This window comes from Pseudomonas sp. B26(2017) (assembly GCF_002113045.1).
In the GTDB taxonomy this organism is placed as follows: Bacteria; Pseudomonadota; Gammaproteobacteria; order Pseudomonadales; family Pseudomonadaceae; genus Aquipseudomonas.
On record NZ_NEJJ01000026.1, the window covers coordinates 1 to 44,786 of the forward strand.

Consider the following 44,786-nt stretch of genomic DNA (forward strand, 5'->3'; position numbering starts at 1 on the left):
CCGAATTTCTTGACGACCATAGAGCGTTGGAACCACCTGATCCCATCCCGAACTCAGAAGTGAAACGATGCATCGCCGATGGTAGTGTGGGGTTTCCCCATGTGAGAGTAGGTCATCGTCAAGATTAAATTCCGAAACCCCAATTGCGAAAGCAGTTGGGGTTTTGTTTTGCCCGCAGGAAAGTTCTTACAGCATTCTCAGCCGCTCTGCGGCTGTCCTCGCCGGCCGACAATGCTAAGGTTCAGCCCTAGCTTTTGTACTTTTCCAAGGAAGCCTTCATGCCGGACACTCAGTCCCTCAACGCTGCATTCATGGTCGTTCAGAGCAACAGCCTGGATGAACTGCGCAGCCTTGTGATCAGCATCATGCGGCGCTATCCATTGGCCCCCCTGGAGAACGAAATCGCGCTCGTGCAGAGCAACGGCATCGCTCAATGGCTCAAGTTGGCACTGGCTGAGGATCCTGAAGAGGACGATTCAGGCGGCTGTGGTATCGCCGCCGCTATCGACGTGCAATTGCCGGGCAGTTTCATGTGGCAGCTGTACCGGATGGTTCTGGGGCGAGAGGAAATTCCAGCGAAGTCGTTGCTCGACAAGGCGCCGCTGACCTGGCGTCTGATGCGCCTGTTGCCACAGGTTATCAACCGTCAACATTTCGAACCGCTGCAACGCTTCCTCACCCATGACACCGATCTGCGCAAGCGCTACCAGTTGTCCGAACGTCTGGCAGACCTCTTCGACCAATACCAGGTTTACCGCGCAGATTGGCTTGAGGACTGGGCGGAGGGTCGTCATCAACTCCGCAATGTAAGAGGTGAAGCGAAACCGCTCTCACCGTCCAGTTGCTGGCAGGCAGAGTTATGGCGTGCTCTGCTGGATGACGTAGGCGAGCAAGGCATGGCCCAAAGTCGGGCGGGCGTGCACCAGCGATTCATGGAGCGCATCAACAGTCTTGAGCACGCACCTGTCGGTCTTCCCCAGCGGGTCATCGTATTCGGAATTTCGTCGCTGCCTGCTCAGGTACTGGAGGCATTGGCCGGGCTATCCCGTTTCAGCCAGGTTTTGTTGTGCGTCCATAACCCCTGTCGTTATCACTGGGCCGATATCGTTGCCGACAAGGATCTCTTGCGTCACCAGTACAAGCGGCAGGCTCGAAAAAACGGCATGCCTGCAGTGCTGGATTCGGAAACGCTCCACCAACATGCTCACCCGCTACTCGCAGCGTGGGGCAAGCAAGGTCGTGATTACATCAGCCTTCTCGACAGCTACGACGAGCCTGACAGCTATCGCGCAGCATTTCGCAACGGACGCATCGATCTGTTCAGCGAAACCCAGCCGAGCAACATGCTCAACCAGTTACAGGACGACATTCTGGAACTGCGGCCGCTCAGCGAGACTCGAGCACTTTGGCCGGCAGTCGATCTGACTCAAGACAACTCGATCCGCTTTCACATTGCCCATAGCGCCCAGCGCGAAGTGGAAATTCTTCACGACCAGCTCCTGGCCCGTTTCAATGCCAACCCCCAATTACGCCCTCGCGATGTAATCGTGATGGTGCCTGACATCGATAGTTATGCGCCGCATATCCGAGCCGTATTCGGGCAGCTCGACCGTCAGGACCCACGTTTCATTCCTTTCACCATGGCCGATCAGGGGCAGCGAGGGCGGGATCCATTGCTGATCGCTGTCGAACATCTGCTCAAACTGCCGGACAGCCGTTTTCCCGTCAGTGAGATCCTCGACTTGCTCGACGTTCCTGCGTTACGCGCCAGGTTTGGTGTGCAGGAGCGAGACTTGCCGACCCTGCATCGGTGGATTGAAGGGGCCGGCGTACGTTGGGGCATCGATGCCGGACAACGTGCCGGACTGGGATTGCCCGACCAACTGGAGCAAAACAGTTGGCGCTTCGGCTTGCGTCGGATGCTGCTCGGTTATGCCGTTGGCAGTTCCGGTGCCTGTGGAGATATCGAGCCTTACGATGAGATCGGTGGTCTCGATGCTGCATTGATCGGTCCGTTGGTGGCGTTGCTGGATGCACTGGAACTCTCGCATCAGCAACTGATGAAACCCGCGCAACCACAGGAGTGGGGACATCGGCTTCAGGCGTTGATGCAGCTGTTTTTCAAGCCCGAAGATGAGCATGACGACTACCTGTTGGCTCAGCTCGAGGAGTTGCGTGAAACCTGGCTGGAAACCTGCGAGGCCGTCGGTCTGCTGGAGGAGCTGCCACTGACCGTCGTCCGTGAGGCCTGGCTGGCGGGGCTGGATCAGGGGCGTCTGTCGCAGCGCTTCCTGGCCGGAGCTGTGAACTTTTGTACGCTGATGCCAATGCGCGCGATCCCGTTCAAGCTGGTTTGCCTGTTGGGTATGAACGACGGCGATTATCCACGCGCTCAACCGCCGCTGGACTTCGATCTTATGGGCAGCGACTACCGGCCGGGGGATCGTTCCCGTCGGGAGGATGATCGCTATCTTCTGCTCGAAGCGCTCTTGTCCGCCCGTCATCAGCTCTACATCAGTTGGGTGGGCCGAAGCATTCGCGACAACAGTGAGCGGCCAGCCTCAGTTTTGATCGGCCAGTTGCGCGATCATCTCGCCAATGGATGGCGATCGGCTGATGACAATGAGGATCTTCTGATTGCCATGACTCAAGAGCATCCATTGCAGCCATTCAGTTCGCGCTACTTCCATGAGGAAGACAAGCTGTTCAGCTACGCCAGCGAGTGGCAGGTGCTGCATCAACCTCACGAACAGAACGACGTAGCTACAATGCTTGCGCCCCATACCCAGGAAGAACCGTTGAGTCTGGAACTGCTACAGGACTTTCTGCGCAATCCGGTCCGACATTTTTTCACTCAGCGACTCAAGGTTTACTTCGAAGCGGCGCAGGTACCTCAGGCTGACGAGGAGCCTTTTGTGCTGGATGCATTGCAGCGATACATGCTCAGCGACAGCTTGCTCGGGGCAGCCATGAGGCTCCCGGACAACGTAGATAAGGCGCTCGAGTCTCAGGCCCGACGCCTCCAAAACAGCGGACTGTTGCCCATGGCCGGATTCGGTGAATGCCTTCAGCGAGAGCTGATCGAGCCTTTGCCTGACTTGTTGCAACGCTATCAACAACTGTTGGCATTATGGCCAACACCCCTGACCAACGCGCTACCGATCAATTTTGAGTGGCGGGAACTGCGCCTTGAAGGATGGCTGGGAGGTTTGCACCGACGCGCCGATGGCGGCGTACTCTCGGTCACAACAATCCCCAACAGCATTGGCTCGATCAAGAACCGCAAATGGCATCGCCTGACCAAGCCCTGGGTCAGCCATCTTGTCGCGTGTGCCAGTGGCCTTTCCCTAACGACCGCAATGGTAGCCAGCGATGACACGCTCCTTCTGGAACCTCTGGAACAGACTCGAGCGGGACGAATTCTTGAGGATCTGCTCCTCGCTTGGCAGACGGGCATGCGCCAGCCACTGCCGGTCGCGGTGAAAACAGCTTTCGCATGGGTGGGGCAGACAGATCCGGTCAAGGCTGAAGCGGCTGCCCGCAAAGCCTATGAGGGTGATGGTCAGACCAACGAAGGCGAACGTCGCGAAAGTCCGGCTCTGACCCGACAATTCGCCGACTTCGATGCACTGCAGGCGGATGAAACCTTCTCCGGTTGGTGTGATGCACTGTATCGCCCTTTGCTTGAGGCGCCGTGGCGCTCATGGACTCATGAGGAGGCAGGCGCATGAGCAACCAACAGCCGCTCGCGCTGGCATTCCCGTTAAGGGGCAGTCAACTGATTGAGGCCAGTGCGGGCACTGGCAAGACGTTCACCATTTCGGCTTTATATCTGCGATTGATCCTCGGCCACGGAGGCGAGGGGAGTGGTTTCGGTCGTGAGCTGTTACCCCCGCAGATTCTCGTGGTGACCTTCACCGACGCGGCGACCAAAGAACTGCGCGAACGTATACGTACACGTCTGGCCGAGGCCGCCCGTTTCTTCCGTGACGAGACGCCTCCCCCTGATGCGCTGATCGATGAATTGCGTGCACAGTTCGATCCGCAACAATGGCCCGGTTGCGCCAATCGCCTGGATATCGCCGCGCAATGGATGGACGAAGCCGCTGTTTCGACGATCCACAGCTGGTGTCAGCGAATGCTGCGCGAGCATGCATTCGACAGCGGCAGTCTTTTTACCCAAACCCTGGAAACCGATCACAGCGACCTGCTCGGCGAAGTCTTGCGCGATTACTGGCGGCTGTTCTGCTATCCGATGCAGGGCGATGCCTTGAACTGGGTTCGCAGTCATTGGGGAGGCCCGGCGGCCTTGTTGCCGCGTGTGCGTGGGCTATTTGGCACCGAGCGCGAAGGGGATTCAGACAAGACACCATCCGAACTGATCGAAGAATGCCTGCAGGAACGCCGTGCGGCATTGGTTGAGTTGAAGGGACCATGGCGGCAGTGGGCCGATGAGCTACTCGCCATCTGCCATCAGGGCGTCGCCAACAAAACCGTGGACGGGCGCAAGATGCAGGCCCGCTATTTCGAGCCCTGGTTCGAAAAGCTCAAGGCCTGGGCCGAGGACGAGGCGCTCGAACAACTGGATATCGGTACCGGGTTCGCCCGGCTCACGCCGGATGGCATGGCTGAAGCCTGGAAAGGCGAGCCGCCGAGTCACCCGGGCCTGGATGCAATGCCGGTGCTCAAGTCGAGCCTGGACAATTTGCCGACGCCCGATGCGGCTGTGCTGCAGCATGCTGCCAAATGGGTCGGTGCCCGCTTTGAAGACGAGAAGCGCCGTCGGGCCGAAATGGGTTTCGACGACATGCTGTTGCGTCTTGATGCGGCCTTGCAGTCCGACGGTGGGGAACGTCTCGCCACGCTCATCCGCGAGCAGTTCCCGGTCGCCCTGATCGATGAGTTCCAGGACACGGACCCGGTGCAGTACCGGATCTTCGAAAGTATTTATCGCATTGAAGAGGATAACCCCGAGACCGGGCTATTCCTGATCGGCGATCCGAAGCAGGCGATCTATGCTTTCCGTGGCGCGGACATCTACACCTATCTGCGAGCCCGGCAGGCCACAACCGGGCGCCTGCATACACTGGGCACCAATTTCCGTTCCAGTCACGGGATGGTCAGTGCGGTCAACCATGTGTTCGAACGTGCCGAGTCCCGTGAGCAAGGGCGCGGAGCATTTCTGTTCCGAGAGAAAAACGGAGTTAACCCGGTGCCGTTCCAGCCTGTGGAGGCTCAGGGCCGTAAAGAACATTTGCAAGTATCCGGGCAGGACGTACCGGCGCTGAACATCTGGCATTTATCCACGGACAAGCCACTGTCCGGGGCGGTCTATCGTCAGCAGTTGGCGGCAGCCTGCGCCAGTGAGATCACGACCCTGCTCAATGGCGGCCAAACCGGTCGCACCGGGTTTGTGCAGGAGGGCAAGGATTGGCGCGGGCTGCGACCAGCGGACATAGCGATCCTGGTGCGCGATGGTAAAGAGGCGCAGGCGATACGCGGTGAACTTGCAGCGCGCGGAGTCCGCAGCGTTTATCTGTCGGACAAGGACTCGGTGTTTGCCGCTCAGGAAGCCCATGATCTGCTGTCATGGCTCAAGGCATGCGCCGAGCCGGATGTCGAACGCTCCCTGAAAGCCGCGCTGGCGTGCATCACCCTGAATCTGCCACTGGCTGAGCTGGAGCGTCTTAATCAGGACGAACTGGCCTGGGAAACCCGGGTCATGCAGTTCCGTGGTTATCGTGAGCTCTGGCGCAAGCAAGGGGTGCTGCCGATGCTGCGGCGCCTGCTGCACGACTTTCAATTACCGCAGATGCTCATCGCCCGCAGTGATGGCGAGCGGGTGCTGACCAACCTTTTGCACCTGTCGGAGTTGTTGCAACAGGCTGCGTCGGAGCTCGATGGCGAGCAGGCACTGATCCGTCATCTGGCCGAGCATCTGGCGCTGTCCGGCCAGGCAGGCGAAGAACAGATCCTGCGTCTTGAGAGCGACGAACAACTTGTCAAGGTCGTGACCATTCACAAGTCCAAGGGGCTTGAATACCCGTTGGTGTTTCTGCCTTTCATCTGTTCGGCCAAACCTGTGGATGGCAGTCGGTTGCCGCTGCATTATCACGATGAGTCCGGCAAGGCCCGCATCAGTCTGAAACCCGACGCCGAACTGATCGCCCTGGCGGACAGCGAGCGCCTGGCGGAGGACCTTCGGTTGCTCTACGTCGCGCTGACCCGCGCACAACATGCGTGCTGGCTCGGAGTGACGGATCTCAAGCGCGGCAATCACAGCAGTTCGGTGTTGCACCTTTCTGCGCTGGGCTATCTGTTGGGTGGCGGCGCAATGTTGAATGAGTCCAGCGGATTGGCTCGCTGGCTGAGCGATCTTCAACAGGATTGTCCGGCGCTGAGCGTTGTTGAAATGCCGGAGGCTACCGGCGAGGAGTATCAGCCCCCGCGTAACGAGGCCACGCTACGTGCCACCCTTTTACCGGCTCGCAAGGCCAGCGAGAACTGGTGGATCGCTTCGTACAGCGCCTTGCGCATCAGTGATGTGCTGAGCGGCGGCAACGATGAAGCTCCCGACAGTCCGCAAGCGCAAAAGCTGTTTGACGACGAACGCCTCGATCCCGAAGCTCCACGCGAGATCATCGCCGGCGGGGCTGACATTCACCGTTTCCCCCGTGGACCGAATCCTGGAACGTTTCTTCACGGTTTGCTGGAGTGGGCGGGGGAGGAAGGGTTCGCGGTGACTCGCGAGTCGCTGGACGACGCGATTGCCAGGCGTTGCAATCGGCGGGGCTGGGAAGGCTGGATCATCACCCTCGGTGACTGGTTGCAACACTTGCTCAAACTGCCACTGCCTGCGGGCCTCGACCAACCGCCAGTGGTGCTCGAGCAATTGAAGCAATATCGGGTCGAGATGGAATTCTGGTTCGCCAGCCACAAAGTCGACGTGCTCAAGCTTGACGAGCAGGTGCGACAGTTCACCCACAACGGTGTTGCCCGGGTCGGTGCGGAGGCGGTGCAGCTCAATGGCATGTTCAAAGGCTTTATCGACCTGACGTTCGAGCATGAAGGTCGTTACTACGTGGCCGATTACAAATCCAACTGGCTGGGTGTCGATGACGCTGCGTATACCGAACGCGCCATGGAACAGTCGATTCTCGACAACCGGTACGACCTGCAATACGTGCTGTATCTGTTGGCTCTGCATCGTCAGCTCAAGGCGCGGCTTGTCGACTACGACTACGACCGGCATATCGGCGGCGCGTTGTATCTGTTCCTGCGCGGGACGCGCGCCCCTGGCGGTGGCGTCTACTTCGCGCGACCACCACGGGAGCTGATCGAGCGCCTGGACTTCATGTTCCAGGGCAAACCGCAACCCAAGGCCGAGCCCGCGTGGGAACAGGGAGTACTGCTATGAGCCGGACATTCACCGACCTGCTGCCAACGCCACTGACCGCCGAAAACCTCGCGCAACTGACGCCCCTGACGCGTGCCGATGATCTACTGCTGTTGCTGACCCAATGGGTCGAGCGTGGCTGGTTGCGGGCACTGGACAAAGCCTTCGTGGCCTTTCTTCATGAGTTGGCACCCGATATCGATCCGCTGGTATTGCTCGCCGCCGCATTGACCAGTCACCAGCTCGGCCATGGTCATGTCTGCCTGGATCTGTTCGAAACCCTCAAGGCGCCGGATTTCGCTCTGTCCCTGCCGCCGGAGGGTGATGCACAACCCGGCGTGTTGCTGCTGCCATCGCAACTGCTGGATACCCTCGACGGAGCGCACTGGTGCAAGGTGCTGGCGGGCAGTTCTCTGGTGGCGCTGGGCGCCGACGAAGGCGCGTCGGCTCGGGAGCGCCCGCTGGTGTTGTCCGGCAAACGCTTGTACTTGCGGCGCTATTGGGCCTACGAGCGGCGTATCGACAACGCATTGCGTCAGCGCCTCGCGGAGCAGGAAGCGACACCACCCGATCTCGCACGCCGGCTGGACACACTGTTCGATCCGGCCCAGCGCGCAGATGTCATCGACTGGCAGAAACTCGCCTGCGCCCTGGCCACCCGAAGTGCCTTCAGCATCATCACCGGCGGTCCGGGCACCGGCAAAACGACAACGGTGGTCCGTCTACTGGCGCTGCTCCAGGCACCTGCGGTCGAGGCGCATCAACCATTGCGAATTCGGCTCGCGGCGCCTACCGGGAAAGCCGCGGCGCGGTTGACCGAGTCCATCAGTCAGCAGGTGCAATCGCTGAAGGTCGCTGACAGCGTCCGGGAAAAAATCCCGACCGAGGTGACAACGGTGCACCGCCTGCTGGGCAGCCGTCCCGGCACTCGGCATTTTCGCCATCATGCCGCTAACCGTCTGCCCCTGGACGTGCTGGTGGTCGATGAAGCGTCGATGATCGACCTGGAAATGATGGCCAACCTGCTCGATGCCTTGCCGCCTCATGCCCGGTTGGTGTTGTTGGGCGACAAGGATCAACTGGCCTCGGTGGAGGCTGGTGCAGTGCTGGGGGATTTGTGTCGCGATGCCGAAGCGGGTTGGTACAGTCCGCAGACCCTCCAGTGGTTGGAAAGTGTAAGCGGCGAATCCCTGCAGGAAAGCGGCTTGCACGAAGGCTCTGACGGTTCGCACCCGCTGGCCCAGCAGGTGGTGATGCTGCGTCACTCGCGGCGTTTCGGCGAGGGCAGCGGCATCGGCCAGCTGGCGCGACGGGTGAATCAGCAACTTCCGATTGAGGCTCGGCAGTTGCTGGAAGCCAATGCTCATGGCGATGTGTTTTCGTTGCCGCTTCAAAACGAACACGACCGGAAACTCGAGCACCTGGTACTCGATGGTCACGGCGAAGGCCCCCACGGTTATCGACACTATCTGAGCGTTTTGCGCGATCGACGCCCTGCGAGTGGTACGCCGCTTGAGCATCCAGGCTGGGTCGATTGGGCGCGTGACGTCCTGCAGGCCTTCGATACCTTCCAGTTGTTGTGCGCAGTGCGCAAAGGGCCGTGGGGTGTCGAGGGGCTGAACCAGCGCATCACTGACGCGTTGCTCAAGGCGCGGCTGATCGAGAGCGACCAGCAATGGTACGAAGGTCGGCCGGTGCTGATGACTCGAAACGACTACGGTCTGGGGCTGATGAACGGTGATATCGGCATCGCTCTTAAATTGCCCGAGCGCGATGGACCGGATGCCGGTAAGTCCGTGTTGCGAGTGGCGTTCCCGCGTAATGACGGGCGCGGCGGTGTTCGCTTCGTGCTGCCGAGCCGGCTCAACGATGTCGAGACCGTCTTTGCGATGACTGTGCACAAGTCTCAGGGCTCGGAGTTCGCCCATACCGCGCTGATACTGCCGGACGCCCTGAATCCCGTGTTGACCAAGGAACTGATCTACACCGGAATTACCCGGGCCAAGGACTGGTTCACCTTGATTGAACCCCGCAGTGGCGTATTCGAGGAGGCAGTACAACGTAAGGTGAAGCGCTTGAGCGGGCTGATGCTGGAACTGGAAGAAGGGACTACGCCTCGAGGATGAAGGGGCTTTCGATTACTGCCGGTCTTTGACCGGCCGGTCAGGGGCGCTGTATCGCTGGCGTTCCAACGCTGTGCTATCGTTGCGGCATCATTTCGTAACGATCCAAGAGAATCCTTGCATGAAGGTGGCTGTCTGGGCGACAGAGCGCGTAGTTGGCTGCAAGTGGGCATTGCTTGCCGGTGTACTCTTTTGGTTCACGGGTGTGGCCGCTGCCCAGACTCAGACCCCGGTGGGCATGGCCGAACAGCGGGCCAAATCCGTCACCCAGGTTGTCCTCGGCATCCTCAGTTATGCGCGCTGGCCGGTAGAGCCGGCGCAGTTGCGTTTGTGCATCGTCGGCCCGACCGAGTACACCGACGACCTGGTCAAGGGCACGACTCAGGCCACGGGGCGTCCGGTCATCGTGCGTCGACTGTTGGCCGACAACCCGGCCCTCGTCAGCGAGTGCGACGCGGTCTACATCGGCAAACTCACGACCGACGAACGCAGCCGGCTGTTCGCGTCTCTGATCGGCCATCCGGTGCTGAGCATCAGCGAAGGCGGTGATCAGTGCACGGTCGGCAGCCTGTTCTGCCTGCGGGTCGGCGATGAACAAGTGTCGTTCGAGGTCAATCTCGACTCCGTCGCCCGCAGTGGCGTGCGCATCCATCCCAGCGTGCTGCAGTTGTCGCGCCGCAAACCGGCGGTGCCATGAGACGCGACAAATCCACAGAGCGCCCGACCCTGGGCTCGGTCATCGGCCGTGGCAACCTGATTGTGGCGCTGGTTGCCGTGGCAATGGCCAGTGTGTCGCTGACGCTGCTTGGGGTGCTGGCACTGCGGGTCTATGCCGATCACAACCTGCACTTGATCGCCCGCTCGATCAGTTACACGGTGGAAGCCGCCGTGGTGTTCAACGACAAGGCCGCCGCGACCGAAGCGCTGGCATTGATCGCCTCGACCGAAGAAGTGGCCGATGCCCAGGTGCTGGACACTCAGGGTCAATTGATCGCGCGCTGGCAGCGTCCGGAGAACGGCCTGTTTTCCGAATTGGAGATGCAGGTCGCGCGGGCCATTCTGGAAAAGCCCATTAGCCTGCCGATCCTGCACCAGGATCGAGAGATCGGTCGCATCTTGTTGATCGGCCACGGCGGCAGCCTGATGCGCTTTCTGTTGAGCGGGCTGGCGGGGATCATTCTCTGCACGGCGATCAGTGCCTGGGTCGCGCTCTTTCTGGCGCGACTGCAGTTGCGCAGGATCATCGGCCCGTTGCACAGCCTGGCGGCAGTGGCGCATGCCGCCCGAAGTGAGCGGGCGCTGGACCGACGCGTACCTCGGGCGAAGATTGCCGAGCTGGATAACCTGGGCAATGACTTCAATGCCTTGCTCGATGAGCTCGAAGACTGGCAAACCCACCTGCAAAGCGAGAACGAAACCCTCGCCCACCAGGCCAGCCACGACAGCCTCACCGGATTGCCGAACCGGGCCTTTTTCGAAGGCCGCCTGATCCGTGCGCTACGCAACGCTCACAAACTGAACGAGCGCGTGGCGGTGCTGTTTCTCGACAGCGACCGATTCAAGAACATCAACGACAGCTTCGGTCATGCCGCCGGCGACGCAGTGCTGGTGGCGGTGGCCAATCGGGTGCGGGCGCAGTTGCGTGAGGAAGATCTTGTCGCGCGTCTGGGCGGTGATGAGTTTGCAGTCCTGCTGACGCCCTTGCACAAGACCGAAGACGCCGAGCGTATTGCCGACAAGATCCTCGCCAGCATGGACACCCCGATTGCGCTGCCGGGCGACAGCAGTGTCGTGACTTCGCTCAGTATCGGCATCGCCGTTTACCCCGATCATGGCGCCACGCCCGGCACCTTGCTCGATGCGGCGGATGCCGCGATGTATCAAGCCAAGCGCTTGTCGCGCGGCGCCCAATTCACGGCCGGGTCGGAGCACCCGGTCGACCCCGTTCAAACCAGGAGCTGATGCCGTGTTCTCACTTTCCATTCGACTGTTTTCCACCCTGTTGCTGACGGCCATGCTTGCCTTGACCGGTTGCCAGACCGCCCCACAAAAAGGCCTGACGCCGGCTCAGGTCGCTGTCCTCAAGCAGCAAGGCTTCGAGTTGACCGATGACGGCTGGGAGTTCGGCCTGTCGGGCAAAGTGTTGTTTGGCAGCGATGTCGAAAGCCTGAACCAGCAAAGTACCGAAATCGTCGAGCGTATCGGCAAGGCGCTGCTGGGTGTCGGTATCGAACGGGTGCGGGTCGATGGCCACACCGACGCTTCGGGCAAGGAAACCTACAACCAGCAGCTGTCACTGCGTCGCGCGAAAAGCGTCGGCAAAGTGCTGACCTCGGTCGGCATGAAGGAAGAGAACATCCAGTTGCAAGGCCTCGGCAGCCGCGAACCGGTCGCTTCCAACGACACCGCAGCCGGCCGCACCGAAAACCGCCGGGTGTCGATCGTGGTCAGCGCCGATTAATCGGCGAATTGCATTTCGCGGGTCTCACCCATCAACAGACCCTGATTGCGCTCGGTCACCTCTCGGATGTAATCCCACAACAGGGTAATCCGCTTGAGCTTGCGCAGATCCTCCCGGCAGTACATCCAGAACTGCCGGGTGATATCGATTTCCTCCGGCAACACCGGTAGCAGACGCGGATCCTGAGCCGCGAGGAAGCACGGCAGAATCGCCAGCGACCTTCCTTGCTGCGCCGCCACGAATTGGGCGATCACGCTGGTGCTGCGCAAATGGGCGCTGGCGCCGGGCAACACGTTCGCCAGATACAGCAGCTCCGAGCTGAACGCCAGGTCATCCACGTAACTGATGAATTGATGCTTGCCCAGATCGGCGGGGCGGCGGATCGGTGGGTGTTTGTCCAGGTAATCCTGGGTCGCGTAGAGCTGCAAGCGGTAGTCGCAGAGTTTGCAGCACACGTACGGTCCGTGTTCCGGGCGTTCGAGGGCGATGACAATGTCGGCCTCGCGCTTGGACAGGCTGATGAAGTGCGGCAGCGGCAGGATGTCCACGGAGATTGCCGGGTAAGCGTCGACAAAGTGGCTCAGTTGCGGGGTGATGAAGAAGCTGCCGAATCCTTCCGTGCAGCCCATCCGCACATGCCCGGACAGCGCGACGCCGGAGCCGGACACCTGCTCGCAGGCCATGTGCAGCGTGCTTTCAATCGACTCGGCATAACTCAGCAGACGCTGGCCTTCGGCAGTCAGCACGAAACCGCTGGTGCGCGACTTTTCGAACAGCAAAGTGCCGAGCGCCGCTTCCAGCGAACTGATCCGCCGCGACACGGTGGTGTAGTCCACCGCCAGGCGTTTGGCTGCCGTGCTGGCCTTGCGGGTACGGGCGACTTCGAGGAAAAACTTGAGGTCGTCCCAGTTCAGCGAGCCTAGAGAGGTGATGTTTTTTTGCATGATGGACGGGCTTATATGTGCGTTCTTATTAGAAGTTTGCACATCTATACTCCAAAAACAGTCCGACAACCAATTCGTGACACACGCCTCATCTCAAGGCGGATCTTTCGCCTTGGCTCCCAAGATAAAAACAATTTCCGGAGACCAGCATGAACGCATCGCTTACGCCCAACGAAACCACGATCCAGAAGGTCAAGCTGCTGATCGACGGCGAGTGGGTCGAGTCGCAGTCCACTGAGTGGCACGACATCGTCAACCCGGCGACCCAGCAGGTTCTGGCCAGGGTTCCGTTCGCCACCGCCGCTGAAGTCGACGCCGCCGTCAGCGCCGCCCAGCGCGCCTTCCAGACCTGGAAGCTGACCCCGATCGGCGCGCGCATGCGCATCATGCTCAAGCTGCAAGCGTTGATCCGCGAGCATTCCAAACGCATCGCCGTGGTGCTGAGCGCCGAGCAGGGCAAGACCATTGCCGACGCCGAGGGCGATATTTTCCGTGGCCTGGAAGTGGTCGAACACGCCTGCTCCATCGGCAGCCTGCAAATGGGCGAGTTCGCCGAGAACGTCGCCGGCGGCGTCGACACCTACACCCTGCGCCAGCCGATCGGCGTCTGCGCCGGGATCACGCCGTTCAACTTCCCGGCGATGATTCCGCTGTGGATGTTCCCGATGGCCATCGCCTGCGGCAACACCTTTGTACTCAAGCCATCCGAACAGGATCCGCTGTCGACCATGCTGCTGGTGGAGCTGGCGATCGAAGCCGGCATTCCGGCCGGTGTATTGAACGTCGTGCACGGTGGCAAGGACGTGGTCGATGGCCTGTGCACCCACAAAGACATCAAGGCCGTTTCGTTCGTCGGTTCGACCGCCGTCGGCACCCACGTTTATGACCTGGCCGGTAAACATGGCAAGCGCGTGCAATCGATGATGGGCGCGAAGAACCACGCGGTGGTGCTGCCGGATGCCAATCGCGAGCAAGCGCTCAATGCACTGGTCGGCGCCGGTTTCGGTGCGGCCGGTCAGCGTTGCATGGCCACCTCGGTGGTGGTGCTGGTGGGGGCGGCCAAACAGTGGCTGCCGGATCTGAAAGCGCTGGCGCAGAAACTCAAGGTCAACGCCGGCAGCGAGCCGGGCACCGATGTCGGTCCGGTCATTTCGAAAAAGGCCAAGGCGCGGATTCTCGACCTGATCGAAAGCGGTATCAAAGAAGGCGCCAAACTCGAGCTGGACGGTCGCGACATCAGCGTGCCGGGCTACGAGAACGGCAACTTCGTCGGCCCGACCCTGTTCTCCGGGGTGACCACCGACATGCAGATCTACACCCAGGAAATCTTCGGCCCGGTGCTGGTGGTGCTGGAAGTCGACACCCTCGATCAGGCCATTGCGCTGGTCAACGCCAACCCGTTCGGCAACGGCACAGGCCTGTTCACCCAGAGCGGCGCGGCGGCGCGTAAATTCCAGACTGAAATCGACGTCGGCCAGGTCGGCATCAACATCCCGATTCCGGTGCCGGTACCGTTCTTCAGCTTCACCGGTTCGCGCGGTTCGAAACTCGGCGACCTCGGCCCGTACGGCAAGCAAGTGGTGCAGTTCTACACCCAGACCAAAACGGTTACGGCGCGCTGGTTCGATGACGACAGCGTCAACGACGGCGTGAACACCACCATCAACCTGCGCTGAGGAATGGCCATGAAAATCGCATTTATCGGTTTGGGCAACATGGGCGCGCCGATGGCGCGCAACCTGATCAAGGCCGGGCATTCGCTGAATCTGGTGGACCTGAACAAGACCGTGCTGGCGGAACTCGAGCAACTGGGCGGCACCATTCGCGCTTCGGCTCGCGAAGCCGCTGAAGATGCAGAACTGGTGATCACCATGCTGCCTGCCGCGGTGCATGTCCGTAGCGTCTGGCTTGGTGAAGACGGTGTTCTCGCGGGGATCGGCAAAGGCGTGCCGGCAGTGGATTGCAGCACCATCGATCCGCAGACTGCGCGCGATGTGGCGGCCGCGGCTGCCAAACAAGACGTGGCCATGGCCGATGCACCGGTGTCCGGTGGTACCGGCGGCGCCACGGCGGGGACGCTGACCTTCATGGTCGGCGCCACTCCTGAACTGTTCGCCACCCTGCAACCGGTGCTGGCGCAGATGGGCCGCAACATCGTGCATTGCGGTGAGGTCGGTACCGGCCAGATTGCCAAGATCTGCAACAACCTGTTGCTCGCCATTTCGATGGTCGGCGTCAGCGAAGCGATGGCGCTGGGCGATGCGCTGGGGATCGACACCACGGTGCTCGCCGGAATCATCAACAGCTCGACCGGCCGTTGCTGGAGTTCGGAAATGTACAACCCGTGGCCGGGCATCGTCGAAACGGCGCCGGCCTCGCGCGGCTATACCGGTGGCTTCGGCGCCGAGCTGATGCTCAAGGATCTCGGGCTGGCCACCGAGGCGGCACGTCAGGCCCATCAGCCAGTCATGCTGGGCGCGGTGGCGCAGCAGTTGTATCAGGCGATGAGTCAGCGCGGGGAAGGGGGCAAGGACTTCTCGGCGATCATCAACAGCTATCGCAAGCCGCAGTAATCGTCGTCAGATCCAATGCAGTAGGTGTTGCCGGGAAATCACGTCGGGTGGTTTCCCGGCCTTTTTGTATCAGGCGAACACAAAATATTTGCGCACGGTCTCGACCACTTCCCAAGTGCCTTTCATGCCCGGCTCGACCACGAAGATGTCGCCGGCACGCAGATGGATAGGCTCCATGCCGTCCGGGGTGATGATGCAGTAGCCTTCCTGGAAATGGCAGTACTCCCATTTCACGTAATCGACCCGCCATTTGCCCGGCGTGCAAATCCAGGTGCCCATGATCTTGCTGCCGTCTTCGCTGGTGTAGGCGTTGAGGTTGACGGTGTGCGGGTCGCCCTCGAGCTTTTCCCATTTGCAGGCGTCGAGTACGGGCAGCGGGTGGGTGTCGCGCAAAACGGTGATAGGTGCGGTCATTGGTGAGTTCCAGAATGGGCCTTTGTACGGAATCTGCACCCTATAGCGCCGGGTACTTTGCCAATTGTCTGGGCTCGACATTCAGTTGCTCATAAACGCAACAACGATTTGCACTGAACGGTTAATCAATAACCCTTGGAACATTAATCAAAGCAATGTACTGATCTGGAACAAGGGTTATGAACTTATAACAAAATTACTTGCTTTAATTTCGCAGGTGATACGCCAGCGAAGTCATCGCTAAGTTGCTTTCCATAGTTGGACTGAGCGCGGCGGGGCGCTCCATCCTACCCAGACATTGTTAAGTAAATATGTCGCTCCGACCCATCGTTCGCACCAATCGAGTGCAGCATTTACGGGCGTGTGCACGTCCGTCTCAGATCAAATAAAAAACTTTGAACAGCTCGTTGACTCTCCCCTTAAGGGCAGAGTTTAGATTTCCGCCGCGCGAGAAGTTGCTGTAGGAAAAGTTACCTCTCGTATGCGGAAAATATGAGTCAGCCACGACATATAGGGAGATAGAAATGAACAATCCATTGGACTTGGAACAGGTCATTGGCAGCACCCGCGCCATTCTCGCGCAGTTGCTAGTAATGAGCGCCGATGAAATCGATGAGCACAGCAGCATCGTCGAAGATCTGGGGGCGGATTCGCTGGACATCGTCGACCTCAGCTTCCAGCTGGGCCGCCAGTATGGTTGCACCTTGCCCAAGACCAGCGTGCTGGACCATGCGGTGGCTGTCTGCGGGGATGCCAGCGAGTTTCTGGCCAACGGCCGGATCACTGAAAACGGCAAGGCCTTGCTGGAGCAAAGCCTGAGCGCCTACGCACCGGACCAGCTCAAGGCCGGCATGCAGCCGGCGCAGGTGTTCGCGGCCACCACAGTTCTCAACTGGGCGCAGCAATGTCGCAATCTGTTCAATTACCTGCCATCGAGCTGCCCTGACTGCAACGCCCATCAAGCCGTGCTCAACGAGCGTCAGCAAGTGGTCTGCGGTGCCTGCAGCGCACGCCTGGTGCCGGCCGATGGCGACGAAGTCTCCAGTCAACTGGTCGAGCAGTTTGTGGCCACTCACGTCAAAGAGACGGTGTAGGAGCTCACATGCGGGCACGAGAAGTCTATGTGAGCGGGTTCGGCCTGGTGGCGCCCATGGCGCTGGACGCTGCCACGTTGTTCGAGCGCATCTGCCGGAAACAATCCTGTGTCCGCGAACATCCCCGGTTCCAGGCGTTGGGGTTTCGCAACAGTGCGGCCGGGTTTATCGATGACGTGCAGTGGCAGAAGATCGCGGCTGGATTCGGTGGCAATGCAGCGCTGCACCCACGTCAGAGCGTGCTGGCCGAGTACGTCGCGCGTCAGGCGTTGCAGCACGCCGGTCTGACTCCGGCCGACTTTGCCCACAGCCGCAGCGGCCTGTTCCTGGGGGCCAATAAATACTGTGCCGACAGTCACGATCTGCAGCGGGTCAGTCGATGCATGGATGACGCGGGGCGAGTCGATCTGGATCGCCTGCTCGACCTTCCGGCACCGCCGAGCGCTGCGTTCGCGCGTCGGGTTGATCAGCAGACCCAGCACCTGGCGGGCTGGCTCGGTATACGCGACTGCATCTCGACCCATTCCGACGCTTGTGCCGCCGGCACCATGGCCATCGGCAGCGCCTACCGGGCGATCGAGCGCGGTGAGGTGGATCTGGCGATTTGCGGTGCCGTGGAGCTGATGGCCAACGAGCTGCCTTATTACATGTTCAACAGCCTTGGCGCGCTGTGCCAGGCCGATCTGCCGGCAGGCGAGCAGAGCCGTCCCTTCATGCCGGACCGCAGTGGTTTTGTGCTCAGCGAAGGCGCGGCCCTGGTGATTCTCGAATCCGTCGAGCATGCCCGACGACGCAAAGCCAGGCCATTGGGACGAGTGTTGGGCTACGCCAATGTCTGCGAAGCCCAGAAGATGACCTCCAGCAGCCGGGACGGCAGCAAGTACGAGGAATGCATGGACGCTGCAATCGAAGATGCCGGGCTGCTGCGCAGTGCCGTGCAACACGTCAATACCCACGGGACTTCCACCCAGGCCAACGACAGTTGCGAGGCCCTGGCCCTGCAACGGCTGTTTGGCGAATGTCAGGACTTCATGACCTTCACCGCCAACAAGTCGGCCATGGGTCACTCTCTGGCGGGCAGCGGCGCCATTGAGGCCGTGCTGTCGCTGATGACGTTGCGCGACGGTGTGCTGTTGCCGACCTTGAACTATGAACCTGAGCGCGCCGAGTACCCTTCATTGAAGTTCCTCAGCGAGCCTGTGCGCCAGCCGATCAACGTGGTGATGTCCAACTCCTTCGGATTCGGCGGCGTCAACAGTTCGCTGGTTCTGGGGAGGGCATGACATGAACAGAGCCCTCTACATCAACGCGGCTGCCGTGCTCAATGCCGCCGGCAGCGAATGCGCCGACCTGCTCGCGACACCGCCGGTGCCACAACCGCTGGCCTTCGACCCGCAACGTAACGCCCTGGCGTTGCCCGCCCCGCGCCTGGCCAGCGATCTGTTCGATCGCAAGATCCAACGCAGCGTCGAGCCGCAGGGGTTGCGTCTGCTGCATTGCGCCGCACGCCTGGCGCCCGCGCTGGCGTCGCTGCAACTGCCTGCTGCGCGCATTGCCCTGACTGCCGCCATTCCGGAAGTGGACGCGCCAAGTCCGTGCTGGGATGCAGTGCAGGCGATCCTCGAACAGCCGCACAAACAGCTGTCGCAACTGTTGGCCAACACCCCGCCATTGCATGCGTTGACGCTACTCAACAGCAGTGTGATGGCTTACGTGGCCGAGGCGCTGAATTGCCATGGTCCGATGGGCGGCTTCTGCTCCCAGGACAATGCCGGGCTCGATGCGTTGATCGAGGCCTGCCAGCAAATTGCCGAACAACACGCCGATGCGGCGCTGGTGGTCAGCAGCAGTCCGAACCTGACACCGGCCCTGTACCTGCGCGAGCCCGCTTTGGCGGACGAGCCGGTTTACGGTGAAGGCGCTGCGGCGCTGTTGCTCAGTTCGACACCGGCGCAGGACGCTACGCAGATCTTGCGTGTCGCCGGGTTTGCCCGAGGTTACAGCGCCGATCCGCAGCGCGCGCTGGCCGTCGGCAAACGCGTGATCGAACGCGCCCTGAGCGAGGAAAAACTGTGTATGGGTGACGTTGCCAAGGTGGTGGCCAATCCCGCCGACCGGCAACTGATGAGCCTGTTTGAATCGACGCCACAACACCTGCGCAATGTCAGTGCAATGACCGGCGAACTGGGCGCCAGCGGATTGCTGACCGAGGTCGCCATGGCTTTGCACCACAGTCGCGAAGCAGGCGCTGTGCCTGGTTACACCTTGCTCGTCAGTTATGGTCGCGCCGGTCACTGGGGCGCATTGCTGTTGGCCAGTGAAACCCTGGAGAAGTACGCATGAGTGCGACACGGATTGTGATCACCGGAATGGGCGCGGTAACCGGATTCGGTTTCGAATGGCAGACCCTCTGGGAAAAAATGCTCGGCGCCGAACACTGCGTGCGCCCGTGGCAGCCGCAAGACCTGCAGGAAAATGAATTTCCGGTTCGCTACGCGGCGCCCGTGGACATGACGTTGTTACCCGGGCATTTGCAGAACCACCCGGCCTGGACGCTGCCCCTGGAAAAACGCAGTCGCTTTGGTTGGGTGGCTGCCACCCAGGCCGTCGCCGACAGCGGGTTGAATTCCGAGCAGTTGCGCGAGGCTGCCGTGCTGTGTGCTTCCGGGGCACCGCAACACATGCTCGCCGACATGCTCCTGACCCAGGCGCCGGACGGCGATGCACCGGACTGGCGACACCTGATGGCGCGGGCAACAGAAGTCAGCGCCGAGGGTTCCTTGCGTCAGGCCAACGACCGTCTGGCGCGAGTGATTGCCGACGACCTCGGTTGTGAGGGCCCGGTGATCAATATCAGTAGCGCCTGTGCCGGCGCATCCCAAGCGATCGGCAATGCGTTCCAGATGATTCGTCGCGGCGAAGTGAATGTTGCCGTGGCCGGTGGTGCCGACTCGGTGCTCAACCTCGACACCATGGCCGCTTTGTACCTGCTGGGCGCAGCCTCGGGCGAGCAGCGCTGGGGCGCTGATCTGTGCCGGCCGTTCGATCGTGACCGCAGCGGTCTGATCGCCGGCGAAGGCGGCGGGTTTGTCGTATTGGAAAGTCTTGAACATGCCCTGGCGCGAGGGGCGACCCCGTATGCCGAAGTGCTCGGTTACGGCAGCAGCCTGGATGCCTACAAGGTCACCGCACCGCAGCCAGAGGGCCGGGGCGCCGCGCTGGCCATGCAAGCGGCGCTGGACGATGCGGGGTTGCAGCCCCAGCAGATTGACCTGATCAATGCCCACGGCACCTCGACGCCGCTCAATGATGTTGCCGAGACCCTGGCCATCAAGCAGGTGTTTGCTCAGCACAAGCATTATCAGACGCTGGCGGTCAGTGCCAACAAGTCGCAATTCGGTCACCTGATCGCGGCGGCCGGGGCGCCGGAGTGCATTGTCACTGCGCTGGCCTGTCTGAACGATCTGGTCACACCCACCGTGAACCTGCACGAGGCCGATGAACGCTGTGATCTGGATTATTGCGCCGGTCAGGCCGTCAGCCGTCGTGTCGATTACGCCCTCAGCAACTCCTTTGGCTTTGGCGGCCTGAACACCTCGCTGGCCCTTGGCAAATATCGGGAGCACGGACAATGACTAGCGCTACTGCACGCATTGCCATCGCTGGCAGCGGTTGTGTGTTGCCCACGGGTTGGGGCGTCGAGGGTTTCTGGGCGGCGGCCCGGGAAGGTCGCAGTGCGATCGCAGCGCTGCAAACAAAGCTGTTTCACAGTGAACGCATCACCGCATTCGGACAGATCGATGACGCCACGCACCAACGCAGTCGCCAGGACGTTGCGCAAAACCTGCAGCGTTACTGCCCGCCGGCGGTGATCTGGGGCGTCAGCGCAGTGCGTCAGGCGCTGGCCGAGGCTGGCGTCGAACCCGGTCAGGACGGTTTGCGTTATGGCCTCTATTGCTGTCAGGGCGGGTATACCCATCCGTCGGTGGCGTCCTATGGGGAACTGCTTCAGGAGTGCCGCACCGACAGCGCAGCCGACATGAACCGCCTCGCCCGTCAAGTGTTGCAGGAGCGTGCGCTCGATCCGTTTCTGGTACTCAAGAGTCTGAGCAACGGCTTGCTCGGCGTGGTCAGTCTGGCCTTGAAACTGGAGTGCGAGTGCAACGCCTATATGCAAGGCGTGGCCGGCAATCTGGCGGCATTGCGTCAGGCGCACAGTGCCTTGCAGAGTGGGCGCATCGACGTGGCCATCGTGGTCGGGGCCGGCAGTGAACTTGACCCGCTGGCGCTGGCCGCGCTCGCCGAGGCCGGTGTGATCGGTACCGACGGTTCCCGGCAGATGCTCGCCTTCGACCGAAAGGGTTCGGGCGGCATTGCCGGCGAAGGCGCCGCTGCGCTGGTGCTGCGGCGGGCCGCGGATCTGCCTCCGGAACCGCAGACCTGCCTGACGGCGCTGTTCGCGCACCCGCGTCTGGACGCTCTGAGCCTGCCGGACAAACAGGTCGATCTGCTGATCAGCAGCGCCACCGGCACTGCGCTACAGGACGCCGATCTGGCCCGCACCCTGGCCCGTACCGGCGCCGCACACATCACCAGCGGCACGGCGCTGACCGGCATCCTCAGCGGTGCGCCGAGCCTGGTCGACCTGATCCTCGCCCGCCAGATGCTGCAGGCCCAAAGCATCGCGCCGATTGCCGGGCTGACGCAGCCGGTGGATACGCATCTGCCGTTTGTGTCGGGCGAACCACGGGATGCCGTTCTGCACGATTGCCTGGTGATCAACCGCGACGACAACGGCTTCAGCGCCTGTTACCAACTCGACTTGCAGGCGGACGACTGACCGCTTCAAGGCAATACATCGCTTCTGAATTTTTACTCAAGGGATATGACTGTCATGGATTACCGCGATTACGTTCGGCCAAAATTCGTTGAACTGATGCAGGCCCTGGGCCTGGAGTGCCAGTTCCATCGGGCGCAGGGCAGCAAACTGTTCTACCGCGACAAACAGGGTGACGAAGTGACCGTGACCGATTTTCTCGGTGGCTACGGTGCCGCGCTGTACGGTCACAACGATCCGCAATTCGTCGATCAGCTGTGCGGCCTGCTGCGCGCCGATGTGCCGTTCAACGCGCAAATGTCGGTGCGTGGCGCGGCGGGGCAGTTGGGGCGCGAACTCAGCGTAGCGTTCAACCGTGAGCTGAACAACACCGAGCGCTACATTTCCACGTTCTCCAACAGTGGCGCCGAGTCGGTGGAAATCGCCGTCAAGCATGCCGAGTACCGTCGTCAGAAAAACCTGCAGAAGCAGTTCGACGAACATGATTTCGAACTGGCGAATCTGGTGGCCAGTGACAAGGCCTATGTCGAGTTGGAAATCGACGATCTCGATCTGCCGGCCGGTCTGTTGCCGCCGCACCTGACCAGCGTGACCGTGCGTCAGGTGGCCGATGCGGTGCGTCAGCACAACCTCGCGCAACTGCATGTCGAGCCGGTCTTCCTCGCGGTGCGAGGCAGCTTCCACGGCAAACTGGTGAACACCGTTCAACTGACTTACGGCAAGCAATACCGCAAGCCGTTTGCCCGTTTCGGGCTCAACGTCGAATTCATCGATCCGGATCAACCGCAGCAGTTGCAAGAGCTGCCGGCCCGCCATCAGCATCACTGGCTGAGTCTGGCGTGGAGTGGCGAAACCCTGCACGTGCGCCGTGAAGCGTTCAGCGCAATCACTGCCGTGCTGCTGGAACCGATTCAGGGCGAGGGCGGGATCAACGAGTTTGCCAAAGAGTTCTACCTGGGCCTGCGTCGTCTGTGCAACGAGCAGCAATGCCCGCTGGTCATCGACGAAGTGCAGTCGGGTTTCGGCCGCACCGGCACCTTGCTCGGCGCCACCCATTTCAACCTGCAGGGCGACTACTACTGCCTGTCCAAGGCACTGGGCGGCGGCTTGATGAAAATCGCCGCCACCGTGATTCGCGCCAGTCATTACGAAAACGATTTCAGCTACATCCACAGCTCGACCTTCGCTGAAGACGATGCGTCGTGCCACATCGCGCTGTCGGCCCTGCGCCGCTTGTTCGAGAACGACAGCGCCATGCTCAAGGATGTGAACAAGAAGGGCGAGTACCTCAAGACTTCGCTGCTGGAGCTCAAGGCGGCCTATCCGGACGTGATCGCCGATGTGCGCGGACGCGGCCTGCTGCTGGGCTTCGAACTGCATGACCTGACCGGTACCAGTTCGCTGGTCCAGGCGTCGGCGCAGTACAACGAAGCGCTGGGCTACATCATTGCCGGCTATCTGTTGCAGTTCGAGTCGTTGCGTGTGGCGCCGTCGGGCAGCAACGCCAATGTGATTCGCCTGGAACCCCCGGTGTGCATCACCTTCCAGGAAATCGATGGCCTGATCGCTTCGCTGCAAAAAGTCTGCGACATGCTGCGTCGCCGCGATGCCTTCCCGCTGGCCGCCGGTGTGTGTGCCGACAGCATTGCCCAGGTTCCGGCGCGCGATGTCAGCTTCACGGAGACCGAAAGCCTCCCAAAGCCTGACGAGAACGTGCGCGTGGTAGCACGCGTGGCGTTCATCAACCACCTGATCGATGCGGACATGCTCAGTGATGTCGACCCATCGCTGTCGACCCTGAGCCCGGAGCAGAAGCGCGAGTTCATCAAACGCATGGCCCCCGAGCGCCGCGCGGCGCCTATCGGCCCGGTGCAGATCCGCTCGAAACTCGGCACGGCGGTGGAGTTCACCCTCTATCCGCTGTGCATGGATTCCGATGCGATGGCGGCTTACATCGCCAGCGGCGATCTGGAAACCATCCGCGAGGAAGTCGGCAATCGCATCAAGGATGCCCGCGCCGACGGCTATGGCGTGGCCGGCCTGGGCATGTACACCTCGATCGTCACCAACAACTGTCAGGCGCTGAAAATCCCTGACATGGCGCTGACCTCGGGCAACGCGCTGACCATCGGCATGGGCCTGGAAGCGATCGAGCAGGGCTGCAAACAGCAAGGTCTGGAACTGAGCCGGCAGACCGCTGCGGTGGTCGGTGCTGCCGGCAACATTGCTTCGACCTACGCTTCGCTGTTGTCGACCCGTGTCGAGCACCTGATCCTGATCGGCAGTGGTCGCGACGGCTCGCTGCGACGCCTGGAGAAAACCGCTCAGCAGATTTACGCCGAAGCCGCCCGGGCCATTCTCAAGGGGGTTGCCGAGCATGATCGTCTCGCCAGTCGCCTGCAGCAGATGCGGGGTATCGACGCCCTGCTGCAAGCCCATGGCAACAGTGCCGATCTCGGGCAGCGTGTGGCGCAACTGGTCGATGAGCAACTGGGAAGCGACGCGTTCATCACCGTCAGCAACGACCTGGATACCTTGAAGCAAGCGCGCATCGTGCTGTGTGCGGCGAATGCACCGCAGGCGTTTCTCGGTGCCGGACACTTTGCCGAGAACAGCGTGATCTGCGACATCGCCGTTCCGCTGAACGTGGACCAGAACCTCGCCGGTCAGCGCTCCGACGTGCTGTACATGCACGGCGGGATTGTCCAGACGCCGCTGGGCGATGGCCTGGCCCCCAACGTTCGCGCCTACCTCAAGCAAGGTCAGTTGTATGCCTGCATGGCGGAGTCGGTACTGATGGGGCTGTCGGGCATGAAACAGCACTACTCCTACGGCGACATCAGCCGTGAGCAAGTGCAGCAGATCCGTGCACTGGCCGCGACCCACGGGTTCAGCCTCGCGCAGTTCAAAACCGATAACTCGCTGTAAGGAACGGTCATGCCGAACAAAGTAGCAGTAGTGACCGGCGGCAGCCGTGGCATCGGCCGCGCCATCGTCCTGGCGCTGGCAGGTGCCGGTTATCAAGTGGCGTTCAGTTATGTGCGTGATGAAGTCGCGGCGATGGCCTTGCGTGATGAAGTGCAGGCGTCGGGCGTGGATTGCCTGGCGCTGCAATGCGACATCAGCCGTGGCGACAGCATCGCGTCATTTTTCGAGCGGGTCGAGGCGCATTTCCAGCGCGTCGATCTGCTGGTCAACAACGCCGGCATTACCCGTGACGGCTTGCTGGCGACGATGCCGGCGAGCGACATCCTGGAGGTGATCCAGACCAACCTGGTCGGGACCTTGCTCTGCTGTCAGCAGGTGCTGCCGGGCATGCTGCGCCAGCGCAGTGGCTGCATCGTCAATATCAGTTCGGTCGCCGCGCAAAAGCCCGGCAAGGGCCAGAGCAACTATGCCGCGGCCAAGGGCGGGGTCGAGGCCATGACCCGTGCGCTGGCGGTCGAGCTGGCGCCGCGCAATATCCGGGTCAATGCGGTGGCGCCGGGGATCGTCAAGACCGAGATGAGCACCGCACTGATCGGCAGTCAGGAGGAGCAGATCCAGTCGCGGTTGCTGATCAAGCGTTACGCCGAACCTGAGGAAATTGCCGAGGCGGTGCTGTACCTCGCTGACCGTGGCCTGTACCTGACCGGGGAGGTCCTGCCGGTGAACGGCGGGTTGAAAATGCCATGAGCCGCACCATTCTGATTACCGGTGCAGCCAAAGGCATCGGGCGCGCGGTGGCCGAGGACTTCGCGGCCAATGGCGACAATCACCTGATCCTGCTGGACCTGGACTTGCCGCAGTTGCAGGGCTGGGTCGATGAGCAGCAGGAGCGGATCAAGGCGCGGGTCGAGACCCACGCGGCGAACATCGCCGACCTGCCTGCCATGGAAGCGTTTTTCAAGCAGCTCGGCGCCCGGATCAAGCAGGTCGACGTGCTGGTCAACAGTGCCGGTATCTGCAATGAAAACGAGCCCGAAGATCTGCATAACTGGCACAAGGTGATTTCGGTCAACCTCAACGGTACGTTTTACGTGACCTCGCTGTGCCTGGCGCTGATGCCGGATCGGGGACGGATCATCAACATGTCCTCGATCCTCGGCCGGGCCGGCAAGGTGCGCAACACCGCGTACTGCGCTTCCAAGCACGGCATCGTCGGCATGACCAAGGCTCTGGCACTGGACCTGGCGTCGCGGCAGATCACGGTCAACGCGATTCTGCCGGCCTGGATCGATACACCGATGCTCCAGGGCGAGCTGGCGACGCAAGCGGCGATCGCCGGTCTGACCCAGGAACAGATCGTGCGCAACGCGAAGAAAAAACTGCCGATGCGCCGCTTCATCCAGAGCGAAGAAGTGGCGGCAATGGTGCGTTACCTGGCCAGTCCTGAAGCCGGCGGGGTCACGGCCCAGAGCCTGGTGATCGATGGCGGCGTCGGGTTGGGAATGTAGCGATGCCAGGATCTATCAACCGCATCGCCTGGGCGATGTGGGCGTGCGTGGCCGCTCCGGCGGCTGTCGCGGCCCTGGAAGTCGACGATCTCAAGCCCGATTACGCCGACGCCGAAATCGGCGTGGCCACGGCACTGCGCCTGCACGGTGACGATCAGGTCACACAGAAGGCCGTGTATTTCAAAGCCAACCTGGAGGACAACTGGGACGGCGGTTATTACAAGGCCAAGGGTCGCGTACGGTATGACGCCCGCTACGACGGCAACAACCCGTACAGCGAACGCGCCCGGGAAAAGTATCGCTTCGATGCTGACTGGCGGCATCTGTATGTCGGTCATTCGCTGGGCGACGGTGAAGTGACGGTCGGCTGGCAGCAGGTGGTCTGGGGGCGTGCGGATGAACTGCGTGTGCTGGACCAGATCAACCCGTTGGACTATCGCGATGGGCTGACCCCGTTGCTTGAGGACAGCCGCATCGCCGTGCCGATGGTGCGCGTGGCGCAGCCTGTGGGCGAGTGGGAGCTGGAAGCGCTGTGGATCACCGACTTCGTCAAGAACCGGCCGCCGGTGGCGGGCAGCGAGTTCGCCGCGCCGCTGTTCGCGGCGCCCGATCCGGAGTATTTCCTTCTTGATTCCAAACCCGGTTATGACGGTGACAAGGGCTACTCCTATGGTCTGAGCGCCAATGGCCGGATCGGTGCGGTGGACACCAGCTTCGTGGCACTGAGCGCACGTCAGCAGGATCCGGTGTATGCCGTCGAGGGCCTGGCCGATGACGGTCGTACGCGTCTTGAACGCCAGTTTCCCCGTTACACCATGGGCGGAGCAGGTCTGGCGATCGACGCCGGCCACAGCATCGTGGTGCGCAGCGAGATTGCCTGGTTCGACAACTGGCGCGTGACCAATCCGACCCGCGCCTACGGTGCCGACAGCACGTCGATGGTCAAGTCGCTGTTGGGTGTCGACTATCTGTGGCGCGACTGGTTGATTTCGGCGCAATGGCAGGAACAGGTGTTGCTCGACTGGCAGGACGGGATGCTGCAGGACAAGCGCGAGCCGCTGTTCACCCTCTCGGCCGAGGGCACTCACTGGCAGGACCGGCTCAAGAGCCGACTGGTGGCCGCGGCCTCGCCGCCGCTCAAGGACAACGCTTTGCTGCAGGGCATCTTCACCTACAAACCGGTGGACTACATCAAGCTGGGACTGGAAGTGGACGTGTTCTTCGGCAAACCCGACAGGGCCTTCGGCGAGTACAGCAAGCGCGATCAAGTGCGCCTGTCCGCCGGCTATCTGTTTTAACCCCGTGACGCCTGCCTGCCACCGATGGCGCAGGCCCGCATGTACTCATCCGACGAAAAGGGAAATTCCGATGTTGCCGCTTTTGAAAAGTCTGACCGCCACCGCGTTGATCCTCAGTGGCGTCTGCGCCAGCGCTGCCGACGGCAGCAATGCCGATGAAATCATTCGCCAGGTGCGCGATCGCAATGACGGTAAAAGCTTCATGTCCCAGGTGTCGTTGATCCTTCACGACAAGAAGGGCAATACCCGGGTTCGTGAATTCACCTACCTGCAGAAGGACTACCCGGACAGCGACAAATTCAGCATGTATTTCTCGGCGCCGACCGATGTGCGCGACGTCGCGTTCCACATCGAAAACCCGCACGAGACGCTGGGGCTGGAAGACAGCCAGTGGATGTACCTGCCGGTCAGCCGCCAGACTCGCCGGATCTCCACCACCGACAAGCGCGGCTCGTTCATGGGCAGCGAATACTCCTATGCCGACCTGGACAAGATCCGGGTCAAGGATTACTCGCAGACATTGCTGGGAGAAGAGCAGATCAAGGGCCGCGACTGCTACGTGATCGAACGTGAACCGGCGTCCCCGGAAGTGCTGGCCAAGACCGGTTACAACAAACTCAAGGTGTGGATCGACAAGCAGAATTTCCTGGTCATGCGTCAGGACTTCTTCGACGTCAAAGGTGTGCTGATCAAGCAGATGCGCACCCAGAAGGTCGAGACCATCGACGGGATCGACAGCATCGTGCTCAGTGAAACCGAGCATTTCATCGACGGCACGCGCTCGGAAATGCGCTTCAACCAGTTGCAGTACAACGTCCCGCTGGAAGACCGACTGTTTACCCAGACCGCCATCAAGCGCGGGCTGAAAACCGGTGACCTGCCGGAATTTTCCGTGACTGCCCGCTAAGCGCCGCTCCCGACGACCCTGGAACACATGATCATGGAAAGATACCTGAACTTCGTCGAGCGCCATGCGCGGGCGATCGTTTTCCTGCTGGTGGCGATCACCGCGTATTTCACTTATACGCTGGGCGCGCTGATCTCGGACACCAACCCTTATCTGCTCAAGGACAGCCATCCGGCGCGCAAGACCATCATCGATTTGCAGGGTGAGTTCACCGGCACCTTCGACTCGGTGATGGTGGCGTTGAACAACCCGCAGACGGTCTTCAACAAACAGACGCTCAATGCTTTGTTTTCGATGTCGCAGTCAGTGCGCAAGATGATCCTGGCCAACGACGCCGACAAGGAGCAACTGACGCAAATCGTCGCTCGCTACCCGAATGACAGCCGCGCGCAGCTATTGACCCGGGACATTCTGGAGGACGGTTTTTCCCAGAATGATTACGCTCAGGCCAAGGCCCTGCGCGATCATGCCCAGAGTCAGAACTGGGATGCTCATGATCAGTTGTTCCTGACCTTCCTCGCCGAGCGAATCAACCCGATTCGCGAAATGGCGTCGATGGGCGACCTGGAAAACATCGTGTTGACCGACGATGGCGAGTTGTTGATCCACAAGACCCTCAACGCCTATGACATGGATCCGGCCGTGGTCGAGTCACAGATCATGGGCAACGAGCTGATGGTCGACGGGGTGGTGTCGAAGGACAAGAAAGTCGCGATGCTGGTGGCCGAACTCGGTACCAAGCAGGATGACGCCCAGGCGCAATTGCGCGCCTATCAGATCGTGCGGGGCATCGTCGCGAAGTATCAGGCAGAGCATCCGGAGTACAAGGACGAGATTTTCATTGCCGGCATGCCGATCTTCATCGCGGCCCAACAGGAAATCATCGACCATGACCTGGCGGTGCTGTTTCCGATCGTGTTTCTGCTGATCACCCTGCTGCTGATTTTCTTCTTCCGCAAACCGCTGGGTGTGTTGTTGCCGCTGTTCAACATTCTGTTCTGCACCATCTGGACGCTGGGCCTGATGGCGCTGCTGCGGGTGCCGTTCGACCTGTTGACCAGCGTGTTGCCGGTGTTTCTGTTCACCATCTGCTGCTCGGACGCCATCCATGTGATGGCCGAATACTACGAGCAGAAAAACGCCGGCAAGAGCAACCGTGACGCCAACCGCGAGACCCAGCGGCTGATGGTCGTGCCGGTGGTGTTGACCACAGTGACGACCATCGCCACGTTCATGATTTCCACCACCAACAACATCGTCAGCATCCGCAATTTCGGCGTGTTCATGTCCATCGGCCTGACGGCGGCGCTGATCATTTCGTTGCTGCTGATTCCGGCCTGGATCTCCATCTGGGGCAAGGATCAACCAGCGCAAGCCAGGGTCGCTGCGCACAAGGAATCGATCATCTCGCGTTATCTGGTGGCGTTCTGCGCCTGGATGATCCGCTTTCGCAAACCGATTCTCATGGTCATGCTGCCGTTGCTGGCGCTGGCCACCGTGTTCACCTTCCGCGTCGATATCGAAGACTCGGGCATTGCCTATTTCAAACCCGAAAGCCATATCCGCATTTCGGACCAGTTCATCAACCACGCCAACGTCGCGGGTACGGCGCCGGGCTGGATTGCCATCGACAGCAAGGAGCCTCGCGGGGTGCTGACCACGGAGGTGGTGCAGTTCATCGACAAGCTCGACCACTTCATCAAGCAGCAGCCGAACGTGAGTTACGGCTACTCCCTGGCCACTTACGTCAAGCGCATGAACCTGGTGCTCAACGACATGAACCCTGATTACCTGCGCGTTCCCAACGCCATGGAAAAGGTGAGCTCAGTCAATGATGACGGGCAGGTCGAGCAATTCGAAGTGCCAGGCAATTCGCTGATCGAGCAGCACGTGATGCTGTTCGAAAACGGTGGCGGCTCGGACTTGAACAACGTGCTCAACGCCGACTTCTCCAAGGCCTTGACGCTGTACACCATGACCTCGTCGGTCGCCAGTGATTATCAGGGCATGCTCGATCGCCTCGACGCCTGGCTGCTGGTGAACAAACCGGCCAATCTGGAGGTGACGCATGCCGGCACGCCGTTGATCTGGACCGGTGTGTTGCAGGAAATCACCCAGGGCCAGGTACTGAGTTTTTCCCTGGCGTTGCTGGTCGTCACGCTGATGATGATGTACTGGCTCAAGTCGGTGCGGCTGGGCATTCTCGGCATGTTGACCCTGCTGACCACCTCGGTCACGGTCTACGGCTTCATGTTTCTGTTCAAGATCGAGCTGAACATCGGCACGACGCTGGTGACTTTCCTGGTGGTGGGCGTGGTCGATTACGCGGTGCACCTGCTGTCGCGCATCAAATGGCTGGTGCAGCAGGGCATTGAAGTCGACGCGGCGATTCTGCAGGCGATGCACAGCGTCGGTCGCTCGACGGTGATCAACGTGGTGATTTTCTCCGTGGGCTTCATGGCGCTGCTGTTTTCTGACTTCAAGCCGATTGTCGACCTGGGGGCGCTGGTGGCCATGGCGCTGTTCTCCAGCGGGGTCATGACCATCATTCTGGTGACGCTGGTTTCGCCGTGGTTCTTCGGCGCGATTGAGCCGATTGCCCAGCCCGCTCGGGCGCAACGCCTCGACGCAGAGGCAGTACCGGGCTGAAGCCCGAGCCGGTTCCGCCTGCCCTGATCCGACAGGCGAACCGGCCCATGCGCCGCAGAAGGGTTTTCAGTTCAGCGTAGCGGCCGGGGTTTTTTCCCCCTGCCGGGCGATGCGCTCGAACTGACATTCCTGTCGAGCCTCGTGGAGGTTGTTTTCAAACGCTTCAAGCCCATCGTACAACTGCTGCAAATCGCCGATCTGGGTCACCAGCTCGGCTTTTTTCCGGGCGATGGCATTCTGTGCCATGTCCCAGGGGAATTCCTCGCCGCGGTAGTTGTTCAGGATGACCTGCAGCTCCTTGAGCTTGAAGCCCAGTTGCTGAGCGCATTTGATGAACGTCAGGACCTCGACGCTTTCCTGACTGTAGATACGGTATTTGCCTTCACGCTTGGGCTCGGGCAACAGGCCGATTTCTTCGTAATGGCGAATGCTTTTGACTGTGGTGCCCGACAGCTGGGCGGCTTTGCCGATATACATAAAGATCCATCTCGATGATAAAACGGGGCGTAGCGTGACCAGGCTCGAGCCTGATCGGCGGGCGATTATAGGGTGAATACCATCGGCAGGTTGCAACTGTGCGTAAATGACGCGCACAGCTGACGGACGGGCTCGTGGGAGAGCCCGTGGAAGGCTGACGGCGTCGGCGGCGCCGTCAGTTGGACAGTTGCGTCAGATTCAGAACGCGGCGCTGGCTCGCGCCTGTTGCAGCCACACGTCGCGCTGCTCCGGTTTGGAGCCGAGCATGGGGCCGAACGTCAGGGTCTTGATCGGTTTGACTCCGCAGAACTCCAGCGTGGTCTTGCGCACCTGGTGCAGGCCCGGCATGCGGTAGAACCATTTGTAGTACCAGTACGGCGTGTCCATGGTCACCAGCAAATGGGCGGTGCGGCCTTTGAGCAGTTTGTCCGGGAAGGCTTTGCCTTCGCGGTACTTGAACGCGAAACCGGGCAGGAAGATGCGGTCCAGAAAGCCTTTCATCAACGCCGGAATCCCGCCCCACCAGATCGGATAGACGAAAGTCAGGTGCTCGGCCCAGGTGATGTCGGCCTGGGCCTGCAGCAGATCGGGTTCCAGCGGCTGAATCTTGTTGTAACCCTCGTGCAGGACCGGGTCGAAATCCAGCGCATCCAGGCGCATCAACCGTACCTCATGCCCGGCGTCCTTGGCCGCCTGAACGTAGGTTTCACTCAGTGCTCCGCAAAAACTGTCGGTGGAGGGGTGTCCCAGAATCACGAGCATTCGTTTGCCCATAGTGTGTACTCCTGAAAAGAAGCTCACAGGATAGAGTCTGCCCCTAGCGGTAGAGTCAAGGCGTCAGAGCATCAAGCAAGGCTTGGGTGTAGGCCGGCAGATGGGCGAAATTTCTTGAGCACAGATGCAGTGTCCGTCTGGCCCAGGCGTCGTCCAGCGGCACGCAGGCCAATGCGTTCGTCCGGGGCCAGCGCTCAACCGCCACTTTGGGCACGATTGCCAGGCCTGCCCCGCGCACGACCATGCGCATGAGCCCATCGAAGCCATCGGCGCGGATACGGATCGCCATGCGCTGGCCGATGTGCAGCGCCTGTTCTTCCAGATGAATCGCCAGGGCACTGTCGGCACCCAGCGCCACGTAGTCATGGGCCAGGGTTTCGGCAAAGGTCAGCGAGAGACGCTCTGCCAGCGCATGACCCGGCGGCACGAGCAGTACCAGCGGATCGTCGCGAAAGACCCGGGTCTGCAAATCGTGGGTGTCCACGGCGTCGGAGACAATGCCAAGGTCTGCTGCTCCCTGGCGCAAGGCGTGAGTGATGCGGGCGCTGGGCAGTTCCTGCAAGTCGATGTCGAGGTTGGGATGTTCGCGCAGGAAATCCGCCAGCACTTCCGGCAGGTATTCGCTGATGGCCGTGGTGTTGCACAGCAAACGCACCTGGCCTTTCACACCCCGGGCGTATTCGTTCAAGTCCTGCTGCATGCGCTCGGCCTGTTGCAACAGGAGTCGCGCATGTTGCGCCAGGGCCTTGCCGGCCGGCGTCGGTGTCACTCCGCGCCGCCCGCGCTCGAGAAACTCGGTGCCCAACGAAGCTTCCATCGCCCGGATCCGCGCACTGGCCGCTGCCAGCGACAGATGACTGCGGGCGGCGCCGGCGGTGATGTTGCCGCTGTCGAGGATGTGCAGGTACAGGCGCAGGTCGGTGAGGTCGAAGTGCATCGGTGGTGGCTCTTGCTGAAAGAGAGGCTGCCTCAGTGTATGACAGATTTTCAGTTCATCCGTGCAGGCGCACAGTATCGCCATGAACGCACTCGCAGATTTCTATCAGAACCTCGGTCTGGCCTTGTCATTGCTGGTGATGGCGACCTTCGTCGTCGCCGGCATGATCAAGGGTGTGATCGGTCTAGGCCTGCCCACCGTCGCCATGGGCCTGCTCGGTCTGGCTATGGCGCCAGCGCAGGCTGCGGCGTTGCTGATCATTCCGGCGACCCTCACCAACGTCTGGCAACTGGCGTTCGGCGGGCATTTGCAGGGGCTGGTGAAACGCTTGTGGCCGATGCTGCTGGCGATCTCTCTCGGCACGGCCATCGGCACCTTGTGGATCGGCATGGCCGGCGGGCATTGGGTGGTGCGCGGGTTGGGCGCGGCGTTGTTGCTCTATGCGCTGAGCGGATTGTTCCTGCCGACGCTGAGTGTCAGTCGCCGCCATGAAACGTGGCTGGGAACGCTGTGTGGCGTGATCACTGGCGTCATCACTTCGGCCACCGGCGTGTTCGTGATTCCCGCCGTGCCGTACATGCAGGCCCTGGGCTTGAGCCGCGATGAACTGGTGCAGGCGCTGGGCCTGTCCTTCACGGTTTCGACCCTGGCGCTGGCCGGCGGATTGCTCTGGCGCGGGTCGCTCGGCGGGGCGGAATTGAGCGCTTCGCTGCTGGCGCTGCTCCCTGCCATGCTCGGTATGCTGCTCGGCCAATGGCTGCGCCAGCGCATCAGTGCGGTGCTGTTCAAGCGGGTGTTCTTCATCGGTCTGGGCGCGCTCGGCGCCCATCTGCTGATCAGCGGCTAGCGGACGACGCGCTGAGCATTTCAATCGGGCGGATATCGAAATCCCGCTCCAGATACTCCATGCGATTGGCGAGAAACTGCTGCATGTGCGGCAGGTTCGAGTGCACGTCCAGATGCGCCTGGCTCTCCCAGATCTCGTAGAAGATGAACAGGCTCGGGTCTTCCTTGTCGCGCAGCATGTGGTACTCGATGCAGCCAGGTTCGGCGCGGCTCGGCTCGACATAAGCGCGGAAAAACGCTTCGAAGGCCTCGGCTTTTTCCGGGCGGGTCTTGGCGTGCAGGATGAAACCCTGGCGTTCGCTCATGGCAAAAAACTCCTCAGATTCAGATGGCGGCCAATCCTACGGCAACAATCGGCATTCGATTCGTGCGTTTTAATCAAATGAATTTTGCGCAACCGATGCTTATTCCGCGCGGGGCGGATCGCTAATCTGCCGCCATTCAATTTTTCCCCTTCTCCATCCAGCGCTCTGCGCTGCGCATCGGAATCCGATCGAGGCTCTCCCATGAAAAAAGTGCTGTTGCTCAATGGCGGTAAAAAATTTGCTCACTCCGACGGTCGCTACAACACCACCCTGCACGAAGCGGCGCTGAGCGTGCTGGATCGCGGCGGTGTCGACGTCAAGACCACCTTCATCGACGAGGGTTACGACATCGCTGAAGAAGTCGCCAAATTCCTCTGGGCCGACGTGATCATTTATCAGATGCCGGGCTGGTGGATGGGCGCACCGTGGACCGTGAAAAAGTACATCGACGAAGTCTTCACCGAAGGTCACGGCAGCCTCTACGCCAGCGATGGTCGCACCCGTTCCGACGCGTCGCAGAAGTACGGCAGCGGCGGTCTGATCCAGGGCAAGCAGTACATGCTGTCGCTGACCTGGAACGCACCGCAGCAGGCGTTCGATGACCCGACCGACTTCTTCGAAGCCAAAGGCGTGGACGCCGTGTACTTCCCGTTCCACAAGGCCAACGAGTTTCTTGGCATGACCGGCCTGCCGACCTTCCTCTGCGTGGACGTGATGAAACGCCCGAACATTGAAGCGGATGTGGCGCGTTACGAGCAGCATCTGACCGAGGTGTTTGGCCTCAAGGCCTGACGCTCGGCTACTATCGAAGGCCTGAGCTTGCGCAGCAGGCCTTTCGATTCGAGGACACCCGTGAAAGCCAGATCCGATGAGTTGCAGATTTTCGTCTGCGTGATCGAGTGCGGTTCGATCTCCGCCGCTGCCGAGCAGGTCGGGCAGACACCGTCGGCGGTCAGCCGCACGCTGTCGCGGCTGGAAGCCAAGCTCGACACCACGCTGATCAACCGCACCACACGGCGCATGGACCTGACCGAGGAGGGCAAGTATTTCTTCGAACAGGCCAAGCTGATCCTCGACCAGATGGATCAACTCGAAGAACGTCTTTCTTCGCGCCAGCAAACCCCGTCAGGACGACTGCGCATCAACGCCGCGTCGCCGTTCATGCTCCACGCCATCGTGCCGTACATCGACGAATTCCGTCGGTTGTACCCGGACATCCAGCTCGAACTCAACAGCAATGACCTGATCATTGACCTGCTGGAACAAAGCACCGACGTCGCCATCCGCATCGGCCCCCTCGCCGATTCGACATTGCATGCGCGATCGTTGGGTTGCAGTCCGCTGTTGATCGTCGCCAGTCCCGCGTATCTGGCAAAACACGGCGCGCCGCAGGAAGTGGCTGACCTGAGCGACCACACCTTGCTCGGTTTCACCCAGAACGAAGGCCTCAACCAGTGGCCGTTGCGTTACGTGCACGGCGATCGCTGGCCGATTACCCCGGCGATCAGCGCCTCCAGCGGCGAGACGGTTCGGCATCTGGCGCTGGAGGGCCAGGGCATTGCCTGCCTCTCGCATTACATGACCATCGACGACATCCGCGCCGGGCGCCTCAAGATGTTGCTGGCGGAATTCAACAGCGGTTATCGCCAGCCGATCAACGCGGTGTACTACCGCAACTCGCAATTGGCGCTGCGCATCCAGTGCTTCCTGGATTTTATCCAGAGCAAACTGGCGGCTTACGCCAGCGCCGATTTCAAAGGCTGATTCGTGACCCCTGCGCAAGAGTGAATTGGTTGAGGGCGGGTTTTTCCACAGGACCTGCCGATCGATACTCGTTGCATCACTTACTCACGCAGGGAGTTTCCCCATGAACGTATTCGTCACCGGCGCTGCCGGTTTTATCGGCGGCTCCATCGCCACCGGTCTGGTCCAGGCCGGCCACAGCGTCACCGGTCTTGTGCGCAGCGCCGAACAGGCCAATGAGCTGAAAGCACTGGGCATCACCCCGGTGATCGGCACCCTCGACGACAAGGCACTGCTGGCCGAACAGGCCCGCGCCGCCGACGCCGTGATCAACGCCGCCAGCAGCGACCATCGCGGCGCGGTCGAAGCCTTGCTCGATGCCCTGCGCGGTTCGAACAAAGTGTTCCTGCACACCAGCGGTTCGAGCATCGTCGGCGATGCCTCGGGCGGCAAATCCAGCGACGTCATCTACTTCGAAGACAACCTGCCGGAGCCGACCGTCGACAAGGCCGCACGGGTGGCCATCGACAACCTGATCCTCGCGGCAGCGAAGGACGGCGTGAACTCGGCCGTCATCTGCAACACTCTGATCTACGGCCACAGCCTGGGCGTCAATCGCGACAGCGTGCAACTGCCGCGTCTGCTGAAACAGGCACGCAAAAGCGGCGTGGTGCGTCACGTCGGCAGCGGTCAGAACATCTGGTCCAACGTGCACATCGAAGACGTGGTGTCGCTGTACCTGCTGGCCCTGACCAAAAACGTCCCGGGCACCTTCTACTTCGTCGAAAGCGGCGAAGCGTCGTTCATCGACATGACCACCGTCATGGCCGAAGCCTTGAATCTGGGCCAGCCACAAGACTGGCCGCTCAAAGACGCTGAAGTCGAGTGGGGCTATGAAATGGCCAACTACGGCCTCGGCTCCAACAGCCGCGTACGCGGCAAACACGCCCGCGAACTGCTCGGCTGGGTGCCGAAGCGCACGTCGGTGGTTGAATGGATTCGTAACGAAATGGTGTGAGGGTTGATTAAACCCGAGAGGGCTTTGCGACTAACCTGTGAACGGCTGCCTTTGGGCAGCCGTTTGTGTTTTTGGATTTGTCCTGGCATCGGGGCAAATCCCCGGCGCTTTTCAATGTTCAGTGGCATCAGGAGGGGCAAGGACGGCTTTTTCTTTGCCGCAGCCCCGCAGATTCCCCGACTGCTTGATGGTTTCGAGAGGGACTGTCTTGGCAAGTACACACCTTGCAAGCCTGATCTGGATGAAAACCTGATCCACGCCATCGCTGTCACGCACGTGGAGTTCATCCTGATTCATCCATTTCGCGAGGGTAATGGGCGCTTGTCGCGCTTGTCGCGATTGTTGGCGGATGTCATGGCGGTGCAGGCGGGGTATGTGCCGCTCGACTACAGCAGTTGGGAGCGAAACAAAGAGGCTTATTTTGCGGCAATCAACCAAGGGCTGAATTGCAATTACGAACCCATGGAGTATTGGGTTCGGCAGGCATTGTGGACTTGAGTGACGATCTCATTTGGCCAGAGAAAGATGCAGAAACTTGCTGTCCTTGAGCTTCAGCTTGCGTTCAATCGATTCAACGCTCTGACCCGTTTCGATGGCTGTCGAACTGGCAATCGCGCGTATCAACGCTTCGGCAGTGAGCTTTTTGGGGCGGCGGCGCGAAGCAGTCATGGCAGGAACTCGATAGAAAGCGTCTGCCGAGTATAGCGCCTGGATTGATGTTGAAAACCTTGTGGTCTGGGCAAAACCTTCAGCCGGGTCATGAAAATCCTACCCCGCGATTTTCATTATTCACGACAAGGCATACTCAAAAACGACAACCCTTATCCCTCCACGAAAATTACTTTCACTTCGTTTGAAAACTCGATCTCGAAATGATTTATGAGTTTCACAACCCATTCGAACGTGACCCTTTCGAGGAGTACCGCATGACACCGTCCTTCGGCTATTGGCTGCTGGTGTACGCCGCCGTTGCCATCATCGCCCTGATCGTTCTGATCGCCCGTTACCGGCTCAATCCGTTCATTGTCATCACCCTGATTTCCATCGGCCTGGCGCTGGTGGCGGGGATGCCGCCGTCCGGCGTGGTGGGGGCGTATGAGGCCGGGGTGGGCAAGACGCTGGGGCACATTGCGCTGGTGGTGGCGCTGGGGACGATGCTTGGCAAGATGATGGCCGAGTCCGGTGGCGCCGAGCAGATGGCGCGCACGTTGATCGAACGCTTTGGCGAAAAGAACGCACACTGGGCGATGGTGTGCATCGCGTTTCTGGTGGGTCTGCCGCTGTTTTTCGAAGTCGGTTTCGTGTTGCTGGTGCCGATTGCCTTTACTGTGGCGCGGCGGGTCGGCGTGTCGATCCTGATGGTCGGTTTGCCGATGGTTGCCGGTCTTTCCGTGGTGCATGCGCTGGTGCCGCCGCACCCGGCGGCGATGCTGGCGGTGCAGGCCTATCAGGCGTCGGTCGGGCAGACCTTGCTGTACGCGATTGCCATCGGCATTCCGACGGCGATCATTGCCGGTCCCCTGTACGCCAAATTCATCGTGCCGCGCATTCAGTTGCCGGCGGATAACCCGCTGGAAAAACAATTCCTCGAACGCGAGCCCCGCGACAGCCTGCCGGGTTTCGGCATCACCATGGCGACCATTCTGTTGCCGGTGGTGCTGATGCTGATCGGCGGCTGGGCCAATCTGATTTCCACGCCGGGCAGCGGCTTCAATCAGTTCCTGCTGTTCATCGGCAACTCGGTGATCGCGCTGTTGCTGGCGACGCTGTTGAGTTTCTGGACGCTCGGCATTGCCCAGGGGTTCAACCGGGAATCGATCCTCAAATTCACCAACGAATGCCTGGCACCGACCGCCAGCATCACCTTGCTGGTGGGCGCCGGTGGCGGTCTGAACCGGATTCTCGTGGACGCCGGCGTCACCGATCAGATCGTCGGCCTGGCTCACGAATTTCACCTGTCGCCGCTGATCATGGGCTGGCTGTTCGCCGCGTTGATGCGCATCGCCACCGGTTCGGCCACCGTTGCGATGACCACGGCTTCCGGCGTAGTCGCGCCAGTGGCCATTGGTCTGGGTTATCCACACCCGGAACTGCTGGTGCTGGCGACCGGTGCGGGCTCGGTTATCTTTTCCCACGTCAACGACGGCGGCTTCTGGTTGATCAAGGAATACTTCAACATGACGGTGGCCCAGACGTTCAAGACCTGGACGGTGCTGGAAACCCTGATCTCGATAGTCGCTTTCGCCCTGACCGTCGGTCTTTCTTACCTGCTGTAGTCGGAGTTTTCCGCCATGGACATCCTTTATCAGATCCGCGCCCGTCAGGATTCCTTCAGCGCCGGTGAAGGACGCATCGCCCGTCTGATGCTCGACGATGTAGGATTTGCCGCCTCCGCCAGCCTCGAAGAGCTGGCGCAGCGGGCCGAAGTCAGCACCGCCACACTGTCGCGCTTTGCCCGCACCGTCGGCTGCCGCGACCTGCGCGATCTGCGCCTGCAACTGGCCCAGGCCAGCGGCGTCGGCAGCCGTTTCCTCGATCCGGCGGGCACGCCCGAGCAGTCGGCGTTTTACGGGCAGATCGTCGGCGATATCGAAACCACCCTGCGCCAGCATCTGGCGGCGTTCGACGAATCGCGCTTCGCCGATGCGGTGAAACTGCTGGGCCAGGCGCGGATGATCCACGCCTTCGGCATCGGCGGTTGCTCGACCCTGTGCAGCGATGAGTTGCAAGTGCGGCTGGTGCGTCTCGGCTATCCGATTGCGGTGTGCCACGACGCGGTGATGATGCGCGTCACCGCCGCCAGCCTCAGCGCCGAGCAGGTGGTGATCGTCTGTTCGCTGACCGGCATCACCCCGGAATTGCTGGAGACCGTGGCGCTGGCGCGCAACTACGGCGCCCGGATTCTCGCCATCACCCGCGCCGACTCGCCGCTGGCGGAGCTGGCCGATATCGTCCTGCCGCTGCAAGGTGCCGAGACCTCGTTCATCTACAAACCGACGGCGGCACGCTACGGCATGCTGCTCGCCATCGACGTGCTGGCCACCGAGCTGGCGCTGGCCAATCCAGAAGACAATCAAGAACGTCTGCGGCGGATCAAACTCGCCCTCGACGAATACCGTGGCGGCGACGATCACCTGCCGCTGGGAGACTGACATGCTGTACGACACGCTGATTCGCAACGCCACCGTCATCGATGGCAGCAACGTTCCCGGTTACAAGGCTGACGTGGCCCTTCTCGAGGGCCGCATTGTTCGTATCGGCGACTTGCATGACGCCAGTGCCACAGAAGAAATCGATGCGACGGGCCGTGTGCTGGCGCCGGGTTTCATCGACGTACACACCCACGACGACACCGTGGTGATCCGCCAGCCGCAGATGCTGCCCAAGCTCAGCCAGGGCGTGACCACGGTGATTGTCGGCAACTGCGGCATCAGCGCCGCACCGGTCAGCCTCAAGGGTGATCCACCGGATCCGATGAACCTGCTCGGCACGGCCGCCGCATTCGTCTATCCACGTTTCAGCGATTACCGCGCGGCGGTCGAGGCGGCCAACACCACGTTGAACGTGGCGGCACTGGTCGGCCACACGGCGCTGCGCAGCAATCACCTCGATGACCTGTTCCGCACCGCGACTGACGATGAAATCAGTGCGATGCGCGAGCAGTTGCGCGAAAGCCTGGAGGCGGGCGCCCTCGGTTTATCCACAGGTCTGGCGTATGCGAGTGCGTTCTCGGCATCCACCGATGAAGTCATGCAATTGACCGAAGAACTGAATGCGTTCGGCGCGGTGTACACCACGCACCTGCGCAGTGAGTTCGAACCGGTGCTGGAGGCGATGGACGAGGCCTTCCGCATCGGGCGCCACGCCCGATCGCCGGTGATCATTTCCCACCTCAAATGTGCCGGCGCCGGTAACTGGGGCCGCAGTCCGCAGTTGCTCGCCTCGCTGGAAGAGGCGGCGAAGACTCACCCGGTCGGCTGCGATTGCTATCCGTATGCGGCGAGTTCTTCGACCCTGGATCTGAAGCAGGTCACTGACGCCCACCGCATCACCATCACCTGGTCGACGCCGCATCCTGAGATGGGCGGCCGCGACCTGATGGATATCGCCGCCGAATGGAACCTGTCGTTGCTCGACGCCGCCAAGCGTCTGCAACCGGCGGGCGCGGTGTATTACGGGATGGACGAGAACGATGTGCGCCGGATCCTCGCCCATCCGCTGTCGATGGTCGGTTCCGATGGCCTGCCGGAAGACCCGTTCCCGCATCCGCGCCTGTGGGGTGCTTTCCCACGGGTGCTCGGTCATTTCAGTCGCGATGTCGGGTTGTTTCCACTGCACACCGCGGTGCACAAGATGACCGGTCTGTCGGCGGCGCGTTTTGGCCTGAAGGAAAGGGGCGAGATTCGAGAAGGGCACTGGGCGGATCTGGTGTTGTTCGACCCGGCAACCGTGCGTGACGTGGCGGATTTCAATGACCCGCAACGCGCCGCGCAAGGCATCGACGGGGTGTGGATTAATGGTGTGTTGAGTTATCGCGACGGCCAGGCCAACGGGCAAACAGCAGGGCGGTTCCTGGCGCGCCAGGGCGATCTGCGCGACGGCTTTCGTTGAATTTTGCTGACTGCGTCACGGTGATGGCACATTGCAATTAAAGAAAGCCATCACCAGGCCGAATTGCTGACATTCACCCCGGCTACACGCTGGGGCCAATCAGTCAGGGAGCAACCCATGAGCTTCGGCAAAACCACCCCGATCCTGCGGATTTTCGATGAAGCCAAAGCCGTGGAGTTCTACATCGACTTCCTCGGCTTCAAGATCGATTGGCAGCATCGTTTCGAGCCTGGTTTCCCGTTGTACCTGCAAATCTCCCGTGGCGAATGCGTGCTGCATTTGTCCGAACACCACGGCGATGCGACTCCCGGTTCAGCCCTGCGGATCGAGACCGATGAGCTGGAGGCGTTTCAGCAGCAGTTGCTGGCCAAGGAATACAAGTTTTCGCATCCACAGATTCAGGCCATGCCGTGGGGCAGCCAGGACATGACCATCGCCGACCCGTTCGGCAATCGACTGGTGTTTACCAACGCGATCAGCCTCTAGCCGTCGTTCGACACCCGGTGAGTCTGGCGAAATTCACCGGGCGGCATCCCGCGTCGGCTCTTGAAGGCTCGGTGAAACGAGCGTGATTCGCTGAAGCCCAGATACTGGGCGATGTCCTGAATCGGCAGGGTGCTGTTGAGCAGGTAATGCTCGGCCAGTTCCTGGCGCAGTTCATCGAGAGTCTGCTGATACGACGTGCCGGCCTGATGCAACTGGCGTTGCAGCGTGCGCACCGACACGGCGAGATGTTCGGCCACCTGCTCCTCGCGCGGCAGACCTTCCTTGAGCAACTGGCGCAGGATGCTTTTGACCCGCTGCTCCAGCGACGCATCCTCCAGTGTCGCCATCAGACTCTGCGCGTGTTCTTCCAGGGTGCGCAGCAAATGCGCATCGGCCTGGCGCAACGGCAACTGCAAATACGGCAACGGCACGATCAGCGCGGAATACGGTTGATCGAACAGCACCGGGCAGTCGAAAAACTGTTCGTACTGCGCCAGCGTCGTGCCCGCCGGGAGTGAGTGTTCCAGCCACACCGCGGCCGGTGACAGTCGGGTATCGGCGATCCAGCGCGCGTATTGCAGCCAGGAACCGAGCACGTTTTCCACCAGATGCCGGCGAATCCGCGGGCGCTCAAAGCGGCAGCTCCAGATCAGGTGCACGTGGTTTTCGTGAACCTCGGCGCGGCTGACGCCCATGTCACCCACCAGTTTTTCGAACGGCATTATGCGGCTCATGGCGTCGCCCAGTGTCGCGCAGTTCATGGTGATGTAACCCAGCACGCTCCAGGAATTGGGCAGGACGAAATTCGCCGCGTTGAGGCCGAACAGCGGATCGCCCGAGTGTTCGCAAAAGTAATCAAGCAAACGCTCATGGGCTTCACCCGGCAGACGCAGGCTGTTGTCGCTCAACTGCTGCGCCTGCAACCCGGCCGCCGCCAACGCAGGCTCGATGGCCATGCCCAGATGTTCGGCATGGCGCAGGTACTTGAGCAGCGGTGGGACGGAGGTGAAGCCGAGCGATTGCATGACCGAATCCTCTTGATCGAGGCCGCCGTGGGCGGAGGAGCGCTCTGAAAGGTAATTTGAATCCGCGAATAAAGTAAATGGCTGGCCTTGGGACCATGCAGAGGTCTTCGAGCTGGTTTGTTAGTCTGCGATCACTCATTTCACGGATTGCAGGAAGCCTTATGACCAGCATCACTATTCGACTCGATGAGCAGATGACAGAGCAACTGCGTATCGCTGCCGCCCAAAATGGCCATTCCATGGAGGACGAAGCGCGGCAGATTCTGGAAAACGCATTGGCTACGGTTGATCGAGCTGGCGGGTTAGGTACTCGGATACACAATCGATTCGGCGCCATGGGTGGCGTCGAGCTCGATCTGCCATCACGTTCAGAAAACCTCAGCGGCTGATAAACACCGCTCACAAAAAGCCCGCCGCCACACTAAAACCAGTGTGGCGGCGGGCTTTTTACAGGGTGCAAAAAAATGGCGAGTGCACCGCACTCGCCACCTCCCGCATCAATCCGTCGGCACGACCTTGTCCAGCGCCCGGTTAACGGCCAGTTCGGCGATCATCACGATCTGGGCGATGCCTTGCAGAGTCTTGCGGTGGCTGCCCTCGACCAATGCCACATGATTGTTGAGCATGACGGTGGCGGAGCCGAGGGATTCGCTGGCGTCTACCAGCAGGGATTCGGTGTCGGCTTCGGGGTGAGCCTGATAGAGGGTGTTGGGTTTGTAGGGCGCGGCCATGATCTGGGCGCTGAGGGGGCCCAGGTGATAATCGAGGGCGCGTTCGGCGGCTTCGTTGAAGCGTTTCGAGCCGGGGCATTCGTAGGGAGATGCCGGATCCGGGATGATTGTGGGTTCGGTGAGCGGTGGGTTTGGCGTTACCTTGAACATGGGTGACTAACCTCTGGTTGAGGCTGCACCTTTTCGCCGCTAAGCAAAAGGGTGGCAGCTGTGCGCAAGTTAGCGGACCGGTAGTCACCCTCAACCCGGCGCACCCGAAGGTGCCATGCGCACAGCCACCATCAAGTGCAGGCTGGCGCCTGACTGGATTCGACATGTGCAACCGTAGGGGACATTCCGAACCGCTAAGTTCGATCACTGGAAATCAATGACGCAATCAAATTACGCAGCCAGCCCAAGGCGCACAAGCCGGCGGATTCTGGCGTAGCCGTAGGCAACGGCGCAAGGTTTTGTGGGCTTCGGGACGTATCACCGCGTGTCCTTAAACACCAATCGCCAACCGCGTGTAATCACGTTTCAGAACGCGTCATCCAATTCCTGAAAATGGCAATTTCAGGGCAAAAAAGAAGGGCAGCTTCTCAGCTGCCCTTCTTTGTACATCGTGTCTCGTCCTGAATAAGGTTTACACCTTCTGACCCATTCTCAGGAGGGAGTAATGAATACAGGAAAAAGGCGCAGTCAGCGTGATTACACGCGGACCT

Annotated in this window: 38 protein-coding genes and 1 rRNA gene; 30 read left to right on the plus strand and 9 right to left on the minus strand. The window is 60.9% G+C overall.

Annotation, left to right across the window (positions count from 1 at the left end; all coding sequences use genetic code 11):
• Window positions 1-8 precede the first annotated feature (8 nt).
• The 7 genes from rrf to CAF79_RS28385 all read left to right on the plus strand — a co-directional run bounded on the left by rrf (window position 9) and on the right by CAF79_RS28385 (window position 11,980).
• A 5S ribosomal RNA gene (gene rrf, locus CAF79_RS28355) occupies window positions 9-124 on the plus strand.
• Window positions 125-278: 154 nt separating this feature from the next.
• Complete coding sequence (gene recC / locus CAF79_RS28360) at window positions 279-3,731, plus strand: exodeoxyribonuclease V subunit gamma (protein ID WP_085701329.1); 3,453 nt, start codon at window positions 279-281, stop codon at window positions 3,729-3,731.
• A complete protein-coding gene (gene recB, locus CAF79_RS28365; protein WP_085701330.1) occupies window positions 3,728-7,417 on the plus strand; it encodes an exodeoxyribonuclease V subunit beta in 3,690 nt (1,229 codons plus the stop codon). Before recC ends, recB begins: the two co-directional genes overlap by 4 nt.
• Complete coding sequence (gene recD, locus CAF79_RS28370) at window positions 7,414-9,522, plus strand: exodeoxyribonuclease V subunit alpha (RefSeq protein WP_085701331.1); 2,109 nt, start codon at window positions 7,414-7,416, stop codon at window positions 9,520-9,522. The genes recB and recD overlap by 4 nt, the downstream gene beginning before the upstream one ends.
• 118 nt (window positions 9,523-9,640) lie before the next feature.
• Window positions 9,641-10,216 carry a YfiR family protein gene (locus CAF79_RS28375; protein WP_085701332.1) on the plus strand — a complete coding sequence of 192 codons (576 nt, stop codon included), beginning with the start codon at window positions 9,641-9,643 and terminating at the stop codon, window positions 10,214-10,216.
• Complete coding sequence (locus tag CAF79_RS28380) at window positions 10,213-11,481, plus strand: diguanylate cyclase domain-containing protein (protein WP_085701333.1); 1,269 nt, start codon at window positions 10,213-10,215, stop codon at window positions 11,479-11,481. The genes CAF79_RS28375 and CAF79_RS28380 overlap by 4 nt, the downstream gene beginning before the upstream one ends.
• A 52-nt stretch (window positions 11,482-11,533) precedes the next feature.
• Complete coding sequence (locus tag CAF79_RS28385; RefSeq protein WP_371807405.1) at window positions 11,534-11,980, plus strand: OmpA family protein; 447 nt, start codon at window positions 11,534-11,536, stop codon at window positions 11,978-11,980.
• Here the strand turns inward: CAF79_RS28385 and CAF79_RS28390 are convergent.
• Entirely contained in the window at window positions 11,977-12,924 is a 948-nt protein-coding gene (locus tag CAF79_RS28390; RefSeq protein ID WP_085701334.1) for a LysR family transcriptional regulator, read from the minus strand. The two genes, CAF79_RS28385 and CAF79_RS28390, sit on opposite strands and share 4 nt — an antisense overlap.
• A 149-nt stretch (window positions 12,925-13,073) precedes the next feature.
• Here CAF79_RS28390 and CAF79_RS28395 point away from each other — a divergent pair, with 149 nt between their 5' ends.
• Window positions 13,074-14,600: a CoA-acylating methylmalonate-semialdehyde dehydrogenase gene (locus CAF79_RS28395; protein WP_085701335.1), complete on the plus strand. Its 1,527-nt coding sequence runs from the start codon at window positions 13,074-13,076 to the stop codon at window positions 14,598-14,600.
• 9 nt (window positions 14,601-14,609) lie between these two features.
• Entirely contained in the window at window positions 14,610-15,497 is an 888-nt protein-coding gene (mmsB, locus tag CAF79_RS28400) for a 3-hydroxyisobutyrate dehydrogenase (protein ID WP_085701336.1), read from the plus strand.
• Window positions 15,498-15,566: 69 nt separating this feature from the next.
• On the opposite strand, the gene CAF79_RS28405 is transcribed toward mmsB, so the two are convergent.
• Window positions 15,567-15,911, minus strand: coding sequence for a cupin domain-containing protein (locus tag CAF79_RS28405; RefSeq protein WP_085701337.1), 345 nt, complete (start codon window positions 15,909-15,911; stop codon window positions 15,567-15,569).
• 524 nt (window positions 15,912-16,435) lie between these two features.
• Between CAF79_RS28405 and CAF79_RS28410 the strand changes: the two genes are divergently transcribed.
• The 11 genes from CAF79_RS28410 to CAF79_RS28460 all read left to right on the plus strand — a co-directional run bounded on the left by CAF79_RS28410 (window position 16,436) and on the right by CAF79_RS28460 (window position 31,132).
• On the plus strand, window positions 16,436-17,005 hold the full coding sequence (locus tag CAF79_RS28410) for an acyl carrier protein (RefSeq protein WP_085701338.1): 570 nt from the start codon (window positions 16,436-16,438) through the stop codon (window positions 17,003-17,005).
• Between the two features lie 8 nt (window positions 17,006-17,013).
• Window positions 17,014-18,288, plus strand: a complete 1,275-nt coding sequence (locus tag CAF79_RS28415) for a beta-ketoacyl-[acyl-carrier-protein] synthase family protein (RefSeq protein WP_085701339.1) — start codon at window positions 17,014-17,016, stop codon at window positions 18,286-18,288.
• A gap of 1 nt (window position 18,289) precedes the next feature.
• Window positions 18,290-19,348: a beta-ketoacyl synthase gene (locus tag CAF79_RS28420; RefSeq protein ID WP_085701340.1), complete on the plus strand. Its 1,059-nt coding sequence runs from the start codon at window positions 18,290-18,292 to the stop codon at window positions 19,346-19,348.
• On the plus strand, window positions 19,345-20,640 hold the full coding sequence (locus CAF79_RS28425) for a beta-ketoacyl synthase (protein ID WP_085701341.1): 1,296 nt from the start codon (window positions 19,345-19,347) through the stop codon (window positions 20,638-20,640). The genes CAF79_RS28420 and CAF79_RS28425 overlap by 4 nt, the downstream gene beginning before the upstream one ends.
• Window positions 20,637-21,845 (plus strand): beta-ketoacyl synthase N-terminal-like domain-containing protein, encoded by a 1,209-nt coding sequence (locus CAF79_RS28430; protein WP_085701342.1) that lies wholly within the window; start codon window positions 20,637-20,639, stop codon window positions 21,843-21,845. The genes CAF79_RS28425 and CAF79_RS28430 overlap by 4 nt, the downstream gene beginning before the upstream one ends.
• A 54-nt stretch (window positions 21,846-21,899) precedes the next feature.
• On the plus strand, window positions 21,900-24,770 hold the full coding sequence (locus CAF79_RS28435; RefSeq protein ID WP_085701343.1) for an aminotransferase class III-fold pyridoxal phosphate-dependent enzyme: 2,871 nt from the start codon (window positions 21,900-21,902) through the stop codon (window positions 24,768-24,770).
• Window positions 24,771-24,779: 9 nt separating this feature from the next.
• Window positions 24,780-25,517 (plus strand): 3-oxoacyl-ACP reductase family protein, encoded by a 738-nt coding sequence (locus CAF79_RS28440; protein ID WP_085685527.1) that lies wholly within the window; start codon window positions 24,780-24,782, stop codon window positions 25,515-25,517.
• Window positions 25,514-26,278 carry an SDR family NAD(P)-dependent oxidoreductase gene (locus tag CAF79_RS28445; protein ID WP_085701344.1) on the plus strand — a complete coding sequence of 255 codons (765 nt, stop codon included), beginning with the start codon at window positions 25,514-25,516 and terminating at the stop codon, window positions 26,276-26,278. The genes CAF79_RS28440 and CAF79_RS28445 overlap by 4 nt, the downstream gene beginning before the upstream one ends.
• A gap of 2 nt (window positions 26,279-26,280) precedes the next feature.
• Window positions 26,281-27,576, plus strand: coding sequence for a DUF1302 family protein (locus tag CAF79_RS28450; RefSeq protein ID WP_085701345.1), 1,296 nt, complete (start codon window positions 26,281-26,283; stop codon window positions 27,574-27,576).
• A gap of 70 nt (window positions 27,577-27,646) precedes the next feature.
• On the plus strand, window positions 27,647-28,483 hold the full coding sequence (locus tag CAF79_RS28455) for an outer membrane lipoprotein-sorting protein (RefSeq protein ID WP_085701346.1): 837 nt from the start codon (window positions 27,647-27,649) through the stop codon (window positions 28,481-28,483).
• A gap of 33 nt (window positions 28,484-28,516) precedes the next feature.
• Complete coding sequence (locus CAF79_RS28460) at window positions 28,517-31,132, plus strand: RND family transporter (protein WP_085701358.1); 2,616 nt, start codon at window positions 28,517-28,519, stop codon at window positions 31,130-31,132.
• 66 nt (window positions 31,133-31,198) lie between these two features.
• On the opposite strand, the gene CAF79_RS28465 is transcribed toward CAF79_RS28460, so the two are convergent.
• The 3 genes from CAF79_RS28465 to CAF79_RS28475 form a co-directional block, all read right to left on the minus strand.
• Window positions 31,199-31,609 (minus strand): MerR family transcriptional regulator, encoded by a 411-nt coding sequence (locus CAF79_RS28465; RefSeq protein ID WP_085685536.1) that lies wholly within the window; start codon window positions 31,607-31,609, stop codon window positions 31,199-31,201.
• Window positions 31,610-31,807: 198 nt separating this feature from the next.
• Window positions 31,808-32,383: an NAD(P)H-dependent oxidoreductase gene (locus CAF79_RS28470; protein WP_085701347.1), complete on the minus strand. Its 576-nt coding sequence runs from the start codon at window positions 32,381-32,383 to the stop codon at window positions 31,808-31,810.
• A 55-nt stretch (window positions 32,384-32,438) separates the two neighbouring features.
• On the minus strand, window positions 32,439-33,320 hold the full coding sequence (locus tag CAF79_RS28475) for a LysR substrate-binding domain-containing protein (protein ID WP_085701348.1): 882 nt from the start codon (window positions 33,318-33,320) through the stop codon (window positions 32,439-32,441).
• A gap of 82 nt (window positions 33,321-33,402) precedes the next feature.
• On the opposite strand from CAF79_RS28475, the gene CAF79_RS28480 reads away from it, so the two are divergent.
• Complete coding sequence (locus CAF79_RS28480; protein ID WP_085701349.1) at window positions 33,403-34,167, plus strand: sulfite exporter TauE/SafE family protein; 765 nt, start codon at window positions 33,403-33,405, stop codon at window positions 34,165-34,167.
• Here CAF79_RS28480 and CAF79_RS28485 read toward each other — a convergent pair.
• Window positions 34,157-34,471 carry a putative quinol monooxygenase gene (locus tag CAF79_RS28485; RefSeq protein ID WP_065261059.1) on the minus strand — a complete coding sequence of 105 codons (315 nt, stop codon included), beginning with the start codon at window positions 34,469-34,471 and terminating at the stop codon, window positions 34,157-34,159. The two genes, CAF79_RS28480 and CAF79_RS28485, sit on opposite strands and share 11 nt — an antisense overlap.
• A 201-nt stretch (window positions 34,472-34,672) precedes the next feature.
• On the opposite strand from CAF79_RS28485, the gene CAF79_RS28490 reads away from it, so the two are divergent.
• From CAF79_RS28490 to CAF79_RS28505, 4 genes are all read left to right on the plus strand, one after another.
• On the plus strand, window positions 34,673-35,263 hold the full coding sequence (locus CAF79_RS28490) for an NAD(P)H-dependent oxidoreductase (RefSeq protein WP_085701350.1): 591 nt from the start codon (window positions 34,673-34,675) through the stop codon (window positions 35,261-35,263).
• Between the two features lie 60 nt (window positions 35,264-35,323).
• Window positions 35,324-36,235, plus strand: a complete 912-nt coding sequence (locus CAF79_RS28495; RefSeq protein WP_085701351.1) for a LysR family transcriptional regulator — start codon at window positions 35,324-35,326, stop codon at window positions 36,233-36,235.
• Window positions 36,236-36,338: 103 nt separating this feature from the next.
• Complete coding sequence (locus CAF79_RS28500; RefSeq protein WP_085701352.1) at window positions 36,339-37,232, plus strand: NAD-dependent epimerase/dehydratase family protein; 894 nt, start codon at window positions 36,339-36,341, stop codon at window positions 37,230-37,232.
• A 114-nt stretch (window positions 37,233-37,346) separates the two neighbouring features.
• Window positions 37,347-37,730: a Fic/DOC family protein gene (locus CAF79_RS28505; RefSeq protein ID WP_256579518.1), complete on the plus strand. Its 384-nt coding sequence runs from the start codon at window positions 37,347-37,349 to the stop codon at window positions 37,728-37,730.
• Window positions 37,731-37,739: 9 nt separating this feature from the next.
• Here the strand turns inward: CAF79_RS28505 and CAF79_RS29280 are convergent, their stop codons facing one another.
• A complete protein-coding gene (locus CAF79_RS29280) occupies window positions 37,740-37,901 on the minus strand; it encodes a hypothetical protein (RefSeq protein ID WP_170929807.1) in 162 nt (53 codons plus the stop codon).
• A gap of 257 nt (window positions 37,902-38,158) precedes the next feature.
• On the opposite strand from CAF79_RS29280, the gene CAF79_RS28510 reads away from it, so the two are divergent.
• The 4 genes from CAF79_RS28510 (at window position 38,159) to CAF79_RS28525 (ending at window position 42,329) form a co-directional block, all read left to right on the plus strand.
• Window positions 38,159-39,508 (plus strand): GntP family permease, encoded by a 1,350-nt coding sequence (locus CAF79_RS28510; protein ID WP_085701359.1) that lies wholly within the window; start codon window positions 38,159-38,161, stop codon window positions 39,506-39,508.
• Between the two features lie 15 nt (window positions 39,509-39,523).
• Window positions 39,524-40,384 carry a MurR/RpiR family transcriptional regulator gene (locus CAF79_RS28515; RefSeq protein WP_007953817.1) on the plus strand — a complete coding sequence of 287 codons (861 nt, stop codon included), beginning with the start codon at window positions 39,524-39,526 and terminating at the stop codon, window positions 40,382-40,384.
• A gap of 1 nt (window position 40,385) precedes the next feature.
• Window positions 40,386-41,843 carry an amidohydrolase family protein gene (locus tag CAF79_RS28520; RefSeq protein ID WP_085701353.1) on the plus strand — a complete coding sequence of 486 codons (1,458 nt, stop codon included), beginning with the start codon at window positions 40,386-40,388 and terminating at the stop codon, window positions 41,841-41,843.
• 117 nt (window positions 41,844-41,960) lie between these two features.
• Complete coding sequence (locus CAF79_RS28525; protein ID WP_085701354.1) at window positions 41,961-42,329, plus strand: glyoxalase superfamily protein; 369 nt, start codon at window positions 41,961-41,963, stop codon at window positions 42,327-42,329.
• On the opposite strand, the gene CAF79_RS28530 is transcribed toward CAF79_RS28525, so the two are convergent.
• A complete protein-coding gene (locus CAF79_RS28530) occupies window positions 42,326-43,354 on the minus strand; it encodes an AraC family transcriptional regulator (protein ID WP_085701355.1) in 1,029 nt (342 codons plus the stop codon). The two genes, CAF79_RS28525 and CAF79_RS28530, sit on opposite strands and share 4 nt — an antisense overlap.
• Window positions 43,355-43,515: 161 nt before the next feature.
• On the opposite strand from CAF79_RS28530, the gene CAF79_RS28535 reads away from it, so the two are divergent.
• A complete protein-coding gene (locus CAF79_RS28535) occupies window positions 43,516-43,743 on the plus strand; it encodes an Arc family DNA-binding protein (protein WP_085701356.1) in 228 nt (75 codons plus the stop codon).
• Window positions 43,744-43,851: 108 nt separating this feature from the next.
• Here the strand turns inward: CAF79_RS28535 and CAF79_RS28540 are convergent, their stop codons facing one another.
• Window positions 43,852-44,235, minus strand: coding sequence for a DUF6124 family protein (locus tag CAF79_RS28540; RefSeq protein WP_085701357.1), 384 nt, complete (start codon window positions 44,233-44,235; stop codon window positions 43,852-43,854).
• Between the last annotated feature and the right edge of the window lie 551 nt (window positions 44,236-44,786).

What these genes read in the sequence shown, in the direction of transcription:
- recC (WP_085701329.1), top strand. Translation starts at nt 279, where the DNA reads ATGCCGGACACTCAGTCCCTCAACGCTGCATTCATGGTCGTTCAGAGC.
- recB (WP_085701330.1), top strand. Translation starts at nt 3,728, where the DNA reads ATGAGCAACCAACAGCCGCTCGCGCTGGCATTCCCGTTAAGGGGCAGT.
- recD (WP_085701331.1), top strand. Translation starts at nt 7,414, where the DNA reads ATGAGCCGGACATTCACCGACCTGCTGCCAACGCCACTGACCGCCGAA.
- CAF79_RS28375 (WP_085701332.1), top strand. Translation starts at nt 9,641, where the DNA reads ATGAAGGTGGCTGTCTGGGCGACAGAGCGCGTAGTTGGCTGCAAGTGG.
- CAF79_RS28380 (WP_085701333.1), top strand. Translation starts at nt 10,213, where the DNA reads ATGAGACGCGACAAATCCACAGAGCGCCCGACCCTGGGCTCGGTCATC.
- CAF79_RS28385 (WP_371807405.1), top strand. Translation starts at nt 11,534, where the DNA reads ATGCTTGCCTTGACCGGTTGCCAGACCGCCCCACAAAAAGGCCTGACG.
- CAF79_RS28390 (WP_085701334.1), bottom strand. Translation starts at nt 12,924, where the DNA reads ATGCAAAAAAACATCACCTCTCTAGGCTCGCTGAACTGGGACGACCTC.
- CAF79_RS28395 (WP_085701335.1), top strand. Translation starts at nt 13,074, where the DNA reads ATGAACGCATCGCTTACGCCCAACGAAACCACGATCCAGAAGGTCAAG.
- mmsB (WP_085701336.1), top strand. Translation starts at nt 14,610, where the DNA reads ATGAAAATCGCATTTATCGGTTTGGGCAACATGGGCGCGCCGATGGCG.
- CAF79_RS28405 (WP_085701337.1), bottom strand. Translation starts at nt 15,911, where the DNA reads ATGACCGCACCTATCACCGTTTTGCGCGACACCCACCCGCTGCCCGTA.
- CAF79_RS28410 (WP_085701338.1), top strand. Translation starts at nt 16,436, where the DNA reads ATGAACAATCCATTGGACTTGGAACAGGTCATTGGCAGCACCCGCGCC.
- CAF79_RS28415 (WP_085701339.1), top strand. Translation starts at nt 17,014, where the DNA reads ATGCGGGCACGAGAAGTCTATGTGAGCGGGTTCGGCCTGGTGGCGCCC.
- CAF79_RS28420 (WP_085701340.1), top strand. Translation starts at nt 18,290, where the DNA reads ATGAACAGAGCCCTCTACATCAACGCGGCTGCCGTGCTCAATGCCGCC.
- CAF79_RS28425 (WP_085701341.1), top strand. Translation starts at nt 19,345, where the DNA reads ATGAGTGCGACACGGATTGTGATCACCGGAATGGGCGCGGTAACCGGA.
- CAF79_RS28430 (WP_085701342.1), top strand. Translation starts at nt 20,637, where the DNA reads ATGACTAGCGCTACTGCACGCATTGCCATCGCTGGCAGCGGTTGTGTG.
- CAF79_RS28435 (WP_085701343.1), top strand. Translation starts at nt 21,900, where the DNA reads ATGGATTACCGCGATTACGTTCGGCCAAAATTCGTTGAACTGATGCAG.
- CAF79_RS28440 (WP_085685527.1), top strand. Translation starts at nt 24,780, where the DNA reads ATGCCGAACAAAGTAGCAGTAGTGACCGGCGGCAGCCGTGGCATCGGC.
- CAF79_RS28445 (WP_085701344.1), top strand. Translation starts at nt 25,514, where the DNA reads ATGAGCCGCACCATTCTGATTACCGGTGCAGCCAAAGGCATCGGGCGC.
- CAF79_RS28450 (WP_085701345.1), top strand. Translation starts at nt 26,281, where the DNA reads ATGCCAGGATCTATCAACCGCATCGCCTGGGCGATGTGGGCGTGCGTG.
- CAF79_RS28455 (WP_085701346.1), top strand. Translation starts at nt 27,647, where the DNA reads ATGTTGCCGCTTTTGAAAAGTCTGACCGCCACCGCGTTGATCCTCAGT.
- CAF79_RS28460 (WP_085701358.1), top strand. Translation starts at nt 28,517, where the DNA reads ATGGAAAGATACCTGAACTTCGTCGAGCGCCATGCGCGGGCGATCGTT.
- CAF79_RS28465 (WP_085685536.1), bottom strand. Translation starts at nt 31,609, where the DNA reads ATGTATATCGGCAAAGCCGCCCAGCTGTCGGGCACCACAGTCAAAAGC.
- CAF79_RS28470 (WP_085701347.1), bottom strand. Translation starts at nt 32,383, where the DNA reads ATGGGCAAACGAATGCTCGTGATTCTGGGACACCCCTCCACCGACAGT.
- CAF79_RS28475 (WP_085701348.1), bottom strand. Translation starts at nt 33,320, where the DNA reads ATGCACTTCGACCTCACCGACCTGCGCCTGTACCTGCACATCCTCGAC.
- CAF79_RS28480 (WP_085701349.1), top strand. Translation starts at nt 33,403, where the DNA reads ATGAACGCACTCGCAGATTTCTATCAGAACCTCGGTCTGGCCTTGTCA.
- CAF79_RS28485 (WP_065261059.1), bottom strand. Translation starts at nt 34,471, where the DNA reads ATGAGCGAACGCCAGGGTTTCATCCTGCACGCCAAGACCCGCCCGGAA.
- CAF79_RS28490 (WP_085701350.1), top strand. Translation starts at nt 34,673, where the DNA reads ATGAAAAAAGTGCTGTTGCTCAATGGCGGTAAAAAATTTGCTCACTCC.
- CAF79_RS28500 (WP_085701352.1), top strand. Translation starts at nt 36,339, where the DNA reads ATGAACGTATTCGTCACCGGCGCTGCCGGTTTTATCGGCGGCTCCATC.
- CAF79_RS28505 (WP_256579518.1), top strand. Translation starts at nt 37,347, where the DNA reads ATGTTCAGTGGCATCAGGAGGGGCAAGGACGGCTTTTTCTTTGCCGCA.
- CAF79_RS29280 (WP_170929807.1), bottom strand. Translation starts at nt 37,901, where the DNA reads ATGACTGCTTCGCGCCGCCGCCCCAAAAAGCTCACTGCCGAAGCGTTG.
- CAF79_RS28510 (WP_085701359.1), top strand. Translation starts at nt 38,159, where the DNA reads ATGACACCGTCCTTCGGCTATTGGCTGCTGGTGTACGCCGCCGTTGCC.
- CAF79_RS28515 (WP_007953817.1), top strand. Translation starts at nt 39,524, where the DNA reads ATGGACATCCTTTATCAGATCCGCGCCCGTCAGGATTCCTTCAGCGCC.
- CAF79_RS28520 (WP_085701353.1), top strand. Translation starts at nt 40,386, where the DNA reads ATGCTGTACGACACGCTGATTCGCAACGCCACCGTCATCGATGGCAGC.
- CAF79_RS28525 (WP_085701354.1), top strand. Translation starts at nt 41,961, where the DNA reads ATGAGCTTCGGCAAAACCACCCCGATCCTGCGGATTTTCGATGAAGCC.
- CAF79_RS28530 (WP_085701355.1), bottom strand. Translation starts at nt 43,354, where the DNA reads ATGCAATCGCTCGGCTTCACCTCCGTCCCACCGCTGCTCAAGTACCTG.
- CAF79_RS28535 (WP_085701356.1), top strand. Translation starts at nt 43,516, where the DNA reads ATGACCAGCATCACTATTCGACTCGATGAGCAGATGACAGAGCAACTG.
- CAF79_RS28540 (WP_085701357.1), bottom strand. Translation starts at nt 44,235, where the DNA reads ATGTTCAAGGTAACGCCAAACCCACCGCTCACCGAACCCACAATCATC.